The 47624-nt window shown below is 70.6% G+C and carries 44 protein-coding genes; 10 read left to right on the top strand and 34 right to left on the bottom strand.

The features are described from left to right. From ACI379_RS05320 to ACI379_RS05310, 3 genes are all read right to left on the bottom strand, one after another. On the bottom strand, positions 1–813 hold an 813-nt coding region (locus tag ACI379_RS05320), incomplete at its 3' end, for a sulfate ABC transporter permease (RefSeq protein WP_439791031.1). Further along, positions 806–1648 (bottom strand): sulfate ABC transporter permease subunit CysT, encoded by an 843-nt coding sequence (cysT, locus tag ACI379_RS05315; RefSeq protein ID WP_439791030.1) that lies wholly within the window; start codon positions 1646–1648, stop codon positions 806–808. The genes ACI379_RS05320 and cysT, both read right to left, overlap by 8 nt. Continuing rightward, positions 1645–2688, bottom strand: a complete 1044-nt coding sequence (locus ACI379_RS05310) for a sulfate ABC transporter substrate-binding protein (protein ID WP_439791029.1) — start codon at positions 2686–2688, stop codon at positions 1645–1647. The genes cysT and ACI379_RS05310 overlap by 4 nt, the downstream gene beginning before the upstream one ends. Positions 2689–3053: 365 nt before the next feature. Here ACI379_RS05310 and ACI379_RS05305 point away from each other — a divergent pair, with 365 nt between their 5' ends. Beyond that, the gene (locus tag ACI379_RS05305; RefSeq protein ID WP_439791033.1) at positions 3054–4895 is read left to right on the top strand and encodes a 2-oxoacid:acceptor oxidoreductase subunit alpha; all 1842 of its coding nucleotides are present in this window, start codon (positions 3054–3056) and stop codon (positions 4893–4895) included. Further along, positions 4895–5995, top strand: coding sequence for a 2-oxoacid:ferredoxin oxidoreductase subunit beta (locus tag ACI379_RS05300; RefSeq protein ID WP_439791027.1), 1101 nt, complete (start codon positions 4895–4897; stop codon positions 5993–5995). The genes ACI379_RS05305 and ACI379_RS05300 overlap by 1 nt, the downstream gene beginning before the upstream one ends. 343 nt (positions 5996–6338) lie before the next feature. On the opposite strand, the gene ACI379_RS05295 is transcribed toward ACI379_RS05300, so the two are convergent. Beyond that, positions 6339–6755 (bottom strand): hypothetical protein, encoded by a 417-nt coding sequence (locus tag ACI379_RS05295; RefSeq protein ID WP_439791026.1) that lies wholly within the window; start codon positions 6753–6755, stop codon positions 6339–6341. Between the two features lie 126 nt (positions 6756–6881). On the opposite strand from ACI379_RS05295, the gene rarD reads away from it, so the two are divergent. After that, on the top strand, positions 6882–7781 hold the full coding sequence (rarD, locus tag ACI379_RS05290; protein WP_439791025.1) for an EamA family transporter RarD: 900 nt from the start codon (positions 6882–6884) through the stop codon (positions 7779–7781). 37 nt (positions 7782–7818) lie between these two features. Here the strand turns inward: rarD and ACI379_RS05285 are convergent, their stop codons facing one another. The 16 genes from ACI379_RS05285 to ACI379_RS05210 form a co-directional block, all read right to left on the bottom strand. Continuing rightward, complete coding sequence (locus ACI379_RS05285) at positions 7819–8826, bottom strand: polyprenyl synthetase family protein (RefSeq protein ID WP_439791024.1); 1008 nt, start codon at positions 8824–8826, stop codon at positions 7819–7821. After that, positions 8823–10412 (bottom strand): NADH-quinone oxidoreductase subunit NuoN, encoded by a 1590-nt coding sequence (gene nuoN, locus ACI379_RS05280; RefSeq protein ID WP_439791023.1) that lies wholly within the window; start codon positions 10410–10412, stop codon positions 8823–8825. Before nuoN ends, ACI379_RS05285 begins: the two co-directional genes overlap by 4 nt. Then, positions 10409–11935 (bottom strand): NADH-quinone oxidoreductase subunit M, encoded by a 1527-nt coding sequence (locus ACI379_RS05275; RefSeq protein ID WP_439791022.1) that lies wholly within the window; start codon positions 11933–11935, stop codon positions 10409–10411. Before ACI379_RS05275 ends, nuoN begins: the two co-directional genes overlap by 4 nt. Next, positions 11932–13842, bottom strand: a complete 1911-nt coding sequence (gene nuoL, locus ACI379_RS05270) for an NADH-quinone oxidoreductase subunit L (RefSeq protein ID WP_439791032.1) — start codon at positions 13840–13842, stop codon at positions 11932–11934. The genes ACI379_RS05275 and nuoL overlap by 4 nt, the downstream gene beginning before the upstream one ends. Positions 13843–13906: 64 nt before the next feature. Further along, positions 13907–14200 carry an NADH-quinone oxidoreductase subunit NuoK gene (nuoK, locus tag ACI379_RS05265; protein WP_439791021.1) on the bottom strand — a complete coding sequence of 98 codons (294 nt, stop codon included), beginning with the start codon at positions 14198–14200 and terminating at the stop codon, positions 13907–13909. Beyond that, complete coding sequence (locus ACI379_RS05260; protein ID WP_439791020.1) at positions 14197–15057, bottom strand: NADH-quinone oxidoreductase subunit J; 861 nt, start codon at positions 15055–15057, stop codon at positions 14197–14199. Before ACI379_RS05260 ends, nuoK begins: the two co-directional genes overlap by 4 nt. Then, entirely contained in the window at positions 15054–15605 is a 552-nt protein-coding gene (gene nuoI, locus ACI379_RS05255) for an NADH-quinone oxidoreductase subunit NuoI (RefSeq protein WP_439791019.1), read from the bottom strand. Before nuoI ends, ACI379_RS05260 begins: the two co-directional genes overlap by 4 nt. Then, on the bottom strand, positions 15605–16987 hold the full coding sequence (gene nuoH / locus ACI379_RS05250) for an NADH-quinone oxidoreductase subunit NuoH (protein WP_439791018.1): 1383 nt from the start codon (positions 16985–16987) through the stop codon (positions 15605–15607). The genes nuoI and nuoH overlap by 1 nt, the downstream gene beginning before the upstream one ends. Next, the gene (locus ACI379_RS05245) at positions 16984–19407 is read right to left on the bottom strand and encodes an NADH-quinone oxidoreductase subunit G (protein ID WP_439791017.1); all 2424 of its coding nucleotides are present in this window, start codon (positions 19405–19407) and stop codon (positions 16984–16986) included. Before ACI379_RS05245 ends, nuoH begins: the two co-directional genes overlap by 4 nt. Further along, on the bottom strand, positions 19404–20714 hold the full coding sequence (nuoF, locus tag ACI379_RS05240) for an NADH-quinone oxidoreductase subunit NuoF (RefSeq protein ID WP_439791016.1): 1311 nt from the start codon (positions 20712–20714) through the stop codon (positions 19404–19406). The genes ACI379_RS05245 and nuoF overlap by 4 nt, the downstream gene beginning before the upstream one ends. Beyond that, positions 20711–21436 (bottom strand): NADH-quinone oxidoreductase subunit NuoE, encoded by a 726-nt coding sequence (nuoE, locus tag ACI379_RS05235; protein WP_439791015.1) that lies wholly within the window; start codon positions 21434–21436, stop codon positions 20711–20713. Before nuoE ends, nuoF begins: the two co-directional genes overlap by 4 nt. Further along, positions 21433–22776: an NADH-quinone oxidoreductase subunit D gene (locus ACI379_RS05230; protein WP_439791014.1), complete on the bottom strand. Its 1344-nt coding sequence runs from the start codon at positions 22774–22776 to the stop codon at positions 21433–21435. Before ACI379_RS05230 ends, nuoE begins: the two co-directional genes overlap by 4 nt. Further along, positions 22776–23489, bottom strand: a complete 714-nt coding sequence (locus tag ACI379_RS05225) for an NADH-quinone oxidoreductase subunit C (RefSeq protein WP_439791013.1) — start codon at positions 23487–23489, stop codon at positions 22776–22778. Before ACI379_RS05225 ends, ACI379_RS05230 begins: the two co-directional genes overlap by 1 nt. Further along, entirely contained in the window at positions 23486–24040 is a 555-nt protein-coding gene (locus tag ACI379_RS05220; protein ID WP_439791012.1) for a NuoB/complex I 20 kDa subunit family protein, read from the bottom strand. The genes ACI379_RS05225 and ACI379_RS05220 overlap by 4 nt, the downstream gene beginning before the upstream one ends. 30 nt (positions 24041–24070) lie before the next feature. Then, complete coding sequence (locus ACI379_RS05215; RefSeq protein WP_439791011.1) at positions 24071–24433, bottom strand: NADH-quinone oxidoreductase subunit A; 363 nt, start codon at positions 24431–24433, stop codon at positions 24071–24073. 518 nt (positions 24434–24951) lie between these two features. Beyond that, on the bottom strand, positions 24952–25641 hold the full coding sequence (locus tag ACI379_RS05210) for a demethylmenaquinone methyltransferase (RefSeq protein WP_439791010.1): 690 nt from the start codon (positions 25639–25641) through the stop codon (positions 24952–24954). Positions 25642–25820: 179 nt separating this feature from the next. On the opposite strand from ACI379_RS05210, the gene ACI379_RS05205 reads away from it, so the two are divergent. The 3 genes from ACI379_RS05205 (at position 25821) to ACI379_RS05195 (ending at position 29634) form a co-directional block, all read left to right on the top strand. After that, positions 25821–27014, top strand: a complete 1194-nt coding sequence (locus ACI379_RS05205; RefSeq protein WP_439791009.1) for a L,D-transpeptidase family protein — start codon at positions 25821–25823, stop codon at positions 27012–27014. Positions 27015–27102: 88 nt separating this feature from the next. Next, positions 27103–28287: a cytochrome P450 gene (locus tag ACI379_RS05200; protein ID WP_439791008.1), complete on the top strand. Its 1185-nt coding sequence runs from the start codon at positions 27103–27105 to the stop codon at positions 28285–28287. Between the two features lie 84 nt (positions 28288–28371). After that, a complete protein-coding gene (locus ACI379_RS05195) occupies positions 28372–29634 on the top strand; it encodes an isochorismate synthase (RefSeq protein WP_439791007.1) in 1263 nt (420 codons plus the stop codon). 31 nt (positions 29635–29665) lie between these two features. Here ACI379_RS05195 and ACI379_RS05190 read toward each other — a convergent pair whose 3' ends face one another. Further along, positions 29666–30310, bottom strand: a complete 645-nt coding sequence (locus ACI379_RS05190; RefSeq protein WP_439791006.1) for an MBL fold metallo-hydrolase — start codon at positions 30308–30310, stop codon at positions 29666–29668. Positions 30311–30495: 185 nt separating this feature from the next. On the opposite strand from ACI379_RS05190, the gene ACI379_RS05185 reads away from it, so the two are divergent. After that, positions 30496–31722, top strand: a complete 1227-nt coding sequence (locus ACI379_RS05185; RefSeq protein ID WP_439791005.1) for a glycoside hydrolase family 16 protein — start codon at positions 30496–30498, stop codon at positions 31720–31722. 187 nt (positions 31723–31909) lie between these two features. Here the strand turns inward: ACI379_RS05185 and menD are convergent, their stop codons facing one another. Genes menD through ACI379_RS05170 form a run of 3 tightly spaced genes read right to left on the bottom strand, consistent with a single transcriptional unit; the run spans position 31910 to position 35511 of the window. Next, positions 31910–33523 (bottom strand): 2-succinyl-5-enolpyruvyl-6-hydroxy-3-cyclohexene-1-carboxylic-acid synthase, encoded by a 1614-nt coding sequence (gene menD / locus ACI379_RS05180; protein ID WP_439791004.1) that lies wholly within the window; start codon positions 33521–33523, stop codon positions 31910–31912. Beyond that, positions 33520–34458, bottom strand: coding sequence for an o-succinylbenzoate synthase (locus ACI379_RS05175; protein WP_439791003.1), 939 nt, complete (start codon positions 34456–34458; stop codon positions 33520–33522). Before ACI379_RS05175 ends, menD begins: the two co-directional genes overlap by 4 nt. A gap of 18 nt (positions 34459–34476) precedes the next feature. Further along, positions 34477–35511: an AMP-binding protein gene (locus tag ACI379_RS05170; RefSeq protein ID WP_439791002.1), complete on the bottom strand. Its 1035-nt coding sequence runs from the start codon at positions 35509–35511 to the stop codon at positions 34477–34479. Between the two features lie 130 nt (positions 35512–35641). Between ACI379_RS05170 and ACI379_RS05165 the strand changes: the two genes are divergently transcribed. Both ACI379_RS05165 and ACI379_RS05160 read left to right on the top strand, forming a co-directional pair. After that, positions 35642–36892 carry an MFS transporter gene (locus ACI379_RS05165; protein WP_439791001.1) on the top strand — a complete coding sequence of 417 codons (1251 nt, stop codon included), beginning with the start codon at positions 35642–35644 and terminating at the stop codon, positions 36890–36892. A gap of 322 nt (positions 36893–37214) precedes the next feature. After that, a complete protein-coding gene (locus ACI379_RS05160) occupies positions 37215–38111 on the top strand; it encodes a 1,4-dihydroxy-2-naphthoate polyprenyltransferase (protein ID WP_439791000.1) in 897 nt (298 codons plus the stop codon). Positions 38112–38314: 203 nt separating this feature from the next. Here ACI379_RS05160 and ACI379_RS05155 read toward each other — a convergent pair whose 3' ends face one another. Continuing rightward, positions 38315–38629 carry a DUF4229 domain-containing protein gene (locus ACI379_RS05155; protein WP_439790999.1) on the bottom strand — a complete coding sequence of 105 codons (315 nt, stop codon included), beginning with the start codon at positions 38627–38629 and terminating at the stop codon, positions 38315–38317. Positions 38630–38665: 36 nt separating this feature from the next. On the opposite strand from ACI379_RS05155, the gene ACI379_RS05150 reads away from it, so the two are divergent. Then, positions 38666–38857, top strand: a complete 192-nt coding sequence (locus ACI379_RS05150; protein ID WP_439790998.1) for a hypothetical protein — start codon at positions 38666–38668, stop codon at positions 38855–38857. Between the two features lie 50 nt (positions 38858–38907). Here ACI379_RS05150 and ccsB read toward each other — a convergent pair whose 3' ends face one another. The 9 genes from ccsB to ACI379_RS05105 all read right to left on the bottom strand — a co-directional run bounded on the left by ccsB (position 38908) and on the right by ACI379_RS05105 (position 47454). Beyond that, positions 38908–39933, bottom strand: a complete 1026-nt coding sequence (gene ccsB / locus ACI379_RS05145; protein WP_439790997.1) for a c-type cytochrome biogenesis protein CcsB — start codon at positions 39931–39933, stop codon at positions 38908–38910. Continuing rightward, on the bottom strand, positions 39930–41531 hold the full coding sequence (resB, locus tag ACI379_RS05140) for a cytochrome c biogenesis protein ResB (RefSeq protein ID WP_439790996.1): 1602 nt from the start codon (positions 41529–41531) through the stop codon (positions 39930–39932). Before resB ends, ccsB begins: the two co-directional genes overlap by 4 nt. Continuing rightward, positions 41531–42280, bottom strand: a complete 750-nt coding sequence (locus ACI379_RS05135; protein WP_439790995.1) for a cytochrome c biogenesis CcdA family protein — start codon at positions 42278–42280, stop codon at positions 41531–41533. Before ACI379_RS05135 ends, resB begins: the two co-directional genes overlap by 1 nt. Continuing rightward, entirely contained in the window at positions 42273–42923 is a 651-nt protein-coding gene (locus ACI379_RS05130) for a TlpA family protein disulfide reductase (protein WP_439790994.1), read from the bottom strand. Before ACI379_RS05130 ends, ACI379_RS05135 begins: the two co-directional genes overlap by 8 nt. Next, positions 42920–43615 carry a histidine phosphatase family protein gene (locus tag ACI379_RS05125; RefSeq protein WP_439790993.1) on the bottom strand — a complete coding sequence of 232 codons (696 nt, stop codon included), beginning with the start codon at positions 43613–43615 and terminating at the stop codon, positions 42920–42922. Before ACI379_RS05125 ends, ACI379_RS05130 begins: the two co-directional genes overlap by 4 nt. Further along, positions 43612–44937 carry a glutamate-1-semialdehyde 2,1-aminomutase gene (gene hemL / locus ACI379_RS05120; RefSeq protein ID WP_439790992.1) on the bottom strand — a complete coding sequence of 442 codons (1326 nt, stop codon included), beginning with the start codon at positions 44935–44937 and terminating at the stop codon, positions 43612–43614. Before hemL ends, ACI379_RS05125 begins: the two co-directional genes overlap by 4 nt. 285 nt (positions 44938–45222) lie before the next feature. Then, on the bottom strand, positions 45223–45906 hold the full coding sequence (npdG, locus tag ACI379_RS05115; protein WP_439790991.1) for an NADPH-dependent F420 reductase: 684 nt from the start codon (positions 45904–45906) through the stop codon (positions 45223–45225). 61 nt (positions 45907–45967) lie between these two features. Further along, positions 45968–46636 carry a dihydrofolate reductase family protein gene (locus tag ACI379_RS05110; protein ID WP_439790990.1) on the bottom strand — a complete coding sequence of 223 codons (669 nt, stop codon included), beginning with the start codon at positions 46634–46636 and terminating at the stop codon, positions 45968–45970. Between the two features lie 17 nt (positions 46637–46653). After that, positions 46654–47454, bottom strand: coding sequence for an enoyl-CoA hydratase-related protein (locus ACI379_RS05105; protein ID WP_439790989.1), 801 nt, complete (start codon positions 47452–47454; stop codon positions 46654–46656). Positions 47455–47624 lie beyond the last annotated feature (170 nt).

Below are 47624 nucleotides of genomic sequence, written 5' to 3'. Positions count from 1 at the left end.
GGCGACGACGACGATGCAGACCACCGAGACCATCGCGAGGAGGAACGCGACCGCGTACGCCTCCTGCTGGGCGAAGTTGAGGTACTTCTCCTCGACGACGAGGGTGGCCGTACGGGTCTCCCCCAGGACGTTGCCGGAGACGACCTTGACCGCCCCGAACTCGCCCAGGGAGCGGGCCAGGCTCAGCACCACGCCGTACACGATCGCCCACTTGATGCCGGGCAGGGTGATCCGCCAGAAGGTCTGCCACCCGTTGGCGCCCAGGCTGCGGGCCGCCTGCTCGGCGTCGGCGCCGAGCTCGGTCAGGACGGGGACCACCTCACGGATGACCAGCGGCAGGGCCACGAACGCGGTCGCCATGACGATGCCGGGCGTCGAGAAGATCACCCGGAAGCCGGCCGACTCCAGGGTCGGCCCGAACCAGCCGTCACGGCCGCCGTACACGAGGACGAGGGCGAGACCCACCACGATCGGCGAGACCGACATCGGCAGGTCCAGCAACGCGCTCAGGATGCGCTTGCCGGGGAACTCGTGCCGCACCAGCAGCAGCGAGACCCCCACGCCGAACACGGTGTTGATGGCCACCGCGCACAGGGCGGCGACGGCACTGAGCCGCAGCGCGACCTGGATGTCGGGGTCGGCCAGCACCCCCTGCAGCGCGCCGGGTCCTCCCTCGAAGGTGTTCGTGACGACCAGCGAGACCGGCCAGGCCACCAGGAAGAACAGGTACGCGACCGCGATGAGACGCAGTGCCCAGCGCAGCACCAGCGCGCCGCCGCTGGTGCCGCTGGGGCTCGAGACGGTGCTAGCCACGGCGCGCCACCCTCCTGGAGATCACGTCGAGCAGCACGATCACCGCCAGTGAGATCACCAGCAGCACCGTCGCGGTCGACGCGGCGGCGGCGAGGTTGTTGTTCTCGATGCTGCCGAGGATGCGGACCGAGGTGACCTCGGTCTTGAACGGCAGGTTGCCCGAGAGCAGCACCAGCGAGCCGTACTCGCTGACCCCGCGCGCGAACGAGAGCGCGGCGCCGGCCGTGATGGCCGGGACCAGGCTCGGCAGGATGATGCGGCGGAAGATCGTGAACCCGCTGGCGCCCAGGGAGGCAGCTGCCTCCTCGACGTCACGCTCGAGCTCGGCGAGCACCGGCTGCACCATCCGGACCACGAACGGCAGTGTCACGAACAGGAACGCCAGGAAGACGCTCTGCCGCGTGTTCGCGACGTCCATGCCCAGGGGACCGCCCCCGCCGTACAACGAGAGCAGCACCAGGCCGGCCACGATGGTGGGCAGCGCGAACGGGATGTCGATGAGGACCTCGAGCACGGCCTTGCCGGGGAAGTGGTCCCGGACGAGCACCCAGGCGATGAGGGTGCCCATGACGATGTTGACCAGGGTGACCAGAACCGCCTGCGTGAGCGTGAGGCGGATCGCCGCTGACGTCTGCTCGTTCGTGACAGTACGCCAGAAACCCTCCCAGCCAGCGTCCGAGGCGGTGACGATGACGGCGCAGAGCGGGATCAGGACCAGCAGGCTGAACCAGATCATCGCCACGCCGAGACCGATCCCGGAGCTGGCTGTGAGAGTGGTGGTCGGCCGACGCGTGCGCGTCGGCCGACCGGTCACCGCAGGTGCGGCAGTGCTCATTCGCCCTTGCCAGACTTGGCGATGGCCTTGGTCACGATCCCGTTCTCCTCGTCGAAGTACTTCGTGCTGAGCTCACCCCAGCTGCCGAAGTCGTTCTCGACGGTGAGCAGGTGCGGCACCTCGGGGAACGGGTTGCTCGGGTCGGTCGCGCCCTCGACGGTGCCGCCGAAGTCGACGTCGTCGCGGATCGGGCGGAAGCCGGTCAGGGCGAACTGCTTCTGGCCCTCGTCGGAGAGCACGAAGTCCAGCCAGTCCTGCGCCTTGGGCGTGGCGTCCTCGAGGACAGCGCCCGGGTTCTCGATGAGCAGGGTGGTCTCCGGGATGATGTACTCGAAGCCCTCACCGTTCTGCGCGGCCAGGATCGCCTCGTTCTCGTAGGCCATCAGCACGTCACCGGTCCCACCGAGGAACGCGGTGGTCGCGTCGCGGCCCGAGCCGGGCAGCGAGACGACGTTGGCGAAGAACTTGTCGATGTAGTCGCTGGCCTCCTGCTCGGAGCCACCGTTGGCCGTCACCTGGCCGTACGCGGCCAGCGCGTTCCAGCGCGCGGCGCCCGAGGAGGCCGGGTTGGGCGTGACGATCTCGACGCCCGGCTTGACCAGGTCGTCCCACGTCTTGATGTTCTTGGGGTTGCCCTCACGCACGCCGAACACGACGACCGAGCGGGACACGACACCCTTGTTCTCGCCGTCGTCCCAGGTGTCGGAGACCTGGCCGGAGTCCACGAGACGGGTGACGTCGGAGGCGACGGAGAAGTGCACGTAGTCGGCATCGAGGCCGGCCTCCACGGCGCGCGACTGGTCGCCGGAGGCGCCGTACGAGGTCTTGAACGTCACGCCCTTGCCGGCGTCGGTCTTGACGAACTCCTCGGCGATGTTCTTGTTGGCCGCCTCGGGAACGGCGAACCCGACGATGCTGATCGTGTTCTCGTCGTCCTCGCTCGAACCGCTGCTGGAGCCGCCGCACGCGGCGAGACCCAACAGACCTGCGAGGGAGACGGCTACGCCGAGGCGCTTGGCTGCCTTGCGGGTGATGGACATGGAAACTCCTTGGGGTGGTGTGCCCGCAACCGATCGCGAGCAATGTTGAGGAGATTACATGACTTACGTAAGTTTCTAGCGCAACGCGCTGTTTTGAGACGGGGGCCTCAGGACCAGCGGTCCAGTTGGCGACAAGTCCCCGGGCTCCGGCCCCGCGAGAGTTACGCTGGCCGGAGGCGACACGAGCGCGAAATGGAACCCGTTCCACTTTGTTCATACTCTCGGTATGCTCCGCTCGCCCCAGGGTCAGAACGACAGATGTAGGAAGCAGGCGTGTGGTGACCGAAAGTTCCGTGGTCCAGCCCAAGCAGGTCAAGCAGCTCGACCGGGTGATCATCCGGTTCGCCGGCGACTCCGGTGACGGCATGCAGCTGACGGGCGACCGGTTCACGCAGGAGTCGGCCGTCTTCGGCAACGACCTGGTGACGCTGCCCAACTTCCCCGCGGAGATCCGCGCTCCCCAGGGCACCATCCCGGGCGTCTCGTCGTTCCAGGTGCACTTCGCCGACCACGACATCCTCACCGCGGGTGACGCCCCCGACGTGCTGGTCGCGATGAACCCGGCCGCGCTCAAGGCCAACCTGGGCGACCTGCCCAAGGGCGCGGCGATCATCGTGGACACCCACGACTTCACCAAGCGCAACCTCGACAAGGCCGGCTACGCCTCCAACCCGCTCGACGCGCTGGGCGACGCCGGCTCCGAGCTGGGTGAGTTCCAGGTGCACACCGTCGACCTGACCGGGATGACGGTCGAGGCGGTCAAGGAGTACGGCCTGTCCCGCAAGGACGCCGCCCGCGCCAAGAACATGTTCGCGCTCGGCCTGCTGTCGTGGATGTACGGCCGCCCGACCGAGCCGACCACCGAGTTCCTCACCAAGAAGTTCGCCAAGAACGCCGACATCCGCGACGCCAACATCACCGCGTTCAAGGCCGGCTGGAACTTCGGCGAGACCACCGAGACCTTCGTGGTGCGGTACGAGGTCAAGCCGGCCGTGATGTCTCCGGGCACGTACCGCAACATCACCGGCAACCTGGCGCTGGCGTACGGCCTCATCGCCGGCGGCGTCCAGTCCGACCTGCCGGTCTTCCTGGGCACGTACCCGATCACGCCGGCCTCGGACATCCTCCACGAGCTGAGCAAGCACAAGTCGTTCGGCGTCACCACGTTCCAGGCCGAGGACGAGATCGCCGGCGTGGGTGCCGCGATCGGCGCCTCGTTCGCCGGGCACCTCGGCGTCACCACCACCTCGGGCCCGGGCATCGCACTCAAGGGCGAGGCGATCGGCCTGGCCGTGATGACCGAGCTCCCGCTCGTGGTGGTCAACGTGCAGCGCGGCGGCCCGTCGACGGGTCTGCCGACCAAGACCGAGCAGTCCGACCTGCTGCAGGCGATGTTCGGCCGCAACGGCGAGGCGCCCGTCCCCGTGGTCGCGCCGTCCTCGCCGGGCGACTCCTTCTCCGCCGCCGTCGAGGCGTGCCGGATCGCGGTCACGTACCGCACCCCGGTCATGCTGCTGAGCGACGGCTACCTGGCCAACGGCTCCGAGCCGTGGCGCATCCCCGGCCTCGACGAGCTGCCCGCCATCGACCCGGCGTTCGCGACCGCGCCGGCCGAGGGCGAGGAGTTCCTCCCGTACGCCCGCGACCCCGAGACCCTCGCCCGCCCGTGGGCACCCCCGGGCGTGGCCGGACTCGAGCACCGCATCGGCGGCATCGAGAAGGCCGACCAGACCGGCAACATCTCCTACGACCCGGCCAACCACGACAAGATGGTGCGGCTGCGTCAGGCGAAGGTCGACGCCATCGCCGACTCGCTGCCCCCGCTCGAGGTCGATGACCCGTCCGGCGAGGCGAAGGTCCTCGTCATCGGCTGGGGCTCGACGTACGGCCCGATCGGCGCCGGCGTGCGCCGTGTGCGCAAGGCCGGTTACAACGTGGCCCAGACGCACCTGCGTCACCTCAACCCGTTCCCCAAGGACCTGGGCGAGATCCTCAAGCGGTACGACAAGGTGCTCGTGCCCGAGATGAACCTCGGCCAGCTCTCCATGCTGCTGCGCGCGAAGTACCTCGTCGACGCGATCGGCTACAACGAGGTCCGCGGCCTCCCGCTCAAGGCGGCCGTCCTCGCCGACGTCATCGGCGGCCTCGTCGCCGACGCCGAGGGCATCGCGGTCGACCTCACCCCTGCCACGAAGGAAGAGAACTGATGAGCATCGACCTGGGTCTGCCGGGGCTGCGTTCGGGCGTCGAGCTCGTACCCACCACCGACGAGAAGCAGACCGGCAAGGACTTCACCTCCGACCAGGAGGTCCGCTGGTGCCCCGGCTGCGGCGACTACGCCGTCCTCAAGGCCGTCCAGTCCTTCCTGCCCGACCTCGGCCTGCGCCGCGAGAACATCGTCTTCGTCTCCGGCATCGGCTGCTCCTCGAGGTTCCCGTACTACCTCGACACCTACGGCATGCACTCCATCCACGGCCGCGCACCCTCCATCGCCACCGGCATCGCCACCGCCCGCGAGGACCTCTCGGTCTGGGTCATCACCGGCGACGGCGACGCACTGTCCATCGGCGGCAACCACCTCATCCACGCCCTGCGCCGCAACGTCAACCTCAACATCCTGCTCTTCAACAACCGCATCTACGGACTCACCAAGGGCCAGTACTCCCCCACCAGCGAGACCGGCAAGGTCACCAAGTCCACCCCCATGGGCTCGGTCGACCACCCCTTCAACCCGGTCTCCCTGGCACTCGGCGCCGAAGCCTCCTTCGTGGCCCGCACCATCGACTCCGACCGCAAGCACCTCACCTCGGTGCTCTCCGCGGCCGCAGCCCACCGCGGCACCTCCCTGGTCGAGATCTACCAGAACTGCCCCATCTTCAACGACGGCGCCTTCGACGCCATCAAGAACAACGACACAAAGCAGGACGCGATCATCCCGCTCGTGCACGGCCAGCCCGTCACCTTCGGCGCCGTCGACGAGACCACCGGACTCGGCACCAAGGCCGTCGTCCGCGACCGCGCAAACGGCGGCGTACGCGTCGTCGCCACCGCCGACGCCGACACCGCCGACATCGTCATCCACGACGCCCACAACCCCGACCCCTCCACCGCCTTCGCCATCAGCCGACTCACCGACTCCGGCTACCTCAACCAGTCCCCCATCGGCATCTTCCGCCAGGTCGAACGCCCCACCTACGACGACGGCGCCCGCGCCCAGGTCGCCGGGGCGCAGACCAACCTGACGGGCAGCCGTACGGAGCGTCTGGAGTCGCTGATCAACGCCGGCGACACGTGGACCGTCGTCTGAGGGTCGAGGCGAGGAACGAGTCGAGTGCCCGAAGCGACCGACCAGCACGTCGTCTGAGGGTCGAGGCGAGGAACGAGTCGAGTGCCCGAAGCGACCGACCAGCACGTCGTCTGAGGGTCGAGGCGAGGAACGCAGGCCCGCTTTTGGGGTCACCGGGAGAGGTTTCAGAGGCCTGTCACCCTCTCCCACTGACCCCATCTTGGGCGGGCCCTCGCCCATCGACCCCACGTTGGGTCACCTGACCCAACTTGGGGACACACGGCCCAAGCAAGCAGAGAACCCGCCCGGATCCATCCGGGCGGGTTCTGCGTCTGCTGCGGGCCGATCAGCGTCGGCGACCGGGTCAGCGGGTGCCGACGACCCAGGTCTGGCCGTTGGTGACGGCGTACGTCGCGTTGCCGGGCACGACCACGCGCCACCAGTAGCGGCCCTTGGCGGGGCGGCGGATGGTGGTGCGGTACTTGCCCTTCGTGCCGGTCGTGATGGTCCGGATCGTCTTGAACTTGCACGCCTTGCAGGTCTTGCGCTGCACCTTGACCTTGCCGTTGGCGTACGGCGCGACGGTGCCGTTGGTGAGCGGCTGGGTCACCGTGCCGGTCATGAGGTACGTGCGGGAGCCGGTGCGCTGGGTGGTCGGGTCGACCTCCTCCAGGATGCGCTTGGGCTTGGCCGCCTCGGCCGGGCTGGAGACGAGCGAGAGGCCGCCGACACTGAGTGCGGCGGTCAGCAGGCCCGTGGCGATGGCGCGGAACATCCGCATGAACTTCCCCCTGTTGCATGACGCCCAGTCGCTGGCGGCACGGTAGTGGTGGGCCGGCACCGTCACTGGGACTGACTTTCGGTGGTCGTCTGCATGGTAATCGAGCCCGGCACATACAGTCAGCGGGTGAACAACTCTCCACGTGGTCTGGGCGTCGCCGTGGCCGCGTACGTGATGTGGGGACTGTTCCCCCTGTACTGGCCGCTCCTGCAGCCCGCGGGCGCCCTGGAGATCCTGTCGCACCGGGTCCTCTGGTCGGCGGTGACGATGCTCCTGGTGATCCGCCTGGTGGGCCGCTGGGCCGGGGTCCGGGCGATCTTCCGCGACCGCCGCACCCTGGGGTTCCTGACCGTGGGCGCCGCGCTGATCTCGGTGAACTGGCTGGTGTACATCTGGGGCGTCAACCACGACCGGGTCGTCGAGGCATCGCTGGGCTACTTCATCAACCCGCTGGTCACGATGCTCCTCGGCGTCCTGGTGCTCTCCGAGCGGCTGCGACGCTGGCAGTGGGTGGCCCTGGCCATCGGCTTCGTCGCGGTGGTGGTGCTGACCCTCGACTACGGGCGCCCGCCGTGGGTGGCGTTGACGCTGGCGTTCACGTTCGGCACGTACGGCCTGGCCAAGAAGCAGGCCAACACAGGCGCGATGGAGAGCCTGACGGTCGAGACGCTGATGCTGCTGCCGTTCGCGGCTGGATGGATCGGCTACCTGGTGTGGGCCGGCGACTCGCACTTCGGCTTCAGCGGCGAGGCGCACTCCTGGCTCTTCGTCGTCGCCGGGCTGGTAACGGCCGTCCCGCTGGTGCTCTTCGGGGCGGCGGCGACGTCGGTGCAGCTGGTGGTGCTGGGGATCGTGCAGTACATCGCGCCGGTCATCCAGTTCGCCATCGGGCTGCTGGTCTTCCACGAGGTGATGACGCCGGCGCGCTGGGCCGGCTTCGCCGTGGTGTGGTTGGCGCTGACGATCTTCACCGTGGAGGCGATCGCCCACCGACGTTCGCAGCTGCGGCTGGAGCCGATCATCTGAGGCGTGGTTTCGACGAGCTCACCCACCGGGGAACGCCTCAGGCGGAGCGGACCGCCACCACGTCGGCGAAGGCCTCCAGCGCGTCGCGGACCGGGCCGGCCGGCAGCACCGAGAGCAGCGCCTTCGCCTGCTCGGCCTGTGCCACGACGTACGCCTTGGCCTGGTCCATCGCCGGGTGCTTGCGCAGCAGGTCGAGGGTCTCGGCGTGCAGGGCGTCGTCGGTGAGGTCGGAGCGCAGGAGCTCCTTGAGCCGGTCGTCGGCCGGGTCGACCGAGGCCATCGCCATCAGCGTCGGCAGCGTCGGGACACCCTCGCGCAGGTCGGTGCCGGGCGTCTTGCCGGACTCGTCGGACTCCGAGGCGATGTCGAGGATGTCGTCGGAGAGCTGGAAGGCCGAGCCGACGATCTCGCCATACTGGCTCAGCGCCTCCTCGACCTCCTTGGCCGCCCCGCCGAACAGGGCGCCGTAGCGGGCCGAGGTCGCGATCAGTGAACCCGTCTTGCCGGCCACGACCTCGAGGTAGTGCTCCAGCGGGTCGTCGCCGGGCGCCGGCTCGACGGTCTCCAGGATCTGCCCCTCCACCAGCCGGGTGAAGGTCTGCGCCTGGATGCGGACCGCCTCGGGCCCCAGGTCGGCGGTCAGCTCGGAGGAGCGGCCGAACAGGAAGTCACCGGTGAGGATGGCGACGTTGTTGTCCCAGCGTGCGTTGGCCGTGTCGGCGCCGCGGCGCAGGTCCGCCTCGTCCATCACGTCGTCGTGGTAGAGCGACGCCACGTGGGTCAGCTCCACCACGCACGCGGCGGTGATGACCTCCTCAGCCTCGGGGTTGTCCCCCGCCTCGGCGGCCAGCAGGACCAGCAGCGGCCGGAACCGCTTGCCCCCCGCCGCCATCAGGTGGGCGGCCGCCTTGGAGACGTACTCCGTCCGGGCGCGGCAGTGCTCGGAGAGGCGCTGCTCGACGACCTGGAGCCGTTCGGTCAGGCGGGCAGCCAGTGCCTCGTCGACGACGGGCAGGGCCAAACCAGAAGCTGATGCAGTGGTCACCTGATGAATTCTCCCGCAAGCCCTGCCAGATCCAGCAACGGGCCCGGCAGGACGCCCAGCATCAGGGTCACCGCGACGCTCACGGCGATGGTCACGGCCGTCAGGACGGACGGCAGCGTGACCGACGGACCGTCGCCGACGGGCTCGTCGAAGTACATCGTCTTGATGACCCGGATGTAGAGGTACGCGGCGACGACGCTGGCCAGGACGGCGGCGATCACGACCGGCCAGGCACCGGCGGCGAGGGCGACGGAGAAGACCGCCAGCTTGCCGACGAAGCCCGAGGTCAGCGGGATGCCCGCCATCGCGAGCAGGAAGAAGGCGAAGACGCCCGCCACCAGCGGCGACCTCTTGCCCAGACCCGCCCACTTGGACAGGGCCGTGGTCTCGCCACCCGCGTCGCGGACGAGGCTGACCACGGCGAAGGCGCCGAGCGAGGTGAAGCCGTACGTGGCGAGGTAGAACAGCACCGCCTGCAGCGACGTGAGCTCGCCGTCCGCCAGCGACGACGACGTCTGGACGCCGATCACGCCGGTGAGGATGAAGCCGGTGTGGGCCACGGCCGAGTAGGCGAGGATGCGCTTGATGTCGGTCTGCGTCAGCGCCAGCACGGCACCCACGAACATCGACAGCACCGCGATCACCCACAGCATCGGCTGCCAGGACCAGCGGTCGTCACCGAAGGCGACGTAGAACAGGCGCATCAGGGCGCCGAACGCGGCGACCTTGGTGCCCGCGGACATGAAGGCCGTCAGCGGCGTCGGAGCACCCTGGTAGACGTCCGGGGTCCACGCCTGGAACGGCGCGGCACCCACCTTGAACAGCACGCCCACGGCCAGCAGACCCATCCCGATCAGGACCAGGGTGTGGTCACCGGTCGCACCGCGCACGGCCTCGGCGATCGCGCCGAACTCCATCGAGCCGGCGAAGCCGTACGTCAGGGCGGCGCCGTACAGGAAGAACGCGGAGGCGAACGCGCCGAGCAGGAAGTACTTCAGGGCGGCCTCCTGCGAGAGCAGGCGGCGACGGCGCGCCAGCCCGCTGAGCAGGTACAACGGCAGCGAGAGGACCTCGAGCGCGACGAACATCGTCAGCAGGTCGTTGGAGGCCGGGAAGAGCATCATGCCCGTCACGGAGAAGAGCAGCAGCGGGAAGACCTCGGTGTGCTCGAGCCCCTTGGTGGAGGCGACCCGCTCGGCCTCGCTGCCCGGCATCGCCGAGGCCTGGCCGGAGAAGGCGCTCACACCACCGTCGAGCTGGCGCTCCGCGAAGAGCAGGACGCCACCGATCGCCAGGACCAGGAGCAGACCCCACATGAACAGCGTGGGGCCGTCGATCGCCACCGACCCGACGGCGGCGATGAGGCCGCGCGCGCGGTCGCCGTGCTCGTCGACGGTGCCGGCGAGCCGGATCACCACGACCAGGGCGCCGACCAGGGCGGCCAGCGACACCACGACGTGGCTGACGTAGCGGAACCTCCGCGGCACGAAGGCCTCGACCAGCACACCGAGGAACGCCGCGCCGCAGACCAGGATCAGCGGCAGCAGTTCGAAGTACTCGACTTCGGGCTTGGCGAACTCGCTCACTTGTGGCCTCCCTCAAGAGCATCGCCGACCACGGTCGGCGCTTCGTCACTCACGCCCACGTGGGTGAGCGTGTCCTCGACGTCAGGGTTGATGACGTCGAGCAGGGGCATCGGGTAGAAGCCGAAGAGCACCAGGGCCAGCAGCAGCGGCGCCAGGATGCCGACCTCGCGGCCGCCCAGGTCGCTCACCACGGGAACGTTCTCGCGGGCCGGACCGGTCATCGTGCGCTGGTACATCCACAGCGCGTACACGGCGGCCAGGACGATGGCGAGGACCGCCACCGCGCCGACCCACCAGGCGTACTTGAAGGCGCCGATGATGACGAGCATCTCGGAGACGAACGGCGACAGGCCGGGCAGGCCGGCGGCCGCCAGACCGCCCACCAGGAAGATGCCGGCCAGGACCGGGGCCGTCTTCTCGACGCCGCCCATGGCCCGGATCGACGCCGTGCCGGACCGCTTGATCAGGAAGCCGGCGACCAGGAACATCAGCGCCGTGGCGAGACCGTGGTTGACCATGTAGAGGATCGCGCCCGAGGCACCGGTCGAGTTGAAGACGAAGATGCCGAGCACGATGAAGCCGAAGTGCGACAGCGACGTGAGACCGATCAGGCGCAGGACGTCGTCCTGGCCGATCGCGACCAGCGCGCCGTACACGATCGAGATGAGCGCCAGCACGATGACGACCGGCGTGGCCCACTGCGAGGCGTCGGGCAGCAGCCCGAGGCAGAAGCGCAGCATGCCGAAGGTGCCGATCTTGTCGAGCACGCAGACCAGGAGCACCGAGGTGCCCGGCGTCGCCTTCGACGTGGTGTCGGCCAGCCAGGTGTGCACCGGGAACATCGGCGCCTTGATCGCGAAAGCGATGAAGAAGCCCAGGAAGATCCAGCGCTGCGCCGTCTCGGAGATCTCCAGAGCGGCGAGGTCGCTGAGCAGGAAGCTCGGCGTGCCCGCGTCGGCGGAGACGACGTACAGGCCGATCACCGAGGCCAGCATGACCAGACCGCCGGCGAGCTGGTAGATCAGGAACTTCGTCGCCGCCCGGCCGCGACCCTCGCGGCCGAAGCCGCCGATGAGGAAGAAGGCCGGGATCAGCGTGGCCTCGAAGACCACGTAGAAGAGGAAGACGTCGGTGGCCAGGAAGACCGCCAGGCTCATCGCCTCCAGGGCGAGCACCCAGGCGAAGAACGCCTTGGTGTTGCCCTCGTCGGCGTCACCCCAGCCGGCCACGATCACGATCGGGACCAGCACGACGGTCAGCAGGACCATCAGCAGGCCCAGACCGTCGACGCCGAGCGCGAAGTGGACGCCCAGGGCGGGGATCCACTCGTACGTCTCCGTCAGCTGCATGCCGTCGCCGGCGGTGAACTGCGCGGCGACCACGACACCCAGCACGAGGGTGAGCAGCGAGAAGCCCAGCGCCGTCTGCTTGGCCAGTGCCTGCCCCTGGCCGCTGGGCAGGAAGGCCGTGACGACCGCACCCACCAGCGGGACGAGGATCAGCAGGGTCAGGATCATGTTCATCCGAGGTTCACCGCCAGGAGAGCCACGACGACCAGGAGGACGCCGGTGAGGAGTGAGAGGGCGTACGAACGGACGTAGCCGTTCTGGACGCGGCGCAGGACGCGGGAGAGACCGCTGACGGTGGCGGCGCCACCCTCGACGACCCCGTCCACACCGTGCCGGTCCGCGGTCGCCAACCCCCGGGTGAGCGCACCCACCGGGGCGACGACCAGGGTGTCGTTGATGAGGTCGCCGTACAGGTCGGCGCGGGCCGCCTTGGTCACGAAGGAGACCTCCTGGGGAGCCTCGCGCGGGATGTCCCGCTTGCCGACCAGGAACCAGGCCAGTGCGACCCCGACCGCGACCACCGCCACGATGATCAGCGACATCACGATCGCCGGGAACGGCAGCTCGTGGTGCGCGGCGTGGCCGGTGACGGGCTCGAGGTACTCGACGACGTAGTCGCTGATGAACATCACGCCACCGAAGACCGACAGGGCGGCCAGCACGATGAGCGGAACCGTCATCACCTTGGGCGACTCGTGCGGGTGGACCCCGGGCTCCCAGCGCTTCTCCCCGAAGAAGGTCATCAGCATCAGGCGCGTCATGTAGAACGCGGTGATGCCGGCGCCCAGGAGGGCCAGCAGACCGACCAGGGTGTTCTCGGCCATCGCGGTCTCGATGATCTTGTCCTTGGACCAGAAGCCCGAGAAGCCGGGGAACCCGATGATCGCCAGATAGCCCATCGCGAAGGTGAGGAAGGTGATCGGCATCGCCTTGTTGAGTGCGCCGTAGTGGCGCATGTCGACGTCGTCGTCCATGCCGTGCATCACCGAACCGGCACCGAGGAACATGTTGGCCTTGAAGAAGCCGTGAGAGAGCAGGTGCGCGATCGCCAGCGGGTAGCCGACCGGGCCGAGGCCCGCGGCCAGCATCATGTAGCCGATCTGGCTCATCGTGGAGCCGGCGAGCGCCTTCTTGATGTCGTCCTTGGCGCAACCGAGGATCGCACCCCACAGGAGCGTGATGGTGGCGACCACCACGACCGCGGTCTGCGCGGTGGGGGCCATCTCGAAGACGAAGTTGGAACGGGTCACCAGGTAGACGCCCGCGGTGACCATCGTCGCCGCGTGGATCAGGGCCGAGACCGGGGTCGGGCCCTCCATGGCGTCCAGCAGCCAGGCTTGCAGCGGGAACTGCGCCGACTTGCCGCAGGCACCGAGCAGGAGGAGCAGGCCGATCACGTTCATCGTGGTCTGCGAGGCGTCGTCGGTCAGCGCGCTGACGGCGGCGAAGTCGGTGGTGCCGAAGGTCGCGAACATCGCCGCGATCGCCAGCGACAGACCGACGTCACCGACGCGGTTGATCACGAACGCCTTCTTGGCCGCGGCCGCCGCGGAGGGCTTGTGCTGCCAGAACCCGATCAGCAGGTACGAGGCCAGACCGACCAGCTCCCAGCCGAGGAAGAGGCCCACGAAGTTGGCCGCCAGGATCAGCGTCAGCATCGCCGCGATGAAGAGGTTGAGGTAGCCGAAGAACCGGCGGCGCCGAGCGTCGTGCTCCATGTAGCCGATGGCGTACACGTGGATCAGCGAGCCGACACCGGTGATCAGCAGCAGGAAGAGCGAGGAGAGCTGGTCGTAGAGCAGGTCCATGCCCACGTTGACCTGGCCCGTCTCGAACCAGGTGAACAGGTGCTGGGTGACCGTACGGTCGTCGGCCTCGCGGCCGGCCAGCGCGATGAACAGCGTCAGGCTGAGGACGAACGAGGCGAGCGCGGCGGCGGTGCCGAGCAGGTGGCCCCACTTGTCCATCGCACCCTTGGTGAAGGGGGCGACGACGAGCAGGAGGACCGCGCCGAGCAGCGGCAGGCCGATGACCAGCCAGAGCAGGCCGAACACGCCGTCTGCCTCGACGGGGTGCAGCACCGGGACGCCGTGGCCCTCGGAGGCGAGCGGCAGGAGTGTGGCGAGTGAGTTCACAGCAGTTCCCTCAGTACTTCAGCAGGCTGGCGTCGTCGACGGAGGCCGAGCGTCGGGTGCGGAAGATGGTCACGATGATGGCCAAGCCGATCACGACCTCGGCGGCAGCGACGACCATCACGAAGAACGCGGCGATCTGACCGTCCAGGTTGCCGTGCTGCTTGGCGAAGGTGACCAGCGACAGGTTGCAGGCGTTGAGCATGAGCTCGATGCACATGAACACCACGATCGCGTTGCGGCGCACGAGGACGCCGACGGCACCGATGGTGAACAGGATGGCCGAGAGGACCAGGTACTCGGTCACTTCTCCTCCTCCTCGCTCTGGGCCGCCTCGGCGGCCAGCGGAGCCTCCGAGGAGGCCGCTGCGGCCTCCTGCCCGGTGGCGGTGACGGCCTTCTCGACGGCGTCGGGGCCACGCAGGCCCATCTGCCGCTGGACGTGCTCGATCGGGTCAGCCATCGCGGGGGCCGAGCGGACGGTGCCGCGGGCGACCAAGACCCTCGAGACCGAGATCTCCGAGGCCGTGCCGTCGGGCAGCAGCGCCGGGGTGTCGACCGCGTTGTGGCGGGCGTACACGCCGGGCGAGGGCAGCGGGCCGGGGTGCTTGCCGGACGCGGCGTAGTCGCGCATGCGGCCGGCAGCGAGGTCAGCCTGCGTGGTCTTCGGCTCGAACCGCTCGCGGTGGGCCAGCACCATCGCGCCGAGGGCGGCGGTGACGAGCAGGGCCGCGGTGGCCTCGAAGGCGAAGACGTAGCGCGAGAAGAGGAGGTCGGCGAGGGCCTGGATGTTGCCGCCGTCGTTGGCGCTCTCGAGGCCGACCGTGGCCCCCAGCGCGACCTGTCCGACACCGACGACCAGGACCAGCCCGACGAGCAGGCCGACGATGGTCGAGAGCACCCGCTGGCCGCGGATCGTCTCCACCACCGAGTCGGAGGCGTCGACGCCGACGAGCATCACGACGAACAGGAACAGCATCAGGATCGCGCCCGTGTACACGATGATCTGCACCGCGAACAGGAACGGCGCCTCGAGGGCGGCGTACAGGACGGCCAGGCTGATCATCACGAACGCCAGCAGCAGGGCTGCGTGCACGGCCTTGCGCACGAACAGGATGCCCAGGGCTGCGGCAACCATGAACGGCGCCAGGATCCAGAACGTCATCGCTGGTCCTCCTCACCGGTGGACGTGGAGTGGGTGCCGCGGTAGTAGTCGCGCTCGGAGTCGCCCAGGCGCATCGGGTGCGGCGGCTGCTCCATGCCCGGCAGCAGCGGGGCGAGCAGGTCGGACTTCTCGTAGATGAGGGCCTCGCGCGTGGTGTCGGCCAACTCGTACTCGTTGGTCATCGTCAGCGCCCGCGTCGGGCACGCCTCGATGCACAGGCCGCACAGGATGCAGCGCAGGTAGTTGATCTGGTAGACGCGGCCGTAGCGCTCACCGGGGCTGAACCGCTCGTCCTCGGTGTTGGAGGCACCCTCGACGTAGATCGCGTCAGCGGGGCAGGCCCAGGCGCAGAGCTCGCAGCCGACGCACTTCTCCAGGCCGTCTGGCCAGCGGTTGAGCTGGTGACGCCCGTGGAAGCGGGGGGCCGTGGGGAGCTTCTCGAACGGGTACTGCTCGGTGACCACCTTGCGGAACATCGTCCGGAAGGTGACGCCGAACCCGGCGATCGGGTCCCAGAGGGTTTCCTTCAGCGACTTCGACTCACTCATCACTTCTCCTCGCCGGCGCTGCCGGTGACAGTCGTACGTCCCTGGTTGAACTCGAGCGGGGCGGCTGCACCCCGCACGGCACCACCGGCCGGCATCGGCGGGACCGGGAAGCCGCCCGCGAAGGCGTCGTCCGGGTCACGCTCGGCCTCGCGGGCCAGCTTGCGCTCGTTCTCGAGGTACTTGTCCTTCGCGTCACCGTCGGCGGCGAAGAAGAGCAGCGCGGCCAGACCGATCACCAGCACAGCGGCGATGATCAGGTACGTCGGGTTGAGGTCGCCGTCGTTGCGGGCCAGGCGGATGGTGGCGACCGCCATCATCCAGACCAGCGAGACCGGGATCAGGACTTTCCAGCCGAACGCCATGAACTGGTCGTAGCGCAGACGCGGCAGCGTGCCGCGCAGCCAGACGAACATGAAGATGAAGGCGATGACCTTGCCGAAGAACCACAGCACCGGCCAGTAGCCCTCGTTGGCGCCGTCGATCATCGAGAACGGGAACGGTGCCCGCCAACCGCCCAGGAAGAGGGTCGTGGCCAGCGCCGCCACCGTCGCCATGTTGATGTACTCGGCGAGGAAGAAGAAGGCGAACTTGATGCCGGAGTACTCGGTGTGGAAACCACCGACCAGCTCGCCCTCGGCCTCGGGGAGGTCGAACGGGGCACGGTTGGTCTCGCCGACCATCGAGATCACGTAGATGATGAACGACGGCAGCAGGAGCAGCCCGAACCAGCCGGGCATGTTGACCTCGATGCCGGTGCCGAACAGGTCGACGGTGCCACCCGCCTGCGCGTTGACGATCTCCGAGGTCGACATGGTGCCGGCGTAGAGGAAGACCGAGACCAGCGCCAGGCTCATCGAGACCTCGTACGAGATCATCTGCGCGCTCGAGCGGAGACCGCCGAGCAGCGAGTACGTCGAGCCGGACGACCAGCCGCCCAGCACGATGCCGTAGATGCCGATGGAGGCGATCGCGAGCACGAAGATGACCGCGACCGGCATGTCGGTCAGCTGCAGCGGCGTCTGGTGCCCGAAGAAGTTCACCTCGGGGCCGAACGGGATGACCGACCAGGTCACGAACGCCGGCACCACGATGATCACCGGGGCCAGCAGGAAGACGATCTTGTCGGCCGCCTTGGGGATCAGGTCCTCCTTGAACATCAGCTTGGCGCCGTCGGCCAGTGACTGCAGGAGGCCGAAGGGGCCGTTGACGTTGGGGCCGAGGCGGTGCTGCATGCGGCCCACGACCCGGCGCTCGAACCAGATGTTGAACAGGGTGAGCAGGACCAGGACGACGAAGATCAGGACGGCCTTGACGATCACGATCCACACGGGATCGTTGCCGAAGTCCTCCAGCGTCGGGCCCAGCGACTGAGCGGCGATCACTTGTCAGCTCCCTTCACGGTGACCCGGCTGCCGGGCGAGGCGAGATCGGCGAGCACGCCGTTGCCGAAGGAGTTGGCCGGGACCCACACGGTCCCGTCCACGACGTCGGCGACCTCGACGGGCAGCTCGACCGAGCCCCGGTCACCGGTGAGGGTGACCGTCGCGGCACCGGCGAGGCCGGCCTGCTCCAGCGTGGCCGCCGAGAGGCGGGCCACGGCGGGACGGGCGGTCGCGGCGTACGCCGGGTCCCCGCCCTGCAGGGTGCCGAGGTCGATCAGCTGCTTCCACGTGGAGAGCGCGAGTCCCTCGCCGGGGGCCGGGGCCGCGGAGGCGGTCGGCGCGCTGGCGCGCTCTCCGTCCCAGGCGCCGAGCGACTCCATCTCGGAGCGGACCTCGGCGACCGTGCGGAAGCCCAGCGGGCTGCCCTGGCCGAGCTCGGCGAGTTCCTCGGAGAGGCCGGCCAGCAGGCGCAGGTCGGGCAGGGAGGCCGGGCTCGTGAAGATCGCCTCGAAGGCGCGCACCCGCCCGTCCCAGGTCACGAAGCTGCCGGCCTTGTCGGTGACCGGTGCGACCGGCAGCACCACGTCGGCGGCGCGGGTCACGTCGTTCTCGCGCTGCTCGAGGCTGACCACGAAGGAGGCGGCGGCCAGGGCGGCGCGGAACGCGGCCGGGTCGGCGGTGTCGTCGGGGTCCACGCCCGCGACCACGAGGCCGCCGAGCTCTCCGGAGGCCAGCGCGGCGACGATGGCGTCACCGTCGCGACCGGGCGTCTCGGGCAGGTGGTCGACGCCCCACTGGGCGGCGACGTCCACACGGGCCGCGGCGTCGGCGACCGGACGGCCACCGGGCAGCAGGTTCGGCAGGGCGCCGGACTCGACCGCACCGCGGTCACCGGCACGGCGCGGGACCCACGCCAGACGGGCCCCGGTCGTACGCGACAGCTCGAGAGCTGCGGTGAGCGCACCCGACACGCCGGCCAGCCGCTCGCCGACCAAGATCACGCTGCCCGCACCGACACCGGTGTCGGCGTCGTCGGCGAGGGCGGCCAGCGCGGCCGCCTCGTCCCCGGGAGCCGTCGGCACCAGGCGGCCGTCGACCTTGGTCAGGCCGCGCGAGGCGTACGGCGCCAAGGAGACCACGCGGGTGCCCTTCTTGAGCGCCGCCTTGCGCAGCCGCAGGAAGATCGTGGCGGCCTCGTCCTCGGGCTCCAGACCCGCGAGGACCACCAGGTCGGCGGACTCCAGGTCGGCGTACGTGACGCCGCCCTGCAACGCGACGTGCGCGGCCAGGAAGTCGGCCTCCTCGGCCGAGTGCACCCGGGCGCGGAAGTCGATGTCGTTGGTGCCCAGCGAGACGCGGGCGAACTTGGCGTACGCGTAGGCGTCCTCGGCGGTGAGGCGCCCGCCGGTCAGCACGCCGGAGGCGCCGGCCGCGGCGAGCCCGCGGGCGGCGACGGCGAAGGCCTCGGGCCACGACGCCGGACGCAGCTCCCCGTCGGTGTCGCGCACCTGCGGGTAGGTGATCCGGTCCTCGGAGGAGGAGTGCTGGAACGCGAAGCGGTCCTTGTCGCTGATCCACTCCTCGTTGACCGCCGGGTCGTCGCCGGCCTGGCGGCGCACCACCTTGCCGCGACGGTGGTCGACGCGGATCGCCGCACCGCACGCGTCGTGCTCGGCGACCGAGGGGGTCGAGACCAGGTCGAACGGGCGCGAGCGGAAGCGGTACGCCTCGGAGGTCAGCGCGCCCACCGGGCAGATCTGGATCGTGTTGCCCGCGAAGTACGACAGGAACGGCGCGTCGTCGGCGACACCGATCTGCTGCTGGGCGCCGCGCTCGACCAGCGCGATGAACGGGTCACCGGCGATCTCGCGGGCGAACCGGGTGCAGCGCTGGCACACGATGCACCGCTCGCGGTCGAGCAGCACCTGCGGGGAGAGGTTGATCGGCTTGGGGAACGTGCGCTTGACGCCGCCGCCCGCCGCGAACCGGCTCTCGGCACGGCCGTTGCTCATCGCCTGGTTCTGCAGGGGGCACTCGCCGCCCTTGTCGCAGACCGGGCAGTCGAGCGGGTGGTTGACCAGCAGGAACTCCATGACACCCTGCTGGGCCTTGTCGGCCACCTCGCTGGTGTTCTGGGTGTTGACGACCATGCCCTCGGCCACCGGCAGCGTGCAGGAGGCCTGCGGCTTGGGGAAGCCGCGCCCGTTGCCGGCGTCGGGGACGTCGACCAGGCACTGGCGGCAGGCGCCCACCGGCTCCAGCAGCGGGTGGTCGCAGAAGCGCGGGATCTGGACGCCGACCTGCTCGGCGGCGCGGATGACCAGCGTGTCCTTGGGCACGCTGACCTGGACGCCGTCGACGGTGAGCGTGACCAGGTCGGTCTGCTCCACGGCACCGGTCTTCTCGGGTGTGGTAGTCATGCGTTGGCTCCCTCGGCGGCGAAGAGGGTCGAGGCGGCCGGGTCGAACGGGCAGCCGCCGTGGGTGATGTGGGCGAGGTACTCGTCCCGGAAGTGCTGCACCGAGCTGGAGATCGGGCTGGTGGCACCGTCACCGAGGGCGCAGAAGGAGCGGCCCAGGATGTTGTCGCACTGGTCGAGCAGCAGGTCGAGGTCGGACTCGACGCCCTCCCCGCGCTCCAGCTTGGCCATCGTCTGGGTCAGCCACCACGTGCCCTCGCGGCACGGGGTGCACTTGCCGCAGGACTCGTGCTTGTAGAACTCCGTCCACCGCAGCACCGCGCGGACCACGCAGGTGGTCTCGTCGAAGATCTGAAGGGCGCGGGTGCCGAGCATGGAGCCGGCCCCGGCGACGCTCTCGAAGTCGAGCGGCACGTCGAGGTGCTCGGGGGTGAGCAGCGGCGTCGAGGAGCCACCGGGCGTCCAGAACTTCAGCTCGTGACCCTCGCGGACACCGCCGGCCAGGTCGAGCAGCTCGCGCAGCGTGATGCCGAGCGGGGCCTCGTACTGGCCGGGACGCTTCACGTGGCCCGACAGGCTGAAGATGCCGTGGCCGTTGGACTTCTCGGTGCCCATGTCGGCGAACCAGGCGGCGCCGCGGTCGATGATGGCCGGGACCGAGGCGATCGACTCGACGTTGTTGATGACGGTCGGGCTGGCGTACAGGCCGGCGACGGCCGGGAACGGCGGGCGCAGGCGCGGCTGGCCGCGGCGTCCCTCCAGCCCCTCGAGCAGGGCCGTCTCCTCACCGCAGATGTACGCCCCGGCGCCCGCGTGGACGACCAGGTCGAGGTCGTAGCCGGAGCCGTGGATGTTCTTGCCGAGGTGACCGGCGAGGTACGCCTCCTGGACCGCGCGCTGCAGGCGGCGGATCACGTGGAGCACCTCGCCGCGCACGTAGATGAAGGCGTGGTTGGCGCGGATCGCGTACGAGCTGAGGATGACGCCCTCGACCAGGGTGTGGGGAGTGGCCATCATGAGCGGGATGTCCTTGCAGGTGCCCGGCTCGGACTCGTCGGCGTTGACGACGAGGTACTTGGGCCGGGGGTTGTCCTGCGGGATGAAGCCCCACTTCATGCCCGTCGGGAAGCCGGCGCCGCCACGGCCGCGCAGGCCGGACTCCTTGACGGCCTCGATGACCGCGTCGGGGGTCATGGCGAACGCCTTGTCGAGCGCGGAGTAGCCGCCGCGCTCGGTGTAGGCGTCGATGGTCCAGGAGCGCTCCTGGTCCCAGTTGTCGGTCAGGACCGGCGTCAGTGTGTCGGTCACTTGCCCTCCTCCGCGCTCGCGTCGGGACCGGCCAGCGCGGCAGCGCCGGGCTCGGGAGCCTTCCAGCCCTTCTCACGGGCCAGCTCGAGACCGGCCAGGGACGCCGGGCCCGCGGCGGGGCCCTCGTCGGCCAGACCGTCGGGGAAGCCGGCGAGCACGCGCTCGGCCTCGCGCCAGGTGCACAGCTTGGGTCCGCGGGTGGAGTGGACCTCCTTGCCGGCGCGCAGGTCGTCGACGACCTGGACGGCGGACTCGGGGGTCTGGTTGTCCATGAACTCCCAGTTGACCATCATCACCGGCGCGTAGTCGCAGGCCGCGTTGCACTCGACGTGCTCGAGGGTGATCTTGCCGTCCTCGGAGGTCTCGTCGTTGCCCACCTCGAGGTGGTCCTTGAGCCGCTCGAAGATGGCGTCGCCGCCCATCACCGCGCAGAGCGTGTTGGTGCAGACGCCGACGTGGTAGTCGCCGACCGGCTTGCGCTTGTACATCGTGTAGAAGGTCGCGACACCGCTGACCTCGGCCGCGGTGATGCCGAGGATCTCGGCGCACGCGTCGATGCCCTCGGGGGTGATCCGGCCCTCGACCGACTGCACCAGGTGCAGCATCGGCAGCAGGCCCGAGCGGGCCTCGGGGTAACGACCGGCGATCTGGCGCAGCTCGTCCCAGGTCTGCTCGGACAGGGGCTGCTCGTTCTCGGTGAACCGGGCGGACTTCTCCGTCATCGGTCGACTCCTCCCATGACCGGGTCGATGGAGGCGATGGCGACGATCACGTCGGCCACCATCCCGCCCTCGCTCATGATGCTCGTGGCCTGCAGGTTGGTGAACGAGGGATCGCGGAAGTGCACCCGGAACGGGCGCGTGCCGCCGTCGGAGACGATGTGCGCACCGATCTCGCCCTTGGGCGACTCGATCGGCACGTACGCCTGACCGACCGGGACCCGGAACCCCTCGGTGACCAGCTTGAAGTGGTGGATGAGGGCCTCCATGGACTCACCCATGATGTGCTTGATGTGGTCGAGCGAGTTGCCCATGCCGTCCGAGCCGATCGCGAGCTGGCTCGGCCAGGCGATCTTCTTGTCGGCGACCATCACCGGGGCGCCCTCGAGGCCGGCGAGACGGTCGGCGGCCTGCTCGATGATCTTGAGCGACTCCTCCATCTCGTTGAGGCGGATGCGGAAGCGGCCGTACGCGTCGGAGGTGTCCCAGGTGTGGACGTCGAAGTCGTACGTCTCGTAGCCGCAGTACGGCTGGGTCTTGCGCAGGTCCCAGGCGTAGCCGGTGGAGCGGAGCACCGGGCCGGTGATGCCGAGCGCCAGGCAGCCGGCCATGTCGAGGTGCCCGACGTTCTGCAGACGCCCCTTGAAGATCGGGTTGGCGTTGCACAGCGCGGCGTACTCGGGGAGGCGTTTCTTCATCAGGGCGATGAAGTCGCGGATCTCGTCGAGGGCACCCGGGGGCAGGTCCTGCGCGACACCGCCGGGGCGGATGAACGCGTGGTTCATGCGCAGGCCGGTGATCAGCTCGAACAGGTCCAGGCAGAGCTCGCGCTCGCGGAAGCCCATCGTCATGACGGTCAGCGCGCCGATCTCCATGCCACCGGTGGCCAGGGCGACCAGGTGCGAGGAGATGCGGTTGAGCTCCATGAGGAGCACGCGCATCACGTTGGCCTTCTCGGGGATCTGGTCCTCGATGTCGAGGAGCCGCTCCACGCCCAGGACGTACGCGACCTCGTTGTAGAACGGGGTCAGGTAGTCCATGCGGGTCACGAAGGTCACGCCCTGGGTCCAGGTGCGGTACTCCATGTTCTTCTCGATGCCCGTGTGCAGGTAGCCGATGCCGCAGCGGGCCTCGGTCACCGTCTCGCCCTCGAGCTCGAGGATCAGGCGGAGCACGCCGTGCGTCGACGGGTGCTGCGGACCCATGTTGACGACGATCCGCTCCTCGGCGGTCTCGCCGAGCGCCTGGGTGATGGAGTCCCAGTCCTGACCGGTGACGGTGAAGACGCGACCCTCGGTGGTCTCCCCCGAGGCGGCGTAGAAGTCCTCGTTGGTGGTGGACATCAGTTGTAGCTCCTCCGCTGGTCCGGCGGGGGCACCGTGCCGCCCTTGTACTCCACAGGGATGCCGCCCAAGGGGTAGTCCTTGCGCTGCGGGTGGCCCGGCCAGTCGTCGGGCATCAGGATGCGCGTCAGCGCCGGGTGGCCGGTGAAGACGATGCCGAACATGTCGTACGTCTCGCGCTCGTGCCAGTCGGCCGTCGGGTAGATGCCGACCACGCTGGGCAGGACGGCAGCGCCGTCGGGCAGGGAGACCTCGACGCGGATGCGACGGTTGTGGGTCATCGAGAGGAAGTGGTAGACGACGTGCATCTCGCGCCCGGTGTCGTCGGGGTAGTGCACGCCGCTGACGCCGGAGAGCAGCTCGAAGCGGAGCGCCGGGTCGTCGCGCAGCAGCTGGGCGACGACCGCCACGTCCTCGCCGCGCACGTGGAAGGTGATCTCGCCGCGGTGGATGACCACCGACTCGACGGCGCTGGCCAGACCCTGCTCGCCCAGACGGGCCTCGAGCACGTCGGCGGTCTCGTCGAACCAGCCGCCGTACGGGCGCTGCGCCGCGGGGGTGGGGACCACCGGGGCGACCAGGCCGCCGTAGCCGGAGGTGTCACCTGAGCCGCGTACGCCGAACATGCCGCGCCGCTCGCCGACCGAGTGCACCTCGGTCGGGTCGGCCGGGACGTTCTGGTCGTTCTCGGGAAGGTTGGTGTCCTCGCTCAACGGAGCAGCCCCTTCATCTCGCTGGTCGGCACGGCGCTGAGCGCGGCGGTCTCGTTCTCGACGATCTCCAGCTCGCGGTGGACGCCGAACTTCGTCGTCTGCACCTTGTGCTGCAGCTTGAGGATCGCGTCGATGAGCATCTCGGGGCGCGGCGGGCAGCCGGGGAGGTAGATGTCGACCGGGACGACGTGGTCGACGCCCTGGACGATCGCGTAGTTGTTGAACATGCCGCCCGACGAGGCGCAGACGCCCATGGCGAGGACCCACTTGGGCTCGGGCATCTGGTCGTAGATCTGGCGCAGGACCGGGGCCATCTTCTGGCTCACGCGGCCGGCGACGATCATCAGGTCGGCCTGGCGGGGGCTGGCCCGGAAGACCTCCATGCCGAAGCGGCCCAGGTCGTACTTGGGGCCACCGCCCGCCATCATCTCGATGGCGCAGCAGGCCAGACCGAACGTGGCCGGCCAGAACGACGCCTTGCGCATGTAACCGGCCAGACCCTCGACCGTGGTCAGCATGACGCCGGCGGGGAGCTTGTCCTCGATACCCATCTGTGTCCTACCTACCTAGTCAGTTCCTGCTCAGTCCCAGTCCAGGCCACCGCGCCGCCACTCGTAGGCGTAGGCGAGGGTGATGTTGAACAGGAAGAGGAAGACGGCGATCAGTCCGAACCAGGAGAGCTGGTTGAAGTACACGGCCCACGGGACGAGGAACATGATCTCGACGTCGAAGATGATGAAGGTCATCGCGACCGTGTAGTACTTCACGGGGAAACGACCGCCCCCGACCGCCCCGGGCGTCGGCTCGATGCCGCACTCGTAGGAGTCGGACTTCGCGCGGTTGTACCGCCGCGGGCCGACGATGAAAGCACTCGCCACGATCGACAGGACCGCGAAGGCCAGCGCCACGAGGGTCAGCGCCAGTACTGGCGTGTAGAGCTCCATCGGCTTCCTTCCTCATCAGGGCGCCACATGTGACTTTGTGAACAACTTCACTAGTAGCGCAGTGCACAGTCTAGGACTGCCGCTGCCGGTTGTCGCCCCGGGGTCTGAAGTGGTCGAAATGGCCGCTCACCTGCACATTTAACGTACGACAAGGTGTCCTAATTCGGGCCTCCGGAGGGCCGTGCGGAGAGCCCGGACATCGGTGGTTCGTGATGAGGTTCACAGCGCTCAGGACCGGTGTCCCGGTTCACCAGAGGCCAAGGTCCCGGGCGTACGGGCCGTCGGTCGCGACCTGGCCCGGGCTGGGCGGCGGGTTCGTGGGCCGAGTGTCATGCGTACGGGGCGTGGGGGCGTCTGCGTCATACGAACGCTGCCGGGCACCCGCTGCGTCAGGCAAACGCCACGCAGCCCACCCTTGCGTCATACGAAGGCGGACCAATACGTGCGGATCCGGATGACGCAGCCCCCCGCCGCAACGGCCAGGGCGCGGGTCGTCCTGCGGGCGGGCTCCCGACCCCTCAGGCGGTCGCGCGGTGCAGGGCGACGATGCCGCCCGTCAGGTTGCGGTACTGCGGCCGGGTCAGCCCGGCCTCCTCCATCATCGCGCCGAAGCCCCGCTGGTCGGGCCATGCGCGGATCGACTCGGCGAGGTAGACGTACGCCTCGGGGTTGGAGGAGACGGCGCGGGCGATCGCCGGCAGCGCCTTCATCAGGTACTCCATGTACGCCACCCGGAACGGGGACCAGGTCGGCGTGCTGAACTCGCAGACCACGACCTTGCCGCCGGGGCGCGTGACGCGACGCATCTCGGCCAGGCCGGCGACCGGGTCGACGAAGTTGCGGATGCCGAAGGAGACCAGCACGGCGTCGAACGTGTCGTCGGCGAAGGGGAGCTTCGTCCCGTCACCGGCCACGAAGGGCAGCTCGGGGCGGGCCTTCTTGCCGGCCTGCAGCATCCCCAGGGAGAAGTCGCAGGGCACGACCTCGGCGCCCGCCTTGGCGAACGCGACGCTCGAGACGCCCGTCCCGGCCGCCAGGTCGAGGATCCGGTCGCCGGGCCGCGGGTCCACCGCGGCCAGCGACTCCCGGCGCCACATCGCGTCGATCCCGCCCGTCAGCACCGAGTTCGTCAGGTCGTAGCGCTTGGCCACGCCGTCGAACATCCGCTGGACGTCGGAGGGCTGCTTGTCGAGTTCTGCGCGGGACACGCCCAAGAGACTAGTGGGAGAGACAACCAACTCCGCCCGCCGGGCGTCCCTAGACTTGTCAGGGTGGTGCCGCTGTCAGGGCACGGGGCCCCGGACGATCCACGGGGTCGACGTTCCCTCAGCACGAGGACGGACGCACGGCCTGCACTTCAGAGCCGTACACACATGGGGGAAGAACGATGAACGAGCCGAACCGGGCGTCCTGGCGCCGACCCAAGAGACTCGCGACGCTGGCGCTCGCGCCGCTGCTCGCCGCACTGCTCGTCGCACCGCTGCCCGCGGGCGCCGACGACGAGCCGTCCGCACCGGACACCTCGACGACCGCGCCGACGGAGTCGACACCGACCACGACCGACGAGCCCACCACCCAGGGCGGGGAGCCGACCGACGAACCGGCCGCCGACCCCGCGCCGGCCTCGACGGACCCGACGCCGACCGACCCGACGCCGACGGAACCGACGCCGACCGAGCCGACCCCGACCGAGGACCCCGGCGTACCGCTCCCGATGAAGCTCGGCGACAAGGGTGAGCACATCCGTGAGCTGCACAGCCGACTGCACCAGCGCGGCCTGCAGTACGAGATCATCTCGCCGCGCTTCACCGAGGAGTCGCGCAAGACGGTGCGCGCCTTCCAGAAGGGCCGCGGCCTGACCGTCACGGGCCGGGTCAACCGCACCACCTGGGACGCGCTGGTCGCGCTCACCCGCGAGCCGACGTACGAGGAGATGCACAACATCTTCACGCCGGGCAAGGCGCTGCTGAAGCGCGGCAGCAAGGGACGCTCGGTCCGCGGCCTGCAGGCCCGTCTCAAGCAGCGCAAGCTGTACAAGGTCGGCGTCGACGGGTCGTACGGAACGAAGACCGTCGCGGCGGTCAAGGCGTTCCAGAAGAACCGGCGGATCCCGGTCACGGGCGAGGTCGACAAGCGCACCCTCGAGCGGCTGCGCATGGTGACCCGCAAGCCGACGACGGCCGAGCTGTTCCCGGTCAAGGGCGCTCCCTTGGACTCGCGCTGCACCTCGGGCCGCGTCCTGTGCATCGACAAGACCTCCCGCACCCTGCGCTGGGTCGTCAACGGCACCGTGAAGCAGACGATGGACGCCCGCTTCGGCGGCTCCTCGACCCCGACCCGTGAGGGCAAGTTCGAGGTGTACTGGAAGTCGCGCGACCACATCTCGAGCCTGTACGGCAGCCCGATGCCGTTCGCGATGTTCTTCTCCGGCGGCCAGGCCGTGCACTACTCCTCCGACTTCGCCGCCGTCGGCTACAACGGCGCCTCCCACGGGTGTGTCAACATCCGCGACTACAACGGGATCAAGGCGCTCTTCGACAAGGTCGCCGTCGGCGACAAGGTGGTCGTCTACTGGTCCTGAGGTGGCGAGCCGGTGGGCGTCTCGGATTCCAGACGCCCACTGGCCGAGACCACTCCCCGGCCGGAGCGGCACCGACGCAGGATGAGCCATGACCACCCGGTTCGACCTCTCCGACCCCGCCTTCGACGTCACCTCGACGAGGGTGCACAGCGCACGTGAGACGCACTGGTGGGTGGAGACAAACTTCGGCCACGCCGTCCTCGACCTCGAGCACGGGGGCGCCCTGCTCAAGGACCGCCGCTTCCAGCAGGGCAACGCCCGGTGGCCCGACCAGAACGGCATCCACTCGGGCCGCTTCCACGGCTGGTGGAAGGAGACCCTGCTGTCGTTGGAGGGCGAGGACCACGCCCGGATCCGGCGCCTGCTCATGCCGGCGTTCCGCAACAAGACGATCGCGGCGATGCGGCCGCAGTTCCAGGCGCTGGCCAACGAGCTCATCGACGGGTTCGCCGGGCGCGGCGAGGTCGAGTTCATCTCCGAGTTCGCCGAGCCGTACGCCGCCCGCATCCTGTGCCAGCTGCTCGGACTCGACGAGGCCGACTGGGAGCAGCTCGCCCACTGGGCCGACGACCTCGGCAAGTCCTTCGGGATCGCGGTGGCCGACGACCTCCCGCGGATCGAGGCGGCGCTGGACCAGCTGTACGTGCACGTCGACGCCGTCGTGGCCGACCGCGTCGCGCACCCCCGCGACGACCTCGTCTCCACCCTCATCGCCGCCTCCAGCGAGGAGGACGGGCGGCTCTCGCGCGAGGAGCTCGACGTCGCCCTGGTCTTCCTCGCCTTCGCGGGCATGGAGACCACGCGCAACCAGCTCGGCCTGGCCCTGCAGACCCTCCTGGCCCACCCCGACCAGTGGCGTCTGCTCGCCGAGCAGCCCGAGCTCGGCACCCAGGCGGTCGAGGAGGTGATGCGGGTCAACCCGACCGTCACCTGGGTGACCCGCGAGGCGATCGACGACGTCGACTTCCACGGGCTCCACGTCCCGGCGGGCGGCATCGTCCAGGTGCTCTCGCACAGCGCCGGCACCGACCCCCGGGCGATGGACGACCCGTCGTTCGACATCACCCAGCTGCGTCCGCCGCACCTGGGGTTCGGCGGGGGTGTCCACCACTGCCTGGGGCACTTCGTGGCCCGTACGGACATGGCGGTCGCCCTGCCCCTGCTCGCCGCCCGGATGCCCGACGCGGTGCCCGACGGCCCAGGGCGGTGGCTGCCGGTGTCGGGCAACACCGGGGCCTTGGAGTTCCCGATCCGGTTCACGCCGGGGCACTGAGCCCCACGGCCCGCCCAACGACCGGCAGAGGCCGGCCGACGCGGACTGCGCGTCCGTAGCTACCCGGGCGTACGCTGACGTGTTGTGACGAGCCCTGCGACGAGCCAGCACGCCCCCTCCCTGGTGGTGCGCACGGTCTCCGCCCCCTCCTCCGTGGCCGACGTCGGCCTGCTTGAGCTCCTCCCCGAGGACTCCCCGGTCTGCTGGGTGCGCAACGGCGAGGGGCTGGTGGGCTGGGGCGTGGCCGCGCTGCTGCGTACCGACGGCGCCACCCGCTTCAGCGACGCCGACAAGTGGTGGAACGAGACCGTCGCGCTGGCGCAGGTCAGCGACGACGTCGCCGAGCCCGGCACCGGGCTGGTCGCGTTCGGGTCGTTCGGGTTCGCCGACTCCCCCGGCGACTCGGTGCTCGTCGTGCCGCAGGTCGTCGTCGGGCGGCGCGGCGGCCGTACGTGGCTCACCACCGTCACCCACGCCGGGCAGGACACCGGGGGCGTCGACCTCGACCTCGCCACCGAGCCGGCCGCGCCGGTCGACCTCGCGTTCGCGGACGGCTCGCGCAGCGGTGACGAGTGGAAGGGCGTCGTCGCCGACGCCGTGGCCCGCATCACCGCCGGCGACCTGGAGAAGGTCGTGCTGGCCCGCGACCTCGTCGCCACCGCAGCCGACGGCATCGACGTGCGCTGGCCGCTGCGACGCCTGGCCGACGAGTACGCGGTCTGCTGGACCTTCCACGTCGACGGCATGTTCGGCGCGACGCCGGAGATGCTGGTGCGCCGCGAGCGCGGCCTGGTCACCTCGCGCGTCCTGGCGGGCACGATCCGCCGCACCGGGGACGACGAGCGCGACCTCGCCCTGGCCGCCACCCTGGCGCGCTCCAGCAAGGACCTAGAGGAGCACGAGTACGCCGTCCGCTCGGTCGCCGAGGCCCTCGAGCCGCACTGCTCGTCGATGAACGTGCCGGAGACGCCGTTCGTGCTGCACCTGCCCAACGTCATGCACCTGGCCACCGACGTGAACGGCGTCGTCCACGACACCGCCTCCTCGCTGCAGCTGGCCGAGGCCCTGCACCCCTCCGCGGCCGTCGGCGGCACCCCGACGCCCGCCGCCACGGCGCTGATCGCCGAGATCGAGGGGATGGACCGCGGCCGCTACGCGGCGCCCGTCGGCTGGATCGGCGCGTCCGGGGACGGCGAGTGGGGCATCGCGCTGCGCTCGGCGATGGTCACCGACGAGGGCGTACGCCTCTTCGCCGGCTGCGGCATCGTGGGCGACTCCGACCCGGACTCCGAGCTGGCCGAGTCGCAGGCCAAGTTCGTGCCGGTCCGCGACTCGCTGGCGGGCTGAGGCAGGTCGCTGGCGGGGTCAGCGGGCGGGGTCAGCCCGCCGCGACCTCGCTGCCCGGGGCGACGCGCGTGTACTGAAGCCCGGCGCCCGGCAGGAAGGTGTTGAGCATCCGGTCCGCCACCGTGAGGCCGGCCTCGGAGTAGATGGCGTCGTGGATGGCGAGGTTGCGGGTCGCCGCGACGTCGCGGGCGAAGTTGACGCACTCGGAGATCTTGAGCCACGGGGCGCTGACCGGGAGCAGCAGCAGGTCGATCGCCTCGCCCGGCCCGGTGAGCGCGTCGCCGGGGTGGAAGACCTTGCTGCCGTCGACGTCGACGAGGTAGCCGGAGTTGTGGAAGCGCTGCATCTCGGGGTGGATCACCGCGTGCAGCTCCCCCACCGTACGGACGGCGAAGCCTGCGTCGAACTCGTCGCCCGGGCGCACCACGGTCACCCGCTCGCTCAGGTCGGGAGCGTCGGCGGCGATCGCGTCGGCGACCTCCTGGATCGTCCAGATCGGGGCGTCGGTGGCGCGCAGGTTCTCCGCCCACAGGTGGTCGGGGTGCGCGTGCGTGATGAGGACGGCGGTGGCGCCGTCCACGGCCTCGCGGTCGGTGAAGTTGCCGGGGTCCAGGACCAGCGCGGTGCTGCGCTGCTCGATGCGGACGCAGGCGTGACCGAACTTCGTGATGCGCATGTCGGCGAGCCTAGGACATCCCCGGCGGGGGCGGCAGGGGCGTACCGGAGCGCGCCCGGAACGGATCTGGCCGTTCGCCAGCGAACTCTCCGACCGGGCCCCTACATTTGGTCGCGCCGTAGACCCCCACGGGCAGCACCACCCGGTTGTGCGTCCCACCCCTCGTACCGAATCGAGAGTCAACCATGCCCGTTCGCCGCACGCTTGCCGTCGGTCTCGCAGCCCTCACGCTCCCGGCGTCGTTCCTCCTCGGGACCGCGCAGAGCCAGGCTGACGAGACCGCCCCCACCTCACTGTCGACGCCGACGCAGGCTCTGGTGAAGAGCAAGGTGTCGCTGGTCGCGCACCCGCAGATGGCCCAGCAGGGCTCCGCGGCGGCGGCGGCCAAGAGCGCCAAGTCCGTCTTCACCGGCGTCGTGACGCCCAAGAAGACCGGCCGCCCCGTGACGCTCCAGCGCAAGGACGGTCGCAAGTGGGTCGCGCTGGCCAAGGGCAAGACCAAGGCCAACGGCTCGTACGAGCTCAACGGGACCGCCAAGAAGGGCGCCTCGTACCGCGTCGTCGCGGCCAAGTACAAGAACGCCAAGCCGGCCACCAGCGGCTCGGTCAAGGTCGACCGTTGGCTCTCGCCGACGTGGAGCGACGAGTTCGGCGGCTCCACCCTGGGCTCCACCTGGAACCACCGCGGCCAGGACTACTACCCGCAGAGCAAGCGCGCCTGCTCCAAGGGCGACCCCCGCGCCACCAAGGTCACCGGCGGCACGCTGCGCCTGTCGGTGATGAAGAACCCCGACGAGGGCACCAAGACCTGCACGGGCATGAAGGACGGCAAGCCGACCGGCCAGTTCGCGTACCGCCTCAACGGTCACGTCGGCACCCAGGGCGCCTTCGGCTTCAAGTACGGCTACGCCGCCGCCCGCATCAAGCTGCAGAAGGACCGCGGCCCGCACAGCGCGTTCTGGCTGCAGCCCGAGACGTACACGGTCGCCGACACCGCCGCCCTGGCCGGCACCGAGATCGACATCATGGAGTACTTCGGCGACGGCGACGGCATGACCTCGTGGGTCTACTCGCACGGCACCGCCGACAAGCTCGGCACCGACAAGGGCAAGGCCGGCGCCAGCGGCACCATCGGCTGGATCCCCAAGCACAACCGCTTCCTGGCCAACAAGAAGGACAGCTGGTCGAAGAACTACCACGTGTTCTCCGTGCAGTGGACGCCCAAGGAGTACGTCTTCCGCATCGACGGTCGCGAGACCTGGCGGACCTCCAAGTTCGTCTCCGGCGTGCGCCAGTTCCCGATCCTGAGCCTGCTCAGCTCGGACTACGGCCTGCACCTGTCGGGTGACGCGAAGCTGCCCCAGCACAACTACGTCGACTGGATCCGGGTCTGGGAGACGCCGCAGGGCTGAGTCTCCTGAGGCTGGTGTTGTTGGCGAAGTCCCCGCCTTGGCGGGGACTTCGTCATGTTGTGGGGGTTGCAACACCCACAACGTGTCGGTTTCCCCGCCAAGGCGGGGACTTCGTCGTGTTGTGGGGAACTCCGACCAAAGGTGGGCGAGTCCGACCAGACGTGACGAACTCCGACGCGCGTACGCCTCAGCCGAGGTCGGAGGCCAGGGCGCGCAGGCGCGCGTCGAGGTCGCGGCGGTTGTCGCGGCGTACGACCACCTCGACGACCTCGAGGCCGCCGTTGGGGCTGGCCAGGGCCTGCTCCAGCTCGGGGAGGCTGTGCACCCGCAGGTGCGGGATCCGTACGGCTGCGCAGGCGCTCGCCAGGTCGACGCCGTGCGGCGTGCCGAAGAGCCGGTCGTAACGGTCGGCGTACTGCGGGGCCCCCTGCTCGAGGGTGGTGAAGATGGAGCCGCCGTCGTCGTTGACGACGACCACGGTGAGGTCGGGGCGTTCCTGGTCGGTGCCGGTGACCAGGCCGGTGAGGTCGTGCACGAACGTGACGTCCCCGACCAGGGCGTACGCCTGCGGCCCGGGCCGCCCGAGCGCGGCGCCCACGGCGGAGGAGAGGGTGCCGTCGATGCCGGCGAGACCCCGGTTGGCGACGACCTTGCGGCGCGCACCGACCGAGGTGGGCGCCATCATCAGGTCGAGGTCGCGGATGGGGTTGGAGGCGCCGACCCACAGCAGCCCGCCCTCGGGCACGGCGGCGCCGACCGTCCGCGCGACCTCGTGCGGGGTCAGGTCGGGCTCGCTGGCGAGCAGCCGGTCGATCTGGCGGCCGAGCGTACGGTCCGCGGAGCGCCAGACGGCGAGCCACTCCTCGTCGGCAGCGCTCGGTCCGTCCGCCGGCGCGGCCAGGGCCGCCTCCTCGCGGGCGACCGGGAACGGGCGGGTGGGCCAGCAGCCGCGCGGGGGCACGGAGACGACCTCGACGTCGGCGCGCTCGAGCAGGGCGCTCACCGGGCGCGACAGGGTGGGGTGGCCGGCGAGCACCACCCGCTCGACGGCGGCGCCGAGCTCCGTCTCCAGCAGCAGCCGGTACGTCCGGACCGCGTGGTCCCCGCGACGGGCCGCCGACGTGGGCTCGGCGAGCAGCGGCCACCCGGCGCGCTCGGCCAGCACCCGTGACCAGGAGCCGGCGTCGTCGCCGGCGACCACGACGGTCCGCGGCCCGGACGGGAGCTCGTACGGCGTCGGTGCGGGCGGCGGTTCGACAGCCACGACGGGCACCGGCGCGGGCTGCCAGCGGTCCTCGGGGACCAGGAGTCCGGAGAACTGGACGTTGAGGTGGACCGGCCGCAGCTGCACCGCGCCCGCCACCACGGCCGCCCCGGCTGCACTGACGTCGCCGGGCTCGCCGACGTCGTGGAACTGGACGAGCTCGCCGAACACCCCGGTCTGGTCGGTGGTCTGCGACGCCCCCGTGCCGCGCAACGAGGCGGGGCGGTCGGCGGTCAGGAAGACGGTGGGCACGCCGCTGTGCGCGCTCTCCAGGGCCGCCGGGTGCAGGTTGGCCACGGCGGTGCCCGAGGTGCACACGACCGCGGCCCGGCGCCCGACCTTGGTCAGTCCCAGCGCGAGGAAACCGGCGGTGCGTTCGTCGATCCGGGTGTGCAGGCGCAGCAGACCCGCGTCGGCGGCGTCGGCCAGCGCGAAGGCGAGCGGCGCGTTGCGCGACCCGGGCGCGAGGACGTACTCGCGCACCCCGCCAGCGAGCAGCCGGGTGAGCAGGGCGCGGGCCAGCTCGGTGGCGCTCATCCGAGCACCTCGCGGACCTCGGCCAGACGACGCTCCCAGTGGGCGACCCGGTCGGCGGGCGCCGCCAGCCGGGCGAGGGCGTCCGCGTCGACCCTCGGGGCCACCACGGGCAGCTCGCCGTCGACGGGCAGCAGCGGTGCGCCCACCACGTCGTCGGTGAGCAGCTGGACGGTGGCCAGGCCGCACGCGTGCGGCAGCTCGGGCAGGGCGGCGGCCAGGGCGACCCCGGCGGCGATGCCGACGCTGGTCTCCAGCGCGCTGGAGACGACGACGGGCAGGCCGATCTCCTCGGCGATCCGCAGGCAGGCGCGGACGCCGCCCAGCGGCTGCACCTTGAGGACGGCGATGTCGGCGGCCTCCAGGTCACGCACCCGGTACGGGTCCTCGGCGCGCCGGATCGACTCGTCGGCCGCGATCGGGACGTCGACGCGGCGGCGTACGGCGGCCAGCTCCTCGACCGTCGCGGTCGGCTGCTCGACGTACTCCAGGCCGCCGGCGGCGACGTCGAGGGTGCGGATCGAGGTGACGGCGGTGTCGACGTCCCAGCCACCGTTGACGTCGACGCGGATGATCCCGTCGGCGCCCATCGCGTCGCGGACGGCCTCCACGCGGGCCACGTCGTCGGCGAGGCTCTGCCCCGGCTCGGCGACCTTGATCTTCGCCGTACGGCACCCGCCGGCCCGCACGATCGCGTGGGCGCGCTCGGGGTCGGTGGCGGGCACGGTCACGTTGACCGGGACGGTGTCGCGCACCGGGGCCGGCCAGTCGCCGGCGGCGGCCTCCTCGGCGCAGCGCAGCCAGGGTGCGCTGACGCGGGCGTCGTACTCGAGGAAGGGGCTCCACTCCCCCCAGCCGGACGGGGTCTCGAACAGGACCCCCTCGCGGACGGTGATCCCGCGGAACCGGGTCCTCAGCGGGACGGAGTAGACGTGCACGGGGTCATCCTCCCGTACTCACGGTGCGAGCAGGGCACGCAGGGCGACCCGGTCGACCTTGCCGTTGCCCAGCAGCGGCATCTCGGCCAGCTCGACCACCTGTCGCGGCGCCCACGAGCGGGGGAGCACCGCCCCCACCCAGTCGCGGGCGGCGTCCAGGTCGAGGTGGCCGGTGACGTACGCGACGACGCGCTGCCCCCACTCCTCGTCGTCGACGCCGAGCACCTCGACCCAGTCCACGCCGGGGTGCTCGCGCAGGCGGGCGGCGACGGCGGGCAGGGGCACGTTCACTCCCCCGCTGACCACGACGTCGTCGAGGCGCCCAAGAACCGCGAGACGGCCGTCCTCGTCGAGGCGGCCGGCGTCGGCGGTGAGGTACCAGCCGTCGACGAGGGTCTGCGCGGTCAGGTCGGGGTCGCCGTCGTACCCGTCGAAGAGGGTGGGGCCGCCGATCCGGATCCGTCCGGTGGCGTCGAGGGCGAGCGCGACCCCGTCGAGGGGGACGCCGTCGTAGACACAGCCGCCGGCGGTCTCCGACGCGCCGTACGTGGCCACGACGTGGACGCCGGCCTCCTCGCCGCGGCGGCGCAGCGCCGGGTCGATCGGGCCGCCACCGAGGAGCACCGTGTGCAGGCTGGCCAGGGCGGCGGTCTCGGCGGGGTCGTCGAGGAGGCGGTGCAGCTGGGTCGGGACCAGCGAGGTGAACAGGTGCACGTCCGGGTCGCCGGTCGTACGCGCCCGGCCCACGGCGTCGGCGAACCCGTCGGTGACGTGGACGGGGTCGTGCCCGGCGTCCAGCGAGCGGACGACGACCTGCACCCCGGCGACGTACGCGGCGGGCAGCGCGAGCAACCACCGGCCGCTGGCGCCCAGCCGGGCCGCCGAGGCACGGACGGAGGCAAGCACGGCCGTACGGGAGAGCACCACCCGCTTGGGCTGGCCGCTCGAGCCGGAGGTCTCGATGAGCAGCGGCCGCGGGTCGTCGGCGTCCAGCCACGCCCGGAGGTCGCCCACGGCGACGGCCGGGTCCGCGGCGGGGACGAGGAAGCTCACCCCTGCACGCTAGCGGTGTCCCCCGTCGCTGCGGCGCACACCCCGGCCGCACGCAAGATCCGTTCTCCGGCCATCGATCCGGAGAAATGATTTGCGCCGACCTCTCCCCCTGCTGAAAAGTTGGTGGGCGATGTTGAAAACCGCGGCCCGCAAGGCCAAGCCCCCGTCCCAGCTCGCCGGCCGCCTCTCGCTGCAGTCGCTGCTCTTCGCCACCGGCGAGGGCACCTTCATGACCGGTTCGGCGGTCTTCTTCACGCAGATCGTGGGGCTGCGCGCCGCCGAGGTCGGACTCGGTCTCACCATCGCCGGCATCGCGGCGTTCATCGCCGCCGTCCCGATGGGCAAGCTGGTCGACCGGTTCGGACCCAAGCGGATGTGGGCGGCCAGCGCCCTGTGCCAGGCCAGCCTGTTCTCGCTGTGGCCGTTCATCGACAACTTCACCGGGTACGTCGCGATGGCCGTGGCCATGGAGGTCGCCGGCGCGCTCGGCGGGGCGGCGCACGGGGCGTACACGATCGACGTGCTGCCGCTGGACGAGCGCGTGAAGTCGCGGGCGTACATGTACTCCGCCCTCAACGTCGGCTTCACCCTCGGGTCGCTGCTGGGCGCGGTGGCGCTGGCCTTCGACTCCAACGACGTGCTGCGGATGGTGCCGTGGTTCACCGCGGCCGTCTTCGTGGTCAACGCGCTGTCGATCGTGCGGCTGCCCGACGCCAGCCACGACGTGAAGCGCACCAAGGAGGAGCGGGCGGTCAAGATCCAGCCGACCCCGCTGCGCAACCCCGGCTGGATGCTGTCGACGTTCTTCGTGGGCGTGCTGTGGACCAACCAGGTCGTCCTCAACGTCGTGATCCCGCTGTGGCTGGTGGAGGCCACCGACGCGCCGCGGACGATCCTGGCGCTGCTGTTCGGCACCAACACGGTGATGTGCATCTTCCTGCCGATGGCCGCCGCGCGCGGGGTGAAGGACCTGACCACGGCGCTGCGGGCACTGCGGATCTCCGCCACCTTCTTCGTCGCCTCCTGCGTCATCACGATGCTCACCCACGAGACGATCGGCTGGGTGACGGTGGCGGTCATGCTGCTCGCGCACGTCGTGCTGACCGGCGCCGAGCTGTTCCTGTCGGCGGCGAGCTGGTCGATCGAGGCCGAGCTGATGGACCCGCGCCAGCGCGGGTCGTACCAGGGTGCGGCCGAGCTCGGCGGCACGCTGGGACGCGTCTGGGCGCCGGCGCTGTACACGTTCCTGGCGCTGAGCTGGGGCTCGCAGGGCTGGCTGGTGATCGCGCTGATCGTGGTGGTCGCGACCGTCGGCCTGCACCGCACGACCCGGATGGGCGCCCGCTTCCTCGAGCGGCACGGGCTCGACCCGCACACCTGAGGCGCCGCGCGCCCCATCCCGCTCTCCTCGGCTCCCCTCTCCTACTGCCTGCCCCGCCCGTTGTCCTCGGCCCCGCCCTCCTCCTGCCAGCCCCGCCCGTTGTCCTCGGCTCCGCTCTCTCCTGCCAGCCCCGCCCGTTGTAACGCGCAGTTATCCGTACGAGGTGCATCCAATGGGCTGTCTGTCGTACGGATAACTGCGCGTTACTAGGAGAAGGGCGCGGAGGTCAGTGGCGGGGTAGGGAGCGGCCGCTGGGGCGGGCAGGGCCGTGGTCGGCGGGGCGAGCGCCGGGGAGGCGGACCACGGCTGGCAGAATCGGCCGGTGACCTCTGCTGCTGACTGGATCGCCGGTTCCCGCCCCCGTACGCTGCCCGCCGCGGTGGCGCCGGTCCTGGTGGGTACGGCCGTCGCGTCCTGGGTCGACGACGACTGGACGTGGGGCGGCATGTGGTGGCGGGCGCTGCTGGCGCTCGTGGTCAGCCTGGCCCTGCAGGTCGGCGTCAACTACGCCAACGACTACTCCGACGGCATCCGCGGCACCGACGAGGACCGGGTCGGCCCGATGCGCCTGGTCGGGTCGGGGGCCGCGTCGCCCGGGGCGGTCAAGGCTGCGGCGTTCGCGGCGTTCGGCGTCGCCGGTGTCGCCGGACTCGTCCTGGCCGCGGCGACCGCGTGGTGGCTCGTCCTCGTCGGACTCGTGTGCGTGGTCGCGGCGTGGAAGTACACCGGCGGCAAGAACCCGTACGGCTACCTCGGCCTCGGCGAGGTCATGGTCTTCGTCTTCTTCGGGCTCGTCGCGGTGATGGGCACGACGTTCGTCCAGACCCGCACCCTCGAGCTGCCCGCGCTCTACGCCGCCGTCGGCATCGGCGCCCTCGCGTGCGCGATCCTCGTGGCCAACAACCTGCGCGACATCCCGACCGACACCGTGGCCGGCAAGAACACCCTGGCCGTACGCCTGGGTGACTCGCGCACGCGTGCCCTGTACGCCCTGCTGGTGGGCGCTGCCGCGGCCGCCGTCGTCGCCGTCGCGGCGGCCACCACCTGGTGGGCGCTGCTCGGGCTGGGCTTCCTGGCCGTCGCCGGTCCGCTCGTGCGGCTCGTCGCCACCGGGGCCAGCGGCGCGGGACTCATCCCCGTGCTGGCCCGGACCGGGATGTCCGAGGTCGCGTGGTCGGTCCTCGTCTCGGTGCCGCTGTTCGTGGTCGCCGCGCTCTGAGGGGCCGCTCGCGTCATACGGAGCGCTGCGCGCGCCCGCGTGCGTCATCCGAATGGGTGCGAGGCCGGCGCGCGTCATCCCAAAGGAGCGCGAGGCCTGCCTGCGTCATCCGAACTGGCACCTATACGTGCGGGTCCGCATGACGCAGGGCACCCCCAGCGCGCGTACGCATGACGCCCGCACCCACCGCGGATGCGGGCCGGTCAGGCCTTCTGGTCGCCCTCGGGAGCCGTACCGTCCGCGCCCTCGGCTGCGGCGGCCTCGGCGTCCTCGCGGGCCTTGTGCTCCTCGAAGGCCGAGCTGACGCGCTCGGCGCGCTCCTCGACGCGGGTCGCGAAGGCGGACCGCTGACGGTTCAGCATGAAGAACGACGCGATGCCCGAGATCAGCAGGGCGATGATCAGCGCCAGGAAGACGTTGATCTCGTCGGCGACCAGCATCCACACCCCGGCCACGAGACCGAACGTGGCGAGGAAGAGGATCAGGCGCAGGGCGGTGTAGACAGCGAACTCCTTCACGCCTCCAGCCTAGGCGGCGCCGTCTACATTGGAAGAATGCTGAAGGTTCTCCTGGTGATCGTCGTGGTCACCGTCACGGTCTACCTGCTCCTGCGTCTGCTGGAGCGTGGCGGCGTGAGCCGGGCGACCAAGCAGAACCCGCGCACCATCGCCCCCGACGACGACGTCGACTTCCTGCGCGACATCGACCGCAAGCGGCCGCACCCCCACGACGACAGCGAGGGCTGACCCGACCGGGTCAACCCTCGCTGCAGGAGCCTGTCTCGCGGGTGGCCCGGTCAGCTCGGTGAGCCACCGGCCACCGCGGCGGTGCCCGGGACGAGCTCGCCGACGACGACCTCGGCCCCGCCTGCGTACGAGTGCTGGCTGGAGGTGGAGAAGAAGTTGATCCCGATGAAGTTGAACCACAGGGTCAGCAGGCCGACGATCGCCAGGTACGCCGCGTGGCGCCCCTTCCAGCCGGCGGTCGCACGGGCGTGCAGGTACGCGGCGTAGACGACCCAGGTGATGAACGCCCACACCTCCTTGGGGTCCCAGCTCCAGTACGACGACCACGCCTGGTGCGCCCAGATCGGGCCCGTGATGAGCACCGCGAACGTCCACACCGGGAACGCGAAGGCGTGCATCCGGTACGAGATGCGGTCGAGGCCGACCAGCGACGGGATCCGCGCCAGGTAGCCGGTCTCCTTGGTCGAGCGCTCCTTGAACAGGTACAGGATCGAGGCGATGCCGCCGAGGGTGAAGGCGGCGGTCGCGATGATCGCCGACACCACGTGGATCACCAGCCACGGCGACTGCAGGGCCTCGCCGAGCGGCACGACCTCCTCGTACAACCAGACCACGTCGGCGGTCAGCGCCGAGAGCGCGAACCCGACCACCCAGGGGCCCATCCAGTACAGCTTGAGCTTGACCACGCTGAGCACGTACAGCAGGACGACCATGAAGGTGCCCGTGAGCGTGAACTCGTACATGTTGCTCCACGGCACCCGGTTGGGGTCGGCGGCCATGCCGCGCCCCACCACCGACAGCCCGTGGATCAGCACACCCACCACGGTCAGCAGGATCGCCAGCCGCCCGGCGAACTCCGCCTTGGTCGACTCCTCCGGCTCAGCGACCGCGACCGCCGCCCCGGCGTCGCCACCCGCGCCGCCGGTGGCCACCGTGGCGCCCACCTTGGCCTCGGTGGTCTCCCGCTTGCGCAGGAACGCCCACTCGAACAGGTACGTCAGCAGGGCCAGCCCGTAGACGACCCCCGCAGCGGCCAGTGCCTGGTCGCTCAGGTTGCTCCACGCTGTGTCGGTCACGACGACTCCTCCTCGGCCGCAGCCGAATCAGTTCCGGCGGCCGGGCCGCCGAGTGCTTCCACGATGCTCGCCAACTCGGCGGCACCGCGTTCGGGGTCTCCCCCGCTGGATCGGTCGAGGGAACCCACCTCGACCACGGTCATGCCGTCCTTGCTCCGGGCCCGGACCCAGGTGCGGCGCGGCCGGATGAACAGCGAACCGCACAGGCCGATGAGGGCCAGCACGACGCCGGTCAGCGCGATGAACTTGCCGGGCGTACGGCTGATCTGCAGCTTGTTCCAGCGCTGCAACGACTTGAACTCGACCGTGCCGAGCCCGTCGGGCAGCTCCGCCTTCTCGCCGGGGCGCAGGTCGACGCGGAACTGCTGCGAGCCGTCCTCGCTCTCCACCGGCGTCGCCGACTCCGTGTCGAGCGTGTACACCGACTGCGGGGACCCGTCGTCGAGCCCCAGGTCACCGGTGTAGACGACCATCGAGATCAGCGGGTCGCCCGGGGCACCGAACTCCGAGGTGGGACCGGCGTCGGTCATGCGGAACGTCGGGTACAGCTCGCCGCTCAGACCGATCTGCTTCGGCTTGGCGTCGGCCGCCTTGACCACGCCGAACGAGCGGAACGTGCCGTCGGTCGGCAGGAACGGCGTCGGGCCCGTGTACGCGATGTCGCCGTTGCCGTCGCGGATCTCGATCACCGGCGCGTACCCGTGGCCGATCAGGAAGACGTCGGTGCCGCCGATGGAGAGCGGGTGGTTGACCTTGAGGTCGTACTTCTTCTCCTCGCCGCCCGGCTCGGTCGTGTACGTCAGCGACGACACGAACTTCTGCGCCATGCCCGAACGCGGGCCGCCGAGCAGCCACTTCACGTCGAAGTCGTCGATCGTGAACGAGAACGGCTCCATGACGGCCGGGTCGAACAGCGAGCCCGGCTTGAACTCGTCGTAGGAGCGGACGTCGTTGGCGAAGCCGCCGCCGTTCTCCTGGTCGACGACGATGATCGCGCCGCCCTTGTAGCCGTACAGGGAGCCGATGGCGAAGCCGACCAGGACGATCAGCAGCGACAGGTGGAAGAGCAGGTTGCCGGCCTCGCGCAGGTAGCCGCGCTCACCCGAGACGGACTCGTCGTCGGTCTCGACGCGGAAACGGCGCTTGCGCAGGACCTTGCGTGCGTTCGCCACGACCTCCTCGACGGAGGCGTCGGTGGTGAACGAGGAGGACTCGGGCAGCCGCGAGAGGTTGCGCGGCGCCTTCGGCGGACGGGCCCTCAGCGCGCGCCAGTAGACAGCCAGGCGCGGCAGGATGCAGCCGACCAGCGAGACCATCAGGAGCAGGTAGATCGCGGAGAACCACGGGGAGTCGTACACGGAGAAGAGGTGCAGCTTCTCCCACACCGGGGTCAGCTTGGGGTGCTCGTCCTTCCACTGCGAGACCGCGACCGAGTCGATGTTGTCCTGCGGCACGATCGAGCCGGGGATCGCGCCCAGGGCGAGCAGCAGCAGGAGCAGCAGGGCCGTGCGCATCGAGGTGAGCTGTCGCCAGCACCAGCGCAGGAACTCGCGGGCCGTCAGCTCGCCGGGAAGCGGCGTCGCCTGGCGGTCGCTCATCAGATCATCACCTCGAAATCAGTCTGCAGCTCGTACTGGATCCACTGGACCATGTGGTCCCACCAGCCGGAGACCAGCAGCACGCCGACCACCACCAGCATCGCCCCGCCCAGACGCATCACCCACTGCTGGTGACGCCGGACGAAGGCGAACATCCCGAGCGCCTTCTTGTACGCCAGCCCCGCCACGATGAACGGGAGCCCCAGCCCGAGCGCGTACACGCCGGACAGCACCGCACCGCGGCCGACGGTGCCCTCGTTGAGCGCCAGCGCGCTGATCGCGGCCAGCGTCGGGCCCACGCAGGGGGCCCAACCGAGGCCGAACAGCACGCCCAGCAGAGGCGCGGCGGCCAGCCCGACGGCGGGCACCTTGTGGATGCGCCAGTCGCGCTGGAGCCCCGGCACCAGCCCCATGAACGCCAGTCCCATGACGATGGTCAGGGCGCCGAGGACGACCGTGATGGTCCGCTGGTGCTCGAAGAGGACGTACCCGATGGAGCCGAAGAGGGCGCCCATCGAGATGAACACGACCGAGAAGCCGAGCACGAACAGGACGGAGCCGAGCAGCATCCGGCCCCGGCGGGCGTCCTCGAGGTCCGCGCCCGACAGGCCGGTGGCGTACGAGAGGTAGCCGGGCAGCAGCGGGATCACGCAGGGGCTGAAGAAGGAGACCAGGCCCGCCAGCAGCGCCACCGGTACGGCCAGCAGCATCGTGCCCGAGCTGGCCTGCTCGACGAACCAGTCACCCACGGGTCGACTTCGTCCCGTCGCGGCCGGTCGCGGCGGCACCCTTGGCGCCGTCCTTCTGGCCGTCCTTGGCACCGTCCTTGCCGGTCTCGTCCGCGACGTCCTTGATCAGCTCGGTCAGCGTCAGCACCGACGGCACCGATCCCATGATCGTGGCGGCCACGCGCCCCTCGCCGTCCAGGATCACCGTCGAGGGGATGCTGTACGGCGTGAGCGTGCCGGAGAAGGCCAGCAGCGCCTTGGAGTCCGGGGAGTAGATCGAGGGGTACGGGACCTCGTAGTTGCGCACGAACGCCCGCGAGTTCTCCACGGCCAGGTCACGGATGTTGACGCCCACGAACTGGGCGGTGCCCTCGGTCTCGACGGCGGCCTCGACCAGCTCGTCCTGCTCCGCACGGCACGGCGGGCACCAGGCGCCCCACACGTTGACCACGACCACCTGGCCGCGCCAGTCGGCGACGTCGATCGCCTCGCCGTCCAGCCCGTCGCCGGTGAGCTCGATGGCGTCCGTACGGTCGGCCTCGTCGACGGACGTGACCGTGCCCTCGCCGGAGATGTAGTTCTGCGACCCGGTGTCGCCGACGCCGCCGCACGCCGACAGCGTCAGTGCGGCCAGGAGCGTCCCGACCAGCAGCCCTCGCCTCACCGGCCGGCCTCCGGGGCGGGGCCGTCGGCGGGGTCGCTGCCACCGGACGAGAAGGCAGCCTTGCGGTCGGCCACCGGGATCAGGTCGCCGGCCGGCTCGGAGTAGCGCACCTGGGTCAGCCGGTCGCCCTCGAAGACGAGCGAGGTCAGCGAGCACAGGGTGCACTGGCGGCTCTTGGGGTGGTGCAGGAAGGAGCGCTTCTCCGCGGCCAGCCGGGTCGACCAGATCGGCAGCTGGTGGGAGACCACCACGGCCTCGTGGCCGCGGGCGGCGTCACGGGCGTCGTGGACGGCGGCCATCATGCGGGCCACGACCTCGGTGTACGGCTCGCCCCAGGACGGCTTGAGCGGGTTGTACATGTGGCGCCACAGGGCGGGGCGCTTGACGATCGCCATCGCACCCTCCTTGAAGGAGACGCCCTCGAACTTGTTGGTGGACTCGATGACGCGCGGGTCGAGCACCGGCTCCAGACCGAGCACGGCGGCAAGCGGCGCAGCGGTCTCCTGGGCGCGCTCGAGCGGCGAGGTGCGCATGTGGACGATGTCGCGGTCGCCGATGGTGTCGGCGACGCGCTGCGCCATCGTCCGCCCCAGGGTGGAGAGGTGGTAGCCGTCGCGGCGGCCGTACAGCACGCCGTCGGGGTTGTGGACCTCGCCGTGGCGCAGCAGGTGGACGATCGTCTGGTCGCTCATGAGGTCTCCTCAGCGGTGGCCGCCGCGGCGGCGCGGGCCGCGGCGGGTAGGGCGTCGAGGACCGTCTGCACGGCCCGGTCGTCGTGGGCCGCGGAGACGAACCACACCTCGTACGCCGACGGCGGGAGGTAGACCCCGGCGTCGAGCATGGAGTGGAAGAACGCGGCGTACGCAGCGGTGTCCTGCTGGTCGGCCTCGGCGAAGTTGTTGACGACGCCCTCGCGGAAGAAGACCGAGAACATGGTGCCGGCGCGCTGGACGGCGTGCGGGACGCCCGCGTCGGACAGGGCGGCGGTGGCGGCGTCGGCGATCGTGGTCGCGGTGGCGTCGAGGTGGGCGTACACCTCGTCGGTGGCGCGGCGCAGGGTGGCGAGGCCGGCGGTGGTGGCGACCGGGTTCCCCGACAGGGTGCCGGCCTGGTAGACCGGGCCCTCGGGGGCGAGGCGGCCCATGACGTCGGCGCGACCGCCGAACGCGGCCGCCGGGAACCCGCCGCCCATGACCTTGCCGAACGTCATCAGGTCGGGCGTCCACCCCTCGGTGGCGCCGTCGAGGCCGTACCCGCCCTGCTTCGTGGCGCGGAACCCGGTCATCACCTCGTCGGAGATGAACAGGGCGCCGTGCTTGCGGCAGGTCTCGGACAGGAAGGCGTTGAAGCCGGGCTGCGGCGGGACGACGCCCATGTTGCCGGGCGTGGCCTCGGTGATCAGGCAGGCGATCCGGTCGCCGTGCTTCTCGAAGGCGGCGGTGACGGCGGCGCGGTCGTTGTACGGCAGCACGATCGTCTCGGCCGCCGCGGAGGCGGGGACGCCGGGCGTGCCGGGCACGGAGAGCGTGGCCAGACCGGAGCCGGCGGAGGCGAGCAGCGCGTCGACGTGACCGTGGTAGCAGCCGGCGAACTTCACCACGACGTCGCGGCCGGTGAAGCCGCGCGCCAGACGGATCGCGGACATCGTGGCCTCGGTGCCCGAGGAGACGAAGCGGACCTTCTCGGCGGGCGTGCGCGCGACGATCTCCTCGGCGAGCAGCACCTCCGGCTCGGTCGGGGTGCCGTACGACGTGCCGCGCGCGACGGCCGCGGAGACCTCCGCGAGCACCTCGGGGTGCGCGTGGCCGAGCAGCATCGGGCCCCACGAGCAGATCAGGTCGACGTACTCGTTGCCGTCCACGTCGGTGAGCCAGGCGCCCTGCGCGGAACGGATGAACCGGGGCGTCCCTCCCACCGCGTTGAACGCTCGCACCGGGGAGTTCACTCCACCGGGGGTCACTGCCTGAGCACGCTCGAAGAGCGTGGCGCTGCCGGGGTGAGGACGTGACGTCACCCGGCCATTGTGGCCCAGCGGCCAAACGGGTGCCTCATCGCGGCTTTCGGGCCCCGGGACAGGGTGCCGTGGGCCACAGGGCACTGGCCCTGCCCCCAGCCCCGGCCTCCTCCAGCAACGCGCAGTTATCCGTACTGAGGACCGTCAACTGAGCACGTTCGGTACCCATAACTGCGCGTTACTGGGGATCGGCGCGGCAGCGGGGCCGGGTACGCCGAGGGCCGGCCGTCCAGCGGACGACCGGCCCTCGGGGACGCGGTGGAGCAGGTGGAGCAGGCGTACGACTCAGACGTCGGTGACGCGGACCCCGGCGTGCGCCTTGTACCGGCGGTTGACGGAGATCAGGTTGGCGGTGAGCGCCTCCACCTGGTGGGCGTTGCGGCGACGGCCGCCGTACACGCCGCGCATGCCGGGGACGACGGAGGCGAGCTCCTGGACCAGGTCGGTCGCCTCGCGCTCGTCGCCGAGGACGAAGACGTCGGTGTCGATGCTGGCGACCTCGGGGTCCTCCAGCAGGACTGCGGAGACGTTGTGGAAGGCGCCGACCACGGTCGACCCGGTGAGCACGGCGGCCGCCTGCTGGGTGGCCGAGCCCTCCTCGACGTCGAGCGCGTACGCACCCTGCTTGTCGAAGCCGAGCGGGTTGACGCAGTCGACGACGATCTTGCCGGCCAGCGCGTCCTTCAGCTCGACCAGCAGCTCCTTGTGGCCGTCCCACGGGACGACCACGAGGACGATGTCACCGGCCGCGGCTGCCTCGGCGTTGGAGCCACCCGTGACGGCACCGCCGCCGAGGGACTCGACCAGCCCAGCGGCCGCCTCGGCGCCGCGCTCGGAGGTACGGCTGCCGATGACCACGGTGAGGCCGGCGGCGGCGAAGCGACGGGCCAGCCCGCGGCCCTGCGGGCCGGTTCCGCCCAGGACGGAGATGGTCAGGGCCTTCAGGTCGCGCTTCGCGTCGTCACTCATGTCCGCAGGCTACCCACGCCCGCCGGGACACCCAGGGAGGCGGTCACTCAGCGGACAATGATCATCGATTGACGAGCCAGCGGCCCAGCAGCGTGCCGTCCTGCTCGAGCAGGAGGGTCAGGTCGAGGGTGGCGTCCACGTCCGGTCCGTCGGTGATCCGCTTGCGCTCGCCGGCGACCACCCGCGGCACCAGCGACAGGCACAGCTCGTCGACCACACCGGCCGCCAGCGCGTCGGCGAACAGCGACGGGCCGCCCTCGCAGAGGAGCTCCCCGAAGCCCCGGTCCGCCAGCTGTGCGACCAGGTCGCCCAGGTCGACGCGCTCCACGCCGCAGACGAGCACGTTGCCCTCGCCGAGCTCGTCGAGCGCGGACGCCAGCCCCGGCGAGGTGGCCACCGTCGCCAGCAGCACCCTCCCCGCGGGAGCCCCGAGCAGCTTGGTGGGGACCACTCCGGAGCGGGTGACGACCACGATCGGCACGTCGGGGACTCCGTACTCCTCGGCTCGCGCCGTGCCGGCCCCGACCACGACGACGTCGGCGCGGGAGCGCAGCGCGTCGTACGCACGCTTGTCGGCCTCGTTGTTGATCCCGCCGCTGAGGCCGTCGCTGCCCTGCGCGGCCCCGTCGACGGTGCTGACGAAGTTCATCCGGAACCACGGGAGCCGCGGCGGCGCGTACGCCTCCACGAGGTCGGCGTCCGACAGGTCACTCAGGTGGCGGAACTCCATCCGCCCATCCTGCCCCCTCAGGCCAGTCGACCGGTGAAGGCCGGCTTCTCCTTGCCCAGGAACGCACGCACGCCCTCGGCGAAGTCAGCCCCGCCGTACACCTCGTGCAGCATCTCCTCGTCGCCCTCGGGCGCCGCCTCCAGGGCCCGCGCCCGCAGGCCGAGCTGGCGCTTCGTGGCGGCCTGGGTGGTCGCGGACAGCGGCAGCAGTCCGGCGACGAGCTCCTCCACCGCCGCGTCGAGGTCCTCGACGACGTCGAGCAGTGCCCCCACCGCGTACGCCCGGTCGGCGCCGACCAGGCGGGCGGTGAGCAGCATCTGCCGGGTCACCGACTCCCCGAACGCCGCGGCGCAGCGGTACACGATGGGCGCCGACAGCGCGTTGCCGAGCGTCTTGGCGATCGGGTACCCGAAGCGCGAGTGCGGGGTCGCGATCCGCAGGTCGCAGTGGGTGGCCACGGCCAGGCCGCCGCCGACGCAGACCCCGTCGACGGCCGCGACCGTCACCTGCGGGAGGTCCAGCAGCATGTCGAGCAGCTCGCGGATCCAGTCCTCGTACGACACGGCGTCGGCCTCGAGGAAGTCGCTGATCTCGTTGCCCGCCGCGAACGCCTTGCCACCCGCGCCCCGCAGCACCAGCACCCGGACGTCCGGTCGGGTGCGCAGCTCCTGGCACAGCTCGCGCATCCGCGTGTACATCGCGGTGGTGAAGGCGTTGTGGCGGTGCGGTCGGTTGAAGACGACGGTCACGACGCCGGGCGTCTCGGTGACGAGGAGCTCGTCGTCTGGCGTGGGGGTGGGAACGTCGGGCTGGCTCACCGGGTCAGCCTAGGCCGACGGGTACGGCCCCTCGCCGGGGTGTCCGCCGCCCTGCTGCCCGTACGGCCCGGCGGGCGGGGCACCCGGGGCGCGTACGGCCGCACCGGAGGTGGCGTCGGGCAGCAGACCGGCCTCACGCAATGCCATCCGGGTGCCCACACCGGCGCCGC

This window comes from Nocardioides sp. (assembly GCF_051876515.1).
GTDB lineage: Bacteria > Actinomycetota > Actinomycetes > Propionibacteriales > Nocardioidaceae > Nocardioides.
This window is presented reverse-complemented; position numbering and strand designations above follow the sequence as displayed.

What these genes read in the sequence shown, in the direction of transcription:
- cysT (WP_439791030.1), bottom strand. Translation starts at nt 1,648, where the DNA reads ATGAGCACTGCCGCACCTGCGGTGACCGGTCGGCCGACGCGCACGCGT.
- ACI379_RS05310 (WP_439791029.1), bottom strand. Translation starts at nt 2,688, where the DNA reads ATGTCCATCACCCGCAAGGCAGCCAAGCGCCTCGGCGTAGCCGTCTCC.
- ACI379_RS05305 (WP_439791033.1), top strand. Translation starts at nt 3,054, where the DNA reads ATGCAGCTGACGGGCGACCGGTTCACGCAGGAGTCGGCCGTCTTCGGC.
- ACI379_RS05300 (WP_439791027.1), top strand. Translation starts at nt 4,895, where the DNA reads ATGAGCATCGACCTGGGTCTGCCGGGGCTGCGTTCGGGCGTCGAGCTC.
- ACI379_RS05295 (WP_439791026.1), bottom strand. Translation starts at nt 6,755, where the DNA reads ATGCGGATGTTCCGCGCCATCGCCACGGGCCTGCTGACCGCCGCACTC.
- ACI379_RS05275 (WP_439791022.1), bottom strand. Translation starts at nt 11,935, where the DNA reads ATGAACATGATCCTGACCCTGCTGATCCTCGTCCCGCTGGTGGGTGCG.
- ACI379_RS05260 (WP_439791020.1), bottom strand. Translation starts at nt 15,057, where the DNA reads ATGACGTTCTGGATCCTGGCGCCGTTCATGGTTGCCGCAGCCCTGGGC.
- nuoI (WP_439791019.1), bottom strand. Translation starts at nt 15,605, where the DNA reads ATGAGTGAGTCGAAGTCGCTGAAGGAAACCCTCTGGGACCCGATCGCC.
- ACI379_RS05245 (WP_439791017.1), bottom strand. Translation starts at nt 19,407, where the DNA reads ATGACTACCACACCCGAGAAGACCGGTGCCGTGGAGCAGACCGACCTG.
- nuoE (WP_439791015.1), bottom strand. Translation starts at nt 21,436, where the DNA reads ATGACGGAGAAGTCCGCCCGGTTCACCGAGAACGAGCAGCCCCTGTCC.
- ACI379_RS05230 (WP_439791014.1), bottom strand. Translation starts at nt 22,776, where the DNA reads ATGTCCACCACCAACGAGGACTTCTACGCCGCCTCGGGGGAGACCACC.
- ACI379_RS05220 (WP_439791012.1), bottom strand. Translation starts at nt 24,040, where the DNA reads ATGGGTATCGAGGACAAGCTCCCCGCCGGCGTCATGCTGACCACGGTC.
- ACI379_RS05215 (WP_439791011.1), bottom strand. Translation starts at nt 24,433, where the DNA reads ATGGAGCTCTACACGCCAGTACTGGCGCTGACCCTCGTGGCGCTGGCC.
- ACI379_RS05205 (WP_439791009.1), top strand. Translation starts at nt 25,821, where the DNA reads ATGAACGAGCCGAACCGGGCGTCCTGGCGCCGACCCAAGAGACTCGCG.
- ACI379_RS05200 (WP_439791008.1), top strand. Translation starts at nt 27,103, where the DNA reads ATGACCACCCGGTTCGACCTCTCCGACCCCGCCTTCGACGTCACCTCG.
- ACI379_RS05190 (WP_439791006.1), bottom strand. Translation starts at nt 30,310, where the DNA reads ATGCGCATCACGAAGTTCGGTCACGCCTGCGTCCGCATCGAGCAGCGC.
- ACI379_RS05185 (WP_439791005.1), top strand. Translation starts at nt 30,496, where the DNA reads ATGCCCGTTCGCCGCACGCTTGCCGTCGGTCTCGCAGCCCTCACGCTC.
- menD (WP_439791004.1), bottom strand. Translation starts at nt 33,523, where the DNA reads ATGAGCGCCACCGAGCTGGCCCGCGCCCTGCTCACCCGGCTGCTCGCT.
- ACI379_RS05165 (WP_439791001.1), top strand. Translation starts at nt 35,642, where the DNA reads ATGTTGAAAACCGCGGCCCGCAAGGCCAAGCCCCCGTCCCAGCTCGCC.
- ACI379_RS05150 (WP_439790998.1), top strand. Translation starts at nt 38,666, where the DNA reads ATGCTGAAGGTTCTCCTGGTGATCGTCGTGGTCACCGTCACGGTCTAC.
- resB (WP_439790996.1), bottom strand. Translation starts at nt 41,531, where the DNA reads ATGAGCGACCGCCAGGCGACGCCGCTTCCCGGCGAGCTGACGGCCCGC.
- ACI379_RS05125 (WP_439790993.1), bottom strand. Translation starts at nt 43,615, where the DNA reads ATGAGCGACCAGACGATCGTCCACCTGCTGCGCCACGGCGAGGTCCAC.
- npdG (WP_439790991.1), bottom strand. Translation starts at nt 45,906, where the DNA reads ATGAGTGACGACGCGAAGCGCGACCTGAAGGCCCTGACCATCTCCGTC.
- ACI379_RS05110 (WP_439790990.1), bottom strand. Translation starts at nt 46,636, where the DNA reads ATGGAGTTCCGCCACCTGAGTGACCTGTCGGACGCCGACCTCGTGGAG.